54 protein-coding genes (2 of these 54 only partly in view) are annotated in these 57,671 nt (G+C 54.4%); 30 read left to right on the plus strand and 24 right to left on the minus strand.

Translation table 11 applies throughout. The features are described 5' to 3' along the window. On the minus strand, positions 1-689 hold the 5' portion of the coding sequence (locus tag AC1UKS_RS09495; protein ID WP_482436608.1) for a glycerol dehydrogenase. 409 nt of this gene lie to the left of the window's left edge; only the first 689 of its 1,098 coding nucleotides appear in the window; the start codon lies at positions 687-689; its stop codon lies beyond the left edge, outside the window. Positions 690-893: 204 nt separating this feature from the next. Here AC1UKS_RS09495 and AC1UKS_RS09500 point away from each other — a divergent pair, with 204 nt between their 5' ends. After that, on the plus strand, positions 894-1,517 hold the full coding sequence (locus tag AC1UKS_RS09500; protein WP_482436609.1) for a LysE family translocator: 624 nt from the start codon (positions 894-896) through the stop codon (positions 1,515-1,517). A 75-nt stretch (positions 1,518-1,592) separates the two neighbouring features. Here AC1UKS_RS09500 and cmoB read toward each other — a convergent pair whose 3' ends face one another. The 5 genes from cmoB to AC1UKS_RS09525 form a co-directional block, all read right to left on the minus strand. Beyond that, positions 1,593-2,561: a tRNA 5-methoxyuridine(34)/uridine 5-oxyacetic acid(34) synthase CmoB gene (gene cmoB / locus AC1UKS_RS09505; RefSeq protein WP_482436610.1), complete on the minus strand. Its 969-nt coding sequence runs from the start codon at positions 2,559-2,561 to the stop codon at positions 1,593-1,595. Continuing rightward, a complete protein-coding gene (gene cmoA / locus AC1UKS_RS09510; protein WP_482436612.1) occupies positions 2,561-3,301 on the minus strand; it encodes a carboxy-S-adenosyl-L-methionine synthase CmoA in 741 nt (246 codons plus the stop codon). Before cmoA ends, cmoB begins: the two co-directional genes overlap by 1 nt. Before the next feature lie 115 nt (positions 3,302-3,416). Then, the gene (locus AC1UKS_RS09515) at positions 3,417-3,812 is read right to left on the minus strand and encodes an MAPEG family protein (RefSeq protein ID WP_013202533.1); all 396 of its coding nucleotides are present in this window, start codon (positions 3,810-3,812) and stop codon (positions 3,417-3,419) included. Between the two features lie 105 nt (positions 3,813-3,917). Beyond that, on the minus strand, positions 3,918-4,742 hold the full coding sequence (locus tag AC1UKS_RS09520) for a DUF72 domain-containing protein (protein ID WP_482436614.1): 825 nt from the start codon (positions 4,740-4,742) through the stop codon (positions 3,918-3,920). A 117-nt stretch (positions 4,743-4,859) separates the two neighbouring features. Further along, on the minus strand, positions 4,860-5,423 hold the full coding sequence (locus tag AC1UKS_RS09525; protein WP_482436616.1) for a hydrolase: 564 nt from the start codon (positions 5,421-5,423) through the stop codon (positions 4,860-4,862). Positions 5,424-5,685: 262 nt separating this feature from the next. Here AC1UKS_RS09525 and aspS point away from each other — a divergent pair, with 262 nt between their 5' ends. From aspS to ruvB, 6 genes are all read left to right on the plus strand, one after another. Continuing rightward, complete coding sequence (aspS, locus tag AC1UKS_RS09530) at positions 5,686-7,476, plus strand: aspartate--tRNA ligase (protein WP_482436618.1); 1,791 nt, start codon at positions 5,686-5,688, stop codon at positions 7,474-7,476. Beyond that, positions 7,476-7,910: a dihydroneopterin triphosphate diphosphatase gene (nudB, locus tag AC1UKS_RS09535; RefSeq protein WP_482436619.1), complete on the plus strand. Its 435-nt coding sequence runs from the start codon at positions 7,476-7,478 to the stop codon at positions 7,908-7,910. Before aspS ends, nudB begins: the two co-directional genes overlap by 1 nt. 22 nt (positions 7,911-7,932) lie before the next feature. Continuing rightward, positions 7,933-8,676, plus strand: coding sequence for a YebC/PmpR family DNA-binding transcriptional regulator (locus AC1UKS_RS09540; protein ID WP_482436620.1), 744 nt, complete (start codon positions 7,933-7,935; stop codon positions 8,674-8,676). A gap of 40 nt (positions 8,677-8,716) precedes the next feature. Continuing rightward, a complete protein-coding gene (ruvC, locus tag AC1UKS_RS09545) occupies positions 8,717-9,241 on the plus strand; it encodes a crossover junction endodeoxyribonuclease RuvC (protein ID WP_482436621.1) in 525 nt (174 codons plus the stop codon). 69 nt (positions 9,242-9,310) lie between these two features. Next, positions 9,311-9,928: a Holliday junction branch migration protein RuvA gene (ruvA, locus tag AC1UKS_RS09550; RefSeq protein WP_013202526.1), complete on the plus strand. Its 618-nt coding sequence runs from the start codon at positions 9,311-9,313 to the stop codon at positions 9,926-9,928. Positions 9,929-9,935: 7 nt separating this feature from the next. Continuing rightward, positions 9,936-10,940 (plus strand): Holliday junction branch migration DNA helicase RuvB, encoded by a 1,005-nt coding sequence (gene ruvB, locus AC1UKS_RS09555; protein WP_013202525.1) that lies wholly within the window; start codon positions 9,936-9,938, stop codon positions 10,938-10,940. A gap of 94 nt (positions 10,941-11,034) precedes the next feature. Here ruvB and znuB read toward each other — a convergent pair whose 3' ends face one another. Beyond that, complete coding sequence (gene znuB / locus AC1UKS_RS09560) at positions 11,035-11,820, minus strand: zinc ABC transporter permease subunit ZnuB (protein WP_482436623.1); 786 nt, start codon at positions 11,818-11,820, stop codon at positions 11,035-11,037. Continuing rightward, on the minus strand, positions 11,817-12,569 hold the full coding sequence (gene znuC, locus AC1UKS_RS09565) for a zinc ABC transporter ATP-binding protein ZnuC (RefSeq protein WP_482436625.1): 753 nt from the start codon (positions 12,567-12,569) through the stop codon (positions 11,817-11,819). Before znuC ends, znuB begins: the two co-directional genes overlap by 4 nt. A gap of 77 nt (positions 12,570-12,646) precedes the next feature. Between znuC and znuA the strand changes: the two genes are divergently transcribed. The 3 genes from znuA (at position 12,647) to lpxM (ending at position 16,041) form a co-directional block, all read left to right on the plus strand. After that, positions 12,647-13,594: a zinc ABC transporter substrate-binding protein ZnuA gene (gene znuA / locus AC1UKS_RS09570; protein ID WP_482436914.1), complete on the plus strand. Its 948-nt coding sequence runs from the start codon at positions 12,647-12,649 to the stop codon at positions 13,592-13,594. A 13-nt stretch (positions 13,595-13,607) separates the two neighbouring features. Then, entirely contained in the window at positions 13,608-14,936 is a 1,329-nt protein-coding gene (mepM, locus tag AC1UKS_RS09575) for a murein DD-endopeptidase MepM (RefSeq protein ID WP_053142699.1), read from the plus strand. A 133-nt stretch (positions 14,937-15,069) separates the two neighbouring features. Continuing rightward, complete coding sequence (lpxM, locus tag AC1UKS_RS09580; RefSeq protein WP_482436627.1) at positions 15,070-16,041, plus strand: lauroyl-Kdo(2)-lipid IV(A) myristoyltransferase; 972 nt, start codon at positions 15,070-15,072, stop codon at positions 16,039-16,041. Positions 16,042-16,114: 73 nt separating this feature from the next. Here lpxM and AC1UKS_RS09585 read toward each other — a convergent pair whose 3' ends face one another. The 6 genes from AC1UKS_RS09585 to AC1UKS_RS09610 form a co-directional block, all read right to left on the minus strand. After that, the gene (locus tag AC1UKS_RS09585; RefSeq protein WP_265910702.1) at positions 16,115-17,350 is read right to left on the minus strand and encodes an MFS transporter; all 1,236 of its coding nucleotides are present in this window, start codon (positions 17,348-17,350) and stop codon (positions 16,115-16,117) included. Positions 17,351-17,513: 163 nt separating this feature from the next. After that, positions 17,514-19,865: a GNAT family N-acetyltransferase gene (locus AC1UKS_RS09590; RefSeq protein ID WP_482436628.1), complete on the minus strand. Its 2,352-nt coding sequence runs from the start codon at positions 19,863-19,865 to the stop codon at positions 17,514-17,516. A 1-nt stretch (position 19,866) separates the two neighbouring features. Next, on the minus strand, positions 19,867-21,156 hold the full coding sequence (locus tag AC1UKS_RS09595; RefSeq protein ID WP_265910700.1) for a lysine N(6)-hydroxylase/L-ornithine N(5)-oxygenase family protein: 1,290 nt from the start codon (positions 21,154-21,156) through the stop codon (positions 19,867-19,869). Between the two features lie 10 nt (positions 21,157-21,166). Beyond that, entirely contained in the window at positions 21,167-22,720 is a 1,554-nt protein-coding gene (locus AC1UKS_RS09600; protein ID WP_482436629.1) for a pyridoxal phosphate-dependent decarboxylase family protein, read from the minus strand. Between the two features lie 420 nt (positions 22,721-23,140). Continuing rightward, positions 23,141-24,583, minus strand: coding sequence for a pyruvate kinase (gene pyk / locus AC1UKS_RS09605; protein WP_013202515.1), 1,443 nt, complete (start codon positions 24,581-24,583; stop codon positions 23,141-23,143). A gap of 105 nt (positions 24,584-24,688) precedes the next feature. After that, positions 24,689-25,561, minus strand: a complete 873-nt coding sequence (locus AC1UKS_RS09610) for a MurR/RpiR family transcriptional regulator (RefSeq protein WP_265910698.1) — start codon at positions 25,559-25,561, stop codon at positions 24,689-24,691. Positions 25,562-25,937: 376 nt separating this feature from the next. Here AC1UKS_RS09610 and zwf point away from each other — a divergent pair, with 376 nt between their 5' ends. Further along, a complete protein-coding gene (zwf, locus tag AC1UKS_RS09615; protein ID WP_482436631.1) occupies positions 25,938-27,413 on the plus strand; it encodes a glucose-6-phosphate dehydrogenase in 1,476 nt (491 codons plus the stop codon). A gap of 205 nt (positions 27,414-27,618) precedes the next feature. After that, positions 27,619-28,257 carry a bifunctional 4-hydroxy-2-oxoglutarate aldolase/2-dehydro-3-deoxy-phosphogluconate aldolase gene (locus AC1UKS_RS09620; RefSeq protein ID WP_482436633.1) on the plus strand — a complete coding sequence of 213 codons (639 nt, stop codon included), beginning with the start codon at positions 27,619-27,621 and terminating at the stop codon, positions 28,255-28,257. Between the two features lie 70 nt (positions 28,258-28,327). On the opposite strand, the gene purT is transcribed toward AC1UKS_RS09620, so the two are convergent. Next, a complete protein-coding gene (gene purT, locus AC1UKS_RS09625) occupies positions 28,328-29,506 on the minus strand; it encodes a formate-dependent phosphoribosylglycinamide formyltransferase (RefSeq protein ID WP_482436634.1) in 1,179 nt (392 codons plus the stop codon). A 137-nt stretch (positions 29,507-29,643) separates the two neighbouring features. On the opposite strand from purT, the gene AC1UKS_RS09630 reads away from it, so the two are divergent. Beyond that, positions 29,644-30,051: a YebG family protein gene (locus AC1UKS_RS09630; protein WP_482436635.1), complete on the plus strand. Its 408-nt coding sequence runs from the start codon at positions 29,644-29,646 to the stop codon at positions 30,049-30,051. A gap of 109 nt (positions 30,052-30,160) precedes the next feature. Here the strand turns inward: AC1UKS_RS09630 and AC1UKS_RS09635 are convergent, their stop codons facing one another. After that, positions 30,161-30,988 (minus strand): sugar phosphate isomerase/epimerase family protein, encoded by an 828-nt coding sequence (locus tag AC1UKS_RS09635; protein ID WP_482436637.1) that lies wholly within the window; start codon positions 30,986-30,988, stop codon positions 30,161-30,163. Positions 30,989-31,212: 224 nt separating this feature from the next. Here AC1UKS_RS09635 and AC1UKS_RS09640 point away from each other — a divergent pair, with 224 nt between their 5' ends. After that, positions 31,213-31,866 (plus strand): tellurite resistance TerB family protein, encoded by a 654-nt coding sequence (locus AC1UKS_RS09640; protein WP_265910693.1) that lies wholly within the window; start codon positions 31,213-31,215, stop codon positions 31,864-31,866. Between the two features lie 128 nt (positions 31,867-31,994). Further along, positions 31,995-34,061, plus strand: a complete 2,067-nt coding sequence (locus AC1UKS_RS09645; RefSeq protein ID WP_482436638.1) for a prolyl oligopeptidase family serine peptidase — start codon at positions 31,995-31,997, stop codon at positions 34,059-34,061. Here AC1UKS_RS09645 and exoX read toward each other — a convergent pair. The 3 genes from exoX to AC1UKS_RS09660 form a co-directional block, all read right to left on the minus strand. Then, positions 34,058-34,723 (minus strand): exodeoxyribonuclease X, encoded by a 666-nt coding sequence (gene exoX / locus AC1UKS_RS09650; protein ID WP_013202506.1) that lies wholly within the window; start codon positions 34,721-34,723, stop codon positions 34,058-34,060. The genes AC1UKS_RS09645 and exoX overlap by 4 nt on opposite strands. A gap of 12 nt (positions 34,724-34,735) precedes the next feature. Beyond that, positions 34,736-35,494 carry a carbon-nitrogen hydrolase family protein gene (locus AC1UKS_RS09655; protein ID WP_482436640.1) on the minus strand — a complete coding sequence of 253 codons (759 nt, stop codon included), beginning with the start codon at positions 35,492-35,494 and terminating at the stop codon, positions 34,736-34,738. An 84-nt stretch (positions 35,495-35,578) separates the two neighbouring features. Next, on the minus strand, positions 35,579-35,809 hold the full coding sequence (locus AC1UKS_RS09660; protein ID WP_013202504.1) for a DNA polymerase III subunit theta: 231 nt from the start codon (positions 35,807-35,809) through the stop codon (positions 35,579-35,581). 163 nt (positions 35,810-35,972) lie between these two features. On the opposite strand from AC1UKS_RS09660, the gene yobA reads away from it, so the two are divergent. From yobA to AC1UKS_RS09725, 13 genes are all read left to right on the plus strand, one after another. Continuing rightward, the gene (yobA, locus tag AC1UKS_RS09665) at positions 35,973-36,338 is read left to right on the plus strand and encodes a CopC domain-containing protein YobA (protein ID WP_482436641.1); all 366 of its coding nucleotides are present in this window, start codon (positions 35,973-35,975) and stop codon (positions 36,336-36,338) included. 1 nt (position 36,339) lies between these two features. Further along, positions 36,340-37,218: a copper homeostasis membrane protein CopD gene (gene copD / locus AC1UKS_RS09670; RefSeq protein WP_482436642.1), complete on the plus strand. Its 879-nt coding sequence runs from the start codon at positions 36,340-36,342 to the stop codon at positions 37,216-37,218. A 60-nt stretch (positions 37,219-37,278) separates the two neighbouring features. Further along, a complete protein-coding gene (locus AC1UKS_RS09675; protein WP_053142726.1) occupies positions 37,279-37,617 on the plus strand; it encodes a YebY family protein in 339 nt (112 codons plus the stop codon). Between the two features lie 1,065 nt (positions 37,618-38,682). Further along, positions 38,683-39,207: a fimbrial protein gene (locus tag AC1UKS_RS09680; RefSeq protein ID WP_482436644.1), complete on the plus strand. Its 525-nt coding sequence runs from the start codon at positions 38,683-38,685 to the stop codon at positions 39,205-39,207. A gap of 207 nt (positions 39,208-39,414) precedes the next feature. Beyond that, entirely contained in the window at positions 39,415-39,849 is a 435-nt protein-coding gene (locus AC1UKS_RS09685; RefSeq protein ID WP_482436645.1) for a fimbrial protein, read from the plus strand. Positions 39,850-39,864: 15 nt separating this feature from the next. Continuing rightward, complete coding sequence (locus tag AC1UKS_RS09690; RefSeq protein WP_482436647.1) at positions 39,865-42,348, plus strand: outer membrane usher protein; 2,484 nt, start codon at positions 39,865-39,867, stop codon at positions 42,346-42,348. A gap of 237 nt (positions 42,349-42,585) precedes the next feature. Then, the gene (locus AC1UKS_RS09695; protein ID WP_482436650.1) at positions 42,586-43,335 is read left to right on the plus strand and encodes a fimbria/pilus periplasmic chaperone; all 750 of its coding nucleotides are present in this window, start codon (positions 42,586-42,588) and stop codon (positions 43,333-43,335) included. A 34-nt stretch (positions 43,336-43,369) separates the two neighbouring features. Beyond that, positions 43,370-43,951 (plus strand): fimbrial protein, encoded by a 582-nt coding sequence (locus AC1UKS_RS09700; protein WP_482436651.1) that lies wholly within the window; start codon positions 43,370-43,372, stop codon positions 43,949-43,951. Next, positions 43,944-44,501: a fimbrial protein gene (locus AC1UKS_RS09705; protein WP_482436652.1), complete on the plus strand. Its 558-nt coding sequence runs from the start codon at positions 43,944-43,946 to the stop codon at positions 44,499-44,501. The genes AC1UKS_RS09700 and AC1UKS_RS09705 overlap by 8 nt, the downstream gene beginning before the upstream one ends. Before the next feature lie 18 nt (positions 44,502-44,519). After that, the gene (locus AC1UKS_RS09710; protein ID WP_482436653.1) at positions 44,520-45,086 is read left to right on the plus strand and encodes a fimbrial protein; all 567 of its coding nucleotides are present in this window, start codon (positions 44,520-44,522) and stop codon (positions 45,084-45,086) included. A gap of 16 nt (positions 45,087-45,102) precedes the next feature. Continuing rightward, positions 45,103-45,609 (plus strand): fimbrial protein, encoded by a 507-nt coding sequence (locus AC1UKS_RS09715; RefSeq protein ID WP_482436655.1) that lies wholly within the window; start codon positions 45,103-45,105, stop codon positions 45,607-45,609. 246 nt (positions 45,610-45,855) lie between these two features. Then, positions 45,856-46,869 carry a fimbrial protein gene (locus tag AC1UKS_RS09720; protein WP_482436657.1) on the plus strand — a complete coding sequence of 338 codons (1,014 nt, stop codon included), beginning with the start codon at positions 45,856-45,858 and terminating at the stop codon, positions 46,867-46,869. A 22-nt stretch (positions 46,870-46,891) separates the two neighbouring features. Then, positions 46,892-48,841: an O-antigen ligase family protein gene (locus tag AC1UKS_RS09725; RefSeq protein WP_482436659.1), complete on the plus strand. Its 1,950-nt coding sequence runs from the start codon at positions 46,892-46,894 to the stop codon at positions 48,839-48,841. A gap of 111 nt (positions 48,842-48,952) precedes the next feature. Here AC1UKS_RS09725 and AC1UKS_RS09730 read toward each other — a convergent pair whose 3' ends face one another. Then, positions 48,953-49,792 carry a pyridoxal-phosphate dependent enzyme gene (locus tag AC1UKS_RS09730; RefSeq protein WP_482436660.1) on the minus strand — a complete coding sequence of 280 codons (840 nt, stop codon included), beginning with the start codon at positions 49,790-49,792 and terminating at the stop codon, positions 48,953-48,955. A 253-nt stretch (positions 49,793-50,045) separates the two neighbouring features. Then, the gene (locus AC1UKS_RS09735) at positions 50,046-50,885 is read right to left on the minus strand and encodes an MBL fold metallo-hydrolase (RefSeq protein WP_482436661.1); all 840 of its coding nucleotides are present in this window, start codon (positions 50,883-50,885) and stop codon (positions 50,046-50,048) included. A 309-nt stretch (positions 50,886-51,194) separates the two neighbouring features. Between AC1UKS_RS09735 and AC1UKS_RS09740 the strand changes: the two genes are divergently transcribed. Both AC1UKS_RS09740 and AC1UKS_RS09745 read left to right on the plus strand, forming a co-directional pair. Continuing rightward, the gene (locus AC1UKS_RS09740; protein WP_265910680.1) at positions 51,195-51,494 is read left to right on the plus strand and encodes a hypothetical protein; all 300 of its coding nucleotides are present in this window, start codon (positions 51,195-51,197) and stop codon (positions 51,492-51,494) included. 262 nt (positions 51,495-51,756) lie between these two features. Continuing rightward, positions 51,757-52,404: a metallophosphoesterase gene (locus tag AC1UKS_RS09745; RefSeq protein ID WP_482436662.1), complete on the plus strand. Its 648-nt coding sequence runs from the start codon at positions 51,757-51,759 to the stop codon at positions 52,402-52,404. On the opposite strand, the gene rsmF is transcribed toward AC1UKS_RS09745, so the two are convergent. The 3 genes from rsmF to yebS form a co-directional block, all read right to left on the minus strand. Then, positions 52,405-53,793, minus strand: a complete 1,389-nt coding sequence (gene rsmF / locus AC1UKS_RS09750) for a 16S rRNA (cytosine(1407)-C(5))-methyltransferase RsmF (RefSeq protein WP_482436915.1) — start codon at positions 53,791-53,793, stop codon at positions 52,405-52,407. A 136-nt stretch (positions 53,794-53,929) separates the two neighbouring features. After that, on the minus strand, positions 53,930-56,566 hold the full coding sequence (locus tag AC1UKS_RS09755; RefSeq protein ID WP_482436663.1) for a PqiB family protein: 2,637 nt from the start codon (positions 56,564-56,566) through the stop codon (positions 53,930-53,932). After that, positions 56,535-57,671, minus strand: the 3' portion of a protein-coding gene (gene yebS, locus AC1UKS_RS09760; RefSeq protein ID WP_482436664.1) for a membrane integrity lipid transport subunit YebS. 108 nt of this gene lie beyond the right edge of the window; the window shows 1,137 of its 1,245 coding nt (coding positions 109-1,245); the start codon falls outside the window, past its right edge — the gene reads right to left on this strand; its stop codon occupies positions 56,535-56,537. Before yebS ends, AC1UKS_RS09755 begins: the two co-directional genes overlap by 32 nt.

The raw sequence follows: 57,671 nt of genomic DNA on the forward strand, positions 1-57,671 counted from the left end.
GCCGGCGTTACCACTTTTTTCTCCACCGCCTGACAGGCGCTGTAACCGTAGGTCAGCAGCGTTTTTTCACAGGCTTCCGCAATCGCCATGCCGGCAATGGTCGGATCGCCGCCCACCATCGATTTACTGTGAGAGCGTTTCACCGCCTGCGCCTCCACAAAGGTGGCCAGGCCGTCGGCGATGCCGGAAGCAAACAGGCGCACCGGCGCGCGGGCGCATACCTGCGTATCGACCAGCACCAGGTCTGGGTTTTTGCTGTAGAAGCGATAGCTTTCGAATACGCCAGTATCGGAATAGATCACCGAAAGGGCGCTACAAGGCGCATCGGTTGAGGCTATGGTCGGGACAATCACCACCGGCTGTTTAAGTTCATCGGCAACGGCTTTGACGGTATCCAGCGTTTTGCCGCCGCCCAGACCAATCACCAGGCTGGCACCGCCTTGTTTAGCCAGTGCCGCCAGTCGGCTGATTTCGTTGCTGGACGCTTCGCCGTTAAACTGCTGATAGTGAAACTCAATATTGTGTTCGTTAAGAGAAGCCTGTGCTTCTTTACCAATCAGCCCCCAGACAATCTCATCGGCAACCACAAAGGCGTTATTGCCAAGCTCTGCGACGTACTCGCCTAGCTGGGCTAACACACCCGCACCCTGGACATATTTCCGCGGTGAAGAGAAAACGAATTTACTCATGTGGGACTCCTTTCAGTGAAATGAAACAGATGTCTGACTGCGCCAGTGTGAACCCTAAGGGGTGACAGGGTTTGTTAAAAAACGGCATAACGTAAAAAATTCACATTCGCATTTGTTGCGCCAGGTGATTGATTTCCGCCCACGAAGGGATTGATTGTGGTGATGATGTCGCTAGAATATGTATTTCCTGTTAAGGACCCTGCCATGACCGCTTCACTACTGACCTTTCTGTTCGCCATCATTATTCTGACGCTGACACCCGGATTCGATACCGCGCTGATCCTGCGCACGTCTGCCGCCAACGGTTGGAAAAAAGCCGTCACCACCAGTATGGGGATCAATACTGGCTGTATGGCGTGGGGCGCTGCGGTGGGCCTGGGATTAGGGGCGCTGCTGCTGGCCTCTGAGATGGCTTACAACATTCTTAAGCTGGTGGGTGCCGCCTATTTGCTGTGGTTAGGCGTAGGGTTACTGCTGAAGCCGCGTTCCCATTTTCATGCTGATGTGGCCGTAAGCAAAAGGCAGAGCGGCTATGGTGCCGTCTATATGCGTGGTTTTCTCGGGAATATACTGAACCCGAAGGTGGGGGTGTTTTACGTCTCATTCCTGCCGCAGTTTATTCCCGCGGGGGGTTCCGTCGCGCTATGGAGTATCGGCCTGGCGTTTATCCATGTGATGGTTGGCACGGTGTGGAACGCCGTGCTGATTGCCTCGACGCACTATTTTGCCGAAAAGCTGCGTCGCCCGGCGGTGATGAAGATGATGGATCGTCTGACCGGCTGCGTGTTTCTTGGCTTTGCCGCGAAGCTGGCAATGTCGCGGCGGTAACGGCGTTGCGAGGTGAGCCGCAGAGGTCAACACCGCTGCGGTGTTAACCTCTGCTGAGACCTTTGAGCCTGGCGGTTAAGGCTTGCGCGCCACCAGAACCGCGCGCAGCGGCGCCGGATAACCCTCAATGGTTTTCGTCGGATCGTTGGGGTCAAGAAACTCGGCCAGCGATTCGCTGGTCATCCAGTCGGTGCGGCGCTGTTCGTCGGTGCTGGTGACCGAATAGTCCGCAATCCGCACATCTTCAAAGCCACACTTCTCCAGCCAGTTCTTTAAGGCACCGGTGGTAGGCAGGAAATAGATGTTACGCATCTGCGCATAGCGCTCGCCCGGCACCAGCACTTCCTGGTCGCCACCTTCAATCACCAGCGTTTCCAGCACCAGTTCGCCCCCGCTGACCAGCTGATTTTTTAACTGGTAGAGATGATCGAACGGCGAACGGCGGTGATAAAGCACCCCCATCGAAAACACGCTATCAAAGGCTTTCAGCTCCGGAAGCTGCTCAATCCCCAGCGGCAACAAATGGGCGCGCTGATCGTCGCCCAACAGCTTACGCACCGCTTCAAACTGGCACAGGAACAGCTGCATCGGATCGATGCCGACCACCAGTCTTGCACCCGCACCCAGCATCCGCCACATGTGATAGCCGCTGCCGCAACCAACATCCAGCACCGTTCTGCCCGCCATCGGCGAAATATGTGGTAACACGCGGTCCCACTTCCAGTCTGAGCGCCATTCGGTGTCAATGTGCACGCCGTATAACGAATACGGCCCTTTGCGCCACGGCATCAGATTTCTTAACAGCTTCTCAATACCGCCGCGCTGACGATCGGTCAGATGGCTGGCATCGGCGGTGACGCTGTGCAGTAAATCCAGCGTCTCCGGTTGCAGTGCCGGAAGGTATTCAACGGCACGATCCCAGTTCTTGAAATGGCCATGCAACTGCTCGCGCTGCCAGGTGGCAATCTGCGCGGGCAGGGTTTCTAACCAGGGGGAGAGAAGCGGGTGTTTTGCTATTAACTGGTAAAAATTACCGAAATCCATCAGACCGAACCTGCTTTAAGCGCTATCAACGAGCCAAAATTAAAACACTGGAACCATAACTCAGCGTGTTCAAACCCTGCGGTGCGCAGGCGCGCTTTGTGCGTTTCCACGCTATCCGTCAGCATCACGTTTTCCAGCATGCTGCGCTTCTGGCTGATTTCCAGCTCGCTGTAGCCATTGGCCCGCTTGAAATCGTGGTGCATGTTGAACAACAGCTCACCGACATCCGCATCCGCAAAGCTGAACTTCTCGGACAACACCAATGCACCGCCGGGACGAAGCCCCTCCCAGACGGTATTCAGCAGCTGCTGGCGCTCGTCGGGTTCCAGAAATTGCAGCGTGAAATTCAATACCACCATCGAGGCATTCTCAATGTTGATATCACGAATATCGGCTTCAATCACTTCCACCGGGGTGTCCGCGCGGAAGGCATCAATATGACGTCGGCAACGCTCAACCATCGCCGGTGAATTATCCACGGAGATAATTTTGCAGCCTTCGGCTTTGATGTTGCGGCGCACGGAAAGCGTGGCCGCACCCAGCGAACAGCCCAGATCGTAAACCTGGGTATGGGGCTGCACAAAACGCTCGGCCAGCATGCCGATCATCGAAATAATGTTTGAATAACCCGGCACCGAGCGCTGGATCATATCTGGGAAAACTTCTGCAACGCGCTCGTCAAACGTCCAGTCACCCAGTTTGGCAATTGGCGCGGAGAACAACGTATCGCGGTTAGGCATAGTGGTCAGTCCGGGAGAAAAACGGAAAGGCGCTATTTTGGCAGAAAGCGGCGCGGGCTGCACCCTTTCTGCCACGGTTGCCGGGCAGGAAGGTGAAAATTTTGCGGCAAAGAGATTAATGCAGGGTCAGAACCAGGTCCCACGGCAGGTAGATCAGATTCAGGATAATCATTCCCAGCAGTGACAACAGGGTGATGATCATGCCGTTTTTACGCCACAAAATCGTGCTGGTGCGCATACCGTAGGCATGCAGCAGACGGCCAAGGAAGAAAAATAACCCCACCAGATGCAGCATCCAGATATCGGCGCCGTTCATCTCCATCAACACCAGCAGCAGTGCCGCCAGCGGAATATATTCTACCGCGTTGCCGTGAATACGAATGGCGGTCTGAAGTTCATAAAAACCGCCGTCACCGTGAGAAACGCGGTACAGGCGTCGAAGACGAACCACATCAAGCGAAAACTTGATAATGAAAAGTGCTCCTAGCACGACATACAGGGCGCTGACCATCCCGACTCCCAAAGGCACAAATATTTTAAGGCGTCATCATAGCCGTGAAAACCCAGACTGTCAGTGCGTTACCCCTACAGTTAAAGAATTATCTTACGAATTAGCTCAGAATAACTGGTCCTGCTGCGGCCAGTTGGGCGGATCGCCAACGGCGGGTATTGCTTGCTGTAGCGCGTTCCACAGATGCAAAACCAGTTCCGGTGCAAAGGCGATATCGGGGGTGTGGATAAACAGCCAGGGTTGGCCCTGTTCCTGCCACTGCGGTAACTTGCTTAGCCAGGACTGGAACCATTTGAGATTGGCGTCCGCCTCGTCACCGCCGATAAACCGCACCATCGGCCGATCTGCGGTCATCACCGCATGCACCGGCAGCTGAGGCTTTTTGCGCTGCGCGTCAATAATCGCGGCACTGCTGGGTTTAGCGGAGTGAACGCCACGGGTATCGAGGATCACCCGGTTAACGCCTCGCTGGTGTAAACCCCGATTAAGCTCGCGCTCAGCCTCACCTTTGGCAAAAAAGTCCGCGTGACGCACTTCGACGCCATAACTGAAGCTGTCCGGCAAGTCATCGAGAAAGGCCCACAGCGTGGGCAAATCGGCGGGACTGAAAGCGGCCGGAAGCTGAAGCCAGTATTGGCCGAGGCGCGCAGCCAGCGGATCCATCAGAGCAAAAAACGCCGCCGTTAAATCACCGCAGTTCTTCAGTGCTGCCTGGTGGCTAATGGTCGCGGGGAATTTAAAGCAAAAGCGAAAGTCATCGTGGGTCATATCATGCCAACGCTGCACGATTTCAGGTCGGGGCAGGGCGTAAAGCGTGGTATTGCCCTCAACGCAGTTAAAGTGCTCGGCGTAATCGGCAAGGGTAGTCATACCCAGTTTTTTCCACTGAGGATGCTGCCATTGTGGCAATCCAAGGTAAAAAGGCTTCATCGGCTGTCCCTGATTGACGGTCTGGCCTGAAATGTAGCGAGCGGAAGGAGGGAGTGCAAGGCGAAGTGCCGGAGAACCAGCCCGGCAATCGCATCTGCGAGCGCCGGGCTGACGGGGTTACAGTGCGGAGATGATCTCGGCGGACTGACGAACGCGACCCAGGCGCGGGAAGATATTTTTGAAGCTACCTTCATGCTCTTCGGTGCTGCCGGCGCTGCAGATGTCTTCTGCAACAATCAGGTTGAAGCCCAGCTCCCACGCGTTACGCGCGGTGGATTCCACACCGATATTGGTAGAGATGCCGCCCAGTACGATGGTGTCGATACCACGACGACGCAGCTGCAGCTCCAGATCGGTACCGTAGAACGCGCCCCACTGATGCTTGGTCACTTCGATATCGCTGTCTTTCTTACCCAGCGCTGCCGGATACACCCACCAGTTCTCCGGCAGTCCGCCGCTGTGGCTGGCATCGACCGGCTGCTTTGGCGCGTCGCCAAAGTCTTTTGCCCAGCCGACACGCACCAGAATCACAGGTGAGTTGGCGGCACGGAACTTTTCGGCCAGCACCGCTGAACGGGCAACCACATCAGACGCTGCGTGTGGGCCGGCAGCGAAAGGCAGAATACCTTCCTGCAAATCGATCAGTACCAGTGCCGTTTTTGCAGCATTTAATTCCAACATAGTCTCTCCAGTGAAAGGGGGGAAATCATTGAGAATACAGGCAATCTGATTTTATACGCGACAACAACAATGTTCGGAAAGGGTGAAATTTGTTAGCTTTTGTGAGTAGCCGGCAGATTGTGAACAAATTTGCCGCGAAACGACGCGCCTGATGCGCTCACGGCTCTTATCGTGCCGGGCTTTTTCCATTATAATGGCCGCCTTTTTTCGCGGCAGCAGACTTTATGTTGCGGCGATGCGGCGAAGTTTAAAGGATATCGTTATGCGTACTGATTATTGCGGACAGATCAACCTGTCTCACGTAGGCCAACAAGTGACACTCTGCGGTTGGGTCAATCGCCGCCGCGACCTGGGTAGCCTGATCTTCATTGATATGCGTGACCGTGAAGGCATCGTGCAGGTCTTTTTCGATCCGGACCGTCAGGAAGCCTTCAAGCTGGCCTCTGAACTGCGTAACGAATTTTGCATTCAGCTTACGGGCACCGTCCGTGCCCGTGACGACAAAAACAAAAACAGCGATATGGCCACCGGTGAAGTCGAAATTTTCGCCACCGATCTGACCATCATCAACCGCTCAGAGCCGTTGCCGCTGGATTCAAACCACGCCAATACCGAAGAAGCGCGCCTGAAATACCGCTACCTGGACCTGCGTCGTCCGGATATGGCGCAGCGTCTGAAGACCCGTGCCAAAATTAGCAGCTTTGTCCGTCGCTTTATGGATGACAACGGCTTCCTCGACATCGAAACGCCAATGCTGACCAAAGCCACGCCGGAAGGCGCGCGTGACTATCTGGTGCCGAGCCGCGTGCATAAAGGCAAATTCTATGCGCTGCCACAGTCTCCTCAGCTGTTCAAACAGCTGCTGATGATGTCCGGCTTCGATCGCTACTATCAGATCGTTAAGTGCTTCCGTGACGAAGACTTGCGTGCGGACCGTCAGCCAGAATTTACCCAGATCGACGTCGAAACCTCCTTTATGACCGCGCCTCAGGTGCGTGAAATCATGGAGCAACTGGTGCGCGAGCTTTGGCAGGACGTGAAGGGTGTGGATCTGGGCAACTTCCCGATGATGACCTTCGAAGAAGCGATGCGTCGTTACGGTTCCGATAAGCCAGACCTGCGTAACCCAATGGAGCTGGTGGACGTTGCTGACCTGCTGAAAGACGTTGAGTTTAAAGTCTTCTCCGGCCCGGCGAACGATGCCAAAAGCCGTGTTGCCGCCTTGCGCGTGCCGGGCGGCGAAAAGCTGACCCGTAAGCAGATCGATGAGTACACTGACTTCGTGAAAATCTACGGGGCGAAAGGCCTGGCGTGGATGAAAGTCAACGAGCGTGCGAAAGGTCTGGAAGGCGTCACCAGCCCGGTGGCAAAATTCCTCACCGCTGATATCGTTGAAGCGATTCTGGCCCGTACTCATGCGGCCGATGGCGACAGTATCTTCTTCGGCGCCGATTCCGCCAAGGTGGTGGCCGATGCGTTAGGTGCGCTGCGCCTGAAGCTGGGTCGTGACCTGGATATTACCACCGGCAATGCCTGGGCACCGCTGTGGGTTGTCGACTTCCCTATGTTTGAAGAGGACGGCGAAGGCGGCCTCAGCGCGATGCATCATCCGTTCACCGCGCCGAAAGATATGACGCCGGAAGAACTGAAGTCCATCCCGGAAACCGCCATCGCCAACGCTTACGATATGGTGATCAACGGTTACGAAGTGGGTGGCGGTTCGGTCCGTATCCACAACACGCAGATGCAGCAGACCGTGTTTGGCATCCTCGGCATTACCGAGCAGGAACAGCGCGAGAAGTTTGGCTTCCTGCTGGACGCGCTGAAGTACGGTACGCCGCCACACGCTGGCCTGGCGTTCGGTCTGGACCGTCTGGTGATGCTGTTGACCGGCACCGATAACATCCGTGATGTGATCGCGTTCCCGAAAACCACAGCCGCCGCCTGTCTGATGACGGAAGCGCCAAACTTCGCCAATCCGGCTTCACTGTCCGAGCTGGGTATTGAAGTGATGAAGAAGTACCAGACTCAGCAGCCGTCAGAGAACGAGTAATGGCGTTTAAGCATCCCGTGTCGGTACTGGTGGTGATTTATGCCCGCGATACCGGCCGGGTGCTGATGCTCCAGCGTCGGGACGATCCCGGCTTCTGGCAGTCGGTAACCGGCAGCCAGGAGCCAGGCGAAACGCTGGCAGAAACCGCGATACGGGAAGTGAAAGAAGAACTGGGAATTGACGTCAACGCCAGGCAGCTCACAGTCGTCGACTGCCAGCGTCAGATACAATTTGAGATCTTCGCCCATTTCCGCCATCGCTATGCGCCGGACGTGACGCATAACAGTGAGCACTGGTTCAGCCTGGCGTTGCCGGAAGAGTGGGAGGTGTCGCTCAGCGAACATCTCTCCCTGCAGTGGCTTCCGCCTGCAGAGGCCGCCGTGCTCACCAAGTCCTGGAGTAATCGCCAGGCAATTGAAGAATTTGTTATTTAGTCTTTTCTGGAGAATTGAATTTATGGCAGGCCACAGTAAATGGGCTAACACCAAGCACCGTAAAGCGGCGCAGGATTCCAAACGCGGTAAGATCTTTACCAAGATTATCCGTGAGCTGGTGACCGCAGCAAAACTGGGTGGCGGCGATGCCGGCTCCAACCCACGTTTGCGTGCCGCAATGGACAAAGCGCTGTCGAACAACATGACGCGTGACACCATGAACCGTGCTATTGCACGTGGCGTGGGTGGCGATGATGACAGCAACATGGAAACCATCATCTATGAAGGTTACGGCCCGGGCGGCACCGCCGTGATGGTTGAATGCCTGAGTGATAACCGTAACCGTACCGTGTCTGAAGTGCGTCATGCCTTCAGCAAAACCGGTGGCAACCTCGGAACCGACGGTTCTGTTGCTTACCTGTTCACCCGCAAAGGCGTAATCACCTTCGCACCGGGTCTGGCAGAAGATGACGTGATGGATGCGGCACTGGAAGCGGGCGCGGATGACATCGTGACCTATGACGATGGCACCATTGATGTGTTCACCGCCTGGGAAACCGTGGGTCAGGTGAAGGATACGCTGGAAGCGGCTGGCCTGACGGCTGAATCGGCTGAAGTGACCATGATCCCGTCTACCAAAGCGGATATGGATGAAGACACGGCACCAAAACTGCTGCGTCTGATCGATATGCTGGAAGACTGCGATGATGTGCAGGAAGTCTACCATAACGGTGAGATCTCCGACGAGGTGGCGGCAACCCTTTGATCGGGTTGTGTCTGCACAGCCCGCTGACCGGAGGTGCGTGATGACCATTATTCTTGGTATTGACCCAGGTTCACGCATCACCGGTTACGGCGTTATTCGTCAGGTTGGCCGCCAGCTGACCTACCTTGGCAGCGGCTGTATCCGCACCAGCGTGGTCGATCTACCTTCACGTCTGAAGCTGATTTACGCGGGCGTCAGCGAGATCATCACCCAGTTTCAGCCGGAATTTTTTGCCATAGAGCAGGTTTTTATGGCTAAAAATGCCGACTCGGCGTTAAAGCTGGGGCAGGCGCGCGGCGCGGCGATTGTGGCCGCGGTGAACCACGATTTGCCGGTTTTTGAATACGCGGCACGTCAGGTGAAGCAAACCGTGGTCGGCACCGGTAGCGCAGAGAAAAGCCAGGTGCAGCATATGGTGCGTACCTTGCTGAAGCTCTCGGCGAATCCCCAGGCGGATGCCGCCGATGCGCTGGCGATTGCGATCACTCACTGCCACGTGAGCCAGAACGTCAATCGACTGGGTGAAGGGCCGTTAAGCCTGGCACGGGGTCGTCTCCGTTCCTGATAAGCTGGATATCCATCCAGCTTTTTTTATGGTATAAAATCCCACTACTCTTTTGTGAAGGATGCGAATGTGATTGGTCGTCTTAGAGGCATTATTTTAGAAAAACAGCCGCCGTTAGTGCTGCTGGAAGCCAATGGCGTAGGCTACGAAGTGCATATGCCGATGACCTGTTTTTATGAGCTACCTGAACTGAATCAAGAAGCCATCCTGTTCACCCATTTTGTCGTGCGCGAAGATGCGCAGCTGCTGTTTGGTTTTAACAGCAAGCAGGAGCGTGCGCTGTTCCGCGAGTTGATCAAAGTGAACGGTGTCGGACCGAAGCTGGCGCTGGCCATTCTGTCCGGCATGTCGGCGCAACAGTTTGTCACCGCCGTTGAGCGCGAAGAGATTGCGGCGCTGGTCAAGCTACCTGGCGTGGGCAAGAAAACCGCCGAGCGTCTGGTGGTCGAAATGAAGGACCGCTTTAAAGGCATGCATGGTGATTTGTTCGCCGCCGATGCGCCATTTGCGCTGACCAGCGAAGTGCAGCCTGCGGATGCCGCCAACGATGCCGAGGGTGAAGCCGTTGCTGCGCTGGTCTCGCTGGGGTATAAACCTCAGGAAGCCAGCCGGATGATCAGCAAACTGGGTCGTCCGGACGCTGATTGTGAAACGCTGATCCGCGAAGCACTCCGCGCCGCAATTTGAGGTAAGCATGATAGAAGCCGATCGCCTGGTCTCGCCGGGAACCATCACCGAAGAAGAGGTCATTGACCGCGCCATTCGTCCCAAGCTGCTGCAGGAGTATGTCGGGCAGCCGGTGGTGCGTGAACAAATGGAGATCTTTATCCAGGCGGCCAAAATGCGCGGTGATGCACTCGATCATCTGCTGATCTTCGGCCCGCCAGGCTTAGGGAAAACCACGCTGGCCAATATCGTGGCTAACGAGATGGGCGTGAACCTGCGTACCACCTCCGGCCCGGTGCTGGAGAAGGCAGGCGATCTGGCGGCGATGCTCACCAACCTCGAACCGCACGACGTGCTGTTTATCGATGAGATCCACCGTTTGTCGCCGGTGGTTGAAGAAGTGCTCTATCCGGCGATGGAAGACTATCAGCTGGATATCATGATTGGCGAAGGGCCAGCCGCGCGATCGATTAAACTCGATTTGCCGCCGTTTACCCTGATTGGTGCCACCACGCGCGCGGGCTCGTTAACCTCGCCGCTGCGCGACCGTTTTGGCATCGTTCAGCGCCTTGAGTTTTATAAGGTGGAGGATCTGCGCCACATCGTCTCACGCAGCGCGGCCTGTCTTGGGCTGCCGTTAAGCGACGAAGGTGCACTGGAAATCGCCCGTCGTGCGCGCGGTACGCCGCGCATCGCCAACCGATTGCTGCGACGCGTGCGTGACTTCTCCGAAGTGCGTGCTGCCGGCAGTCTGAGCGGGGATGTGGCGTCGCGCGCGCTGGATATGCTTAGCGTCGACACCGAAGGCTTTGACTATATGGACCGCAAGCTGCTGCTGGCAATCATCGATAAGTTTATGGGCGGGCCGGTCGGTCTGGATAACCTCGCCGCCGCCATTGGCGAAGAGCGGGAAACCATCGAAGACGTGCTGGAACCCTACCTGATCCAGCAGGGCTTTATTCAGCGCACTCCGCGCGGCCGCATGGCAACAAATCACGCGTATAAGCACTTTGGCATCAAGCGGGAAGAGTAATCCGCGTGCTCCAGACGAAAAAAAACCGGGAAATTCCCGGTTTTTTTATGGCTGCGGTAGGTGGGCGGGATATAAACGGCCCGCCGCGGCAACGTTATACCGCCGGACGTTTCATCATGCTCAGCATAAACATCAGTGACGCGCCCAGCACCACTGACGGGCCAGCTGGCGTATCGTACCAGGCAGAGAAGGTCAGGCCGGCGGTCACCGCTAAAATCCCCACCAGGATGGCAATCCCCGCCATCTGCTCCGGCGAACGGGCAAAGCGTCTGGCGGTGGCGGCAGGAATGATCAGCAGCGAAGTGATAATTAACGCACCGACAAACTTCATCGCCACACCAATAGTTAGCGCGGTCACCAGCATCAGCACCATTTTGGTCCGCTGGATGTTAACGCCGTCAACCTGCGCCAGCTCCGGGCTGATGGTCATCGACAGCAGCGAGCGCCAATAAAACGCCAGCACGACCAGCACAATCGCCACGCCCGCGCCGATGGTATACAGATCGGTAGGCGTCACCGACAGCAGGTCACCGAACAGATAGGCCATCAGATCGACCCGCACGTTGGACATCAGGCTGACCACCACCAGACCCAACGACAGCGCACTGTGCGCGAGGATGCCAAGCAGAGTATCAATGGCCAGATGCGGCCGGCGTTCCAGCCAGACCAGCAGCAGCGACAGCAGCAGCGTGATGGCAATAACGGCATAAAACGGGCTGATATTCAGCAGCAGACCAAAGGCCACGCCCAGCAGTGAAGCATGCGCCAGCGTATCGCCAAAATAAGACATCCTGCGCCACACCACGAACGAACCCAGCGGGCCTGCGGCCAACGCCAGTAAAAAACCGGCAAACCAGCCGGGTAACAGCAGTTCAATCACTGATTCTGTCCTCTGCGTAAAACAATACGTCCCTGTAAATCGTGACGGTGATTATGGTGGTGACGATAGATGGCTAACTGTTCAGCGCCACGGGAGCCAAACATCGAGATAAATTCGGGGTGTTTCGACACCACTTCTGGCGTGCCGGAGCAGCAAATATGCTGATTAAGGCACAGCACCTCGTCGGTTTTCGCCATTACCAGATGCAGATCATGGGAAACCATCAGCACCGCGCAGTTCAGCTCGTTTCGTAACTGGTCGATCAAATCATACAAAGCAACCTGACCATTGACGTCCACGCCTTGCGTCGGCTCATCCAGCACCAGCACCTGTGGCTGATTCAGCAGCGCACGTGCCAGCAGCACGCGCTGCATCTCGCCACCGGACAGTTTCTGCAGCGGGTAATTCAGTAGCTGTGCCGCCTGCACGCGCTTTAACGCCGGCAGAATATCGCTGCGCTTGACGCCGCCGCGCAACAGCATAAAGCGCTCGACGGTGAGGGGCAGGGTGGCATCCAGATGAATTTTTTGCGGCACGTAGCCAATACGTAACTGAGACGAGCGCAGTAATTTGCCCTGGTCCGGTTGGATCAGGCCCAGCACCACGCGCACAAGCGTCGACTTGCCTGCGCCATTCGGGCCAAGCAGGGTCAAAATCTTACCGGGTTGCAGGGTTAACGAGACGTCGGAAAGCACTTGACGCGTGCCAAAGCTGACAGACACTTTTTCCAGACTAATCAGTGGGGACATAATCATTACAGGTTGCCAAAGTTTTAGAATGTTATAATATCACACTCCATCGACTTCTCACGATGGATGGAAATATGATGTTACATAATAAAGCCCCGCTTTTTACCCTCATTTCTGCGCTGGGTTTAGCCGCCTCCCTTGCGGCGCCTGCCCATGCTGCCGTTGTGGCTTCTGTTAAGCCTCTGGGCTTTATTGCGGCGGCGATCGCAGATGGCGTTACGCCAGTCGAGGTGCTGTTGCCAGACGGTGCCTCCGAGCATGATTATGCTCTGCGTCCATCCGATATTAAACGCTTGCAGGGCGCGGATCTGGTGGTCTGGGTAGGGCCAGAAATGGAAGCGTTTATGCCGAAAGCGGTCGCGCAATTACCGGCCCAAAAATCAATAGAATTAGCCGAATTACCGGGCGTAAAACCCCTGCTGATCAAGGGTGGAGAAGAGGATGAAGATGCCCATGGGGGAAGCGCTCAGGGCCATGATGCGGCTGAGGATCACCATCATCACGGCGAGTATAATATGCACCTGTGGATGTCCCCAGAGATCGCAAGGCAATCGGCGGTTGCAATCCATGCAAAATTATTGGAACTTATGCCCCAAAGCAGAGACAAACTAGACGCGAACCTCAAACATTTTGAGAATGAATTGGCATCAGCCGATACGCAAATAGGAACTCAGCTTGCGCCGGTTAAAGGTAAAGGGTATTTCGTTTTTCACGATGCTTATAGCTACTTTGAAAAACACTTCGGTTTGACCCCAACAGGTCATTTTACCGTCAATCCTGAGATCCAACCGGGCGCCCAGCGATTACATCAAATTCGAACAGAGCTGGTTGAGCAGAAGGCCGTCTGCGTCTTTGCTGAACCACAGTTCAGGCCGGCCGTGATAAATGCGGTTGCCAGGGGCACCAACGTCCGTTCAGGTACGCTGGATCCGCTGGGAACGGACATTACTGTAGCCAGAGACAGCTATGTGAAATTCCTCTCACAGTTGTCCAGCCAGTACACGAGCTGCCTGAAAGGAGCCTAGAGGAAATTCATAAGTGCAGCAGATTGCCCGCGCTGTCAGCATGGCGTTTAACACCTTACCGCGAACCCACCGCATCATGCTGGGTTCGCTCACCGTAGTGACACTGGCCGTCTCCGTCTGGCGGCCATTTGTTTATCATCAAACCGGTGAAACTAACCCTATCGTTAAGAGCATTATCCTCGACAAGAGCCAGTTGCGCACCGTGACGCCCGATGCCAGCGAACCGCTCGATCAGGACACGCCCGCGCCAGAGGATGATGTGCCAAAAGATGAGATAGACGAGGATGTGCCGAATGAAACCGGCACCCATGACTATGTCGTTTCTTCCGGCGATACCTTAAGCAGCGTCTTAAATCAGTATGGTATTGATATGAGTGATATCAACCAACTGGCTAAGGTCGATAAGGATCTGCGCAACCTCGGTGTGGGCCAACAGCTGAGCTGGACGCTGACCGATGATGGTCAGCTGCAACGTCTGACCTGGGAAGCCTCCCGCCGCGAAACCCGCACCTATGACCGTTCTGGCGATACCTTTAAATCCTCCTCTGAAGTGCAGAAGGGCGAGTGGAAAGATGCCGTTCTGTCGGGCACGGTGAACGGCAGTTTTGTTAACAGTGCAAAACAGGCTGGCCTTACCAGCGGGGAAATCAGCGCGGTAATTAAAGCGCTGCAGTGGCAGATGGATTTCCGAAAATTGCGCAATGGCGACAAATTCTCGGTATTGATGTCGCGCGAAATGCTGGAAGGCAAGAGCGAGCAAAGCCAACTTTCCGGCGTTCGTTTGCAGTCTGGCGGCAAAGACTATTACGCTATCCGCGCCAATGATGGTAAGTTCTATGACCGCACCGGTTCCGGGCTGGCGCAAGGCTTTATGCGCTTCCCGACCGTTAAGCAGTATCGCGTGTCGTCCAACTTTAATCCGCGTCGCGTTAACCCGGTGACCGGCCGTATTGCTCCGCATAAAGGCGTCGATTTTGCCCTGCCGATTGGCACGCCGGTGCTGGCGGTCGGCGACGGTGAAGTGATCGTCTCCAAGCGTAGCGGCGGTGCAGGTAACTATGTGGCGATCCGCCACGGTCGTCAGTATATGACCCGCTATATGCATATGCAGAAGCTGCTGGTGAAACCTGGCGAGAAAGTGAAGCGTGGCGAGCGTATTGGTCTGTCCGGCAGCACCGGGCGTTCCACCGGGCCGCACCTGCACTTTGAAATCTGGATCAACAACCAGGCGGTTAACCCACTGACGGCGAAATTGCCGCGGATGGAAGGTCTGAGTGGCAAAGATCGCAGCGATTACCTGAAACAGGTGCGTGAGGTTATGCCGCAATTACGCTTTAAATAAGTCAGTTCAATCGTTCATCTTTAAGCCGACGGGATCTCCCGCCGGCTTTTTCATTTTATCGACGGAATGATGCGGGGATTGCAAAATTGCCCGTCAGCACTATCATTAGCCCGTTATTGTTTGAGGCGAGTGCATGGAAAACAGCAAAAAAAGTAATATAGAGTTCATTCCTACCTTTCAGAAATCCTTTCTGTTGCCGAAATATTGGGGCAACTGGCTGACCATTGGCGCCTTTGCCGGACTGGCATGGTTACCTGCAGGGATGCGCGATCCGTTGCTTGGCGCACTGGGGCGTCTGGCAGGGAAGATGGCCAAAAGCGCCAGAAGGCGCGCGCAGATTAATCTGTTGTATTGCATGCCCGAAGTGCCTGAAGCAGAGCGGGAAGCGATCATTGATGAGATGTTTGCCACGGCGCCTCAGTCAATGGCGATGATGGCCGAGCTGGCGTTACGCCCGGACAAAGCGATCGGCCGCATCCACTGGCACAATCAGGAAATTATCGACGATATCCGTGAGCAGGGTGGCAACGTGATCTTCCTGGTGCCGCACGGCTGGGCTGTTGATATCCCGGCCATGGTGCTGGCTTATCAGGGCCAGAAAATGGCGGCGATGTTCCATAACCAGCGCAATCCGCTGATGGACTACGTGTGGAATGCCATCCGTCGCCGCTTTGGTGGCCGTATGCACGCGCGTAATGACGGCATCAAGCCGTTCATCAGTTCGATCCGTCAGGGTTACTGGGGCTATTATCTGCCGGACCAAGACCACGGCCCGGAGCAGAGCGAGTTTGTCGACTTCTTTGCCACCTATAAAGCCACGCTGCCCGCCGTGGGTCGCCTGATGAAGGTCTGCCGCGCGCGTGTGATCCCGTTGTTCCCGGTGTATAACAGCAAAACCCATCAGATGGATATTTATCTGCGTGAACCGATGGATGATTTGGCCAATGTCGATGATCATACGCTGGCGCGCCGGATGAACGAAGAAGTGGAAATGCTGGTGCGGCCGAATCCGGAGCAGTACACCTGGATCCTGAAACTGTTGAAGACGCGTAAAGAGGGCGATATCGAGCCGTATAAACGCAAAGATCTCTACGGTAAAAAGTAAGCTTGAGCAGCATAAAAAAAGAGCGGGGTGATGAACACTCCGCTCTTTTTGTTTATTACGCTCAGACGATGTATCAGTTCACCGCAGTGATGCTCGTCCGGCGCTTGCGCTCACGCAGGAAAGCACGCACCAGCAGCAACCATGCCAGCCCACACGCCAGGTTCACCACGCTGAACATAAAGCTTCCGCCACCGAAGTAAGCGCTTTTCGCCAGCTCAATTCCCAGCGCAAACACCACAATGCTGACCATACCCAACATTGCCGCCACGCTGCCTTTACCGGCGGTGCTGGAGAATAGCGTCAGGCGATACAATCCGGCATTCACCAGCCCGGTACCAAAGCCATACAGGCTCAGACCAGCCGTCAGCCACAGATAGCTGTGCGGGTTAATGGAGGTGCACAGCGCAGCCAGCGCCAGACCAATCACAATCGGCCAGGCGCCCAGCTTCAGCGGCTGCTCAATCGCCATGCGGCCAGAAAGCCGACCGAGCGTCAGATTTCCGGCAATCATCGCCACAAAGACCGGCAGCTGCAACAGCGCATAATCCATGCGGGTTAACCCTTCGTCATGGATCAGGATCACCGGTGAAAGCGCAACCCAGGCCAGGCAGGGAATGGTGACCAGGCCGATGGCCAGCGATCCACTCATGACCTGACGGTCAGTCAGCAGAGCGTAATAGCCTTTGGCGAGAGATTTCAGCGACAGTGAGGTGTTCCGATCCCCCGAGGTTTCCGGCATGGTGCGCCACAGCCCAATCAGCGCCACCGCCGTGACGCCACCAAACAGCCAGAACATGGTGCGCCATTCGCCGACGGAGAGGAACGCAGCGCCGGCCAGCGGCCCGGCCAGCGGGGCTAACAGTGCAACGTTGGCCATCAGCGCCATGATTTTCACGCTCAGCGACTCATCAAAGGCTTCCTGGATGGCGGCATAACCCACCGCGCCAATAAAGCACAGGCTTATCCCCTGTAAAAATCGCAGCAGGATAAACTGCTCGATGCTCTGCACCCAGTGCGTGGCGAAGCAAGTCAACATAAAGAAGGCCACGCCCGACAGCATCACCGGACGGCGGCCGAGCTTGTCGGAAAGCGGGCCCAGTAACCACTGCAGCACGATGCCACCGATCAGATACGCGGTTAGCGAAGCGGAGACCCATTCAGGGCCAACATTGAATTCGCTGGTAACCAGCAACATGCCGGGCTGGATCATGTCGTGGGCGATGTAGGTGGCAAACTCAAACAGGACCAGGGAGAGAGGGAAAATCAGATGTCGGCGGGTCAGGCTCGACACCGGAATAAATGAGGCCATTCTGGCTCCTTCCAGCAAGGATAAGAAAAACAAAAGACGCGGTCACCGAAGCGACCGCGCCAACATACACCAGTTTACTGCCGGATTGATGAATTATCTCGGGCAAGGCGCAGCGTCAGGTTGCTCACCGCCTGACGGTGCCCTTACCCGGCGCACTCAACCCTTAACGAAACGCCGCAATCGGGTTAACCAGCGTGCCGGCAAACTTGAGGTTTTCCGCCGGATCGGCCAGGTTAATCATCTGCTGATTGTTCGCTAACTGCAGGCGGTTCAGGCAGGAGCGGGTGAACTCCGGCGTGAACATATCGTAACGCTCAAACTTGCTGGCCAGCTGCGGATGCGCCTGCTGATACTCTTTCACGCAGTTAGCCACCGCCTGCCAGAATTTCTCTTCTGGCAGGGTGCCGGATTCGTCGAGAATGGCGCTGATAAAGCGGAAAATGCAGTCGAACACGTCGGTAAAGACCGACAGCAGCTTCAGCTCTTCCGGCACGTCCACCGCCAGACGCTGTACCTTCTCAGGCAATACCGCGTCCGGGTTCATCACCGCAATCTCTTCGCCAATGTCTTTCATATAGGCGCTGACCGGCACGTTATTTTCCAGCAGCAGGATCAGGTTTTCGCCGTGCGGCATAAACACCAGATCGTGCTGGTAGAAGCAGTGCAGCAGCGGGCTGAGGTAGCAGGTCAGATAGCGCGCGATCCACTGATCCGCTGGCAAGCCTGAATCGGCAATCAGGGCCGGCAGCAGGGCTTTCTGATGTTGATCGACGTGCAGGAAGGACGCCATGGTCATCAAACGTTGATTGACCTGAAGCTGGGCAACCGGGTTGTCACGCCACAGCGCGGCAAACATTTTTTTATACGCCGAGTCGCCGGTGATGGCCTTCTCGTAATAACGGTTGTGATAACCGACCGCAGCCACCTCGCGCAGAATGCGGAAGTCACAGCGTTGCAGCCACTCATCCTTCGCCACCAGACCGTCCAGCCATTCGTTAATCGCCGGCGTCGTAGCCATGTAATACGGCGAAAGGCCGCGCATAAAGCCCATATTCAGCACCGACAGCGCGGTTTTCACATAGCGCTTGTTCGGCTGGCTGCGGTTGAAGAAGGTGCGGATAGACTGCTGGGCCTGATAGTGATCGTCGCCGGTACCGAGGTAAACGATGTCGTTATTGGCAATATCCGGCGCGAAGACGGTCAGCAGTTTGTTCTGCCACTGCCATGGGTGCACCGGCATAAACAGATAGTCATCGGTCGCCAGGCCTTTTTCGGTCAGCTGGCGATTAAAGCCGTTAATCATCGAATCACCCAGCTCATCACGCATCAGCTGCTCATACTCCAGATCGCTCAGGCTGGAAAAATGCGCATTGCGCAGATGAACCGCCACCCACACCAGATTGATTGGTGTCGCCGCTTCGGGGGCAAAGGCCAGATAATCGCGCGCATCAAAGCCGATACGGCCGTTATTCGCCACGAAGCACGGATGTCCTTCGGTCATTGAGGCTTCCACCGTCTGGAAATCCGCACTGACCAGCGCGGTGCTGTCAGGATTGTTCTTCTGCAGCTTGAACACGCTGCTGCAAAGCGTGCTGGTGATCTCTTCCATATAGGTGGCCAGCATCGCCGGAGGAATGCCAATCTGCTGATTAAACTCGACGATAAATTGCAGCGCATCCAGCGTCAGCGGACGTCCGTTCTCCTGCTTGACCAGGGAATCGGCGGCGATTTCCCAATGATCTAACGCCAGCCGACGTGCCTTAAACTGATAGTCAGCTTCGCCGCCCGGAACGGCCAGGCTGAAGCGACCGTTGCCCAGATCGCTTGGCGCGATGATTTTCTCATGGGCGAATTCGGCAATGGCTTTGCGGATCAGCATACGGTTTGCCAGCGACCAGTTGTCACCGGACAGATGCGATCCTGAGAGAAGCGGGTTGTCATTAGTCATAGTCAGGGTTTCCTGCAGTAAAGCGTGTTGGTAATCATCGCGCTGGCAGAAAGCCAGCCAGGCGGTTTTGTGGCCCATATCAATGGTGTGTTGGTAGCGGAAGCCGGCACGCTTGTTCAGCGGGTGGATTTTGTCATTGCGCACATCAGGCTCGACCACCACGCGCTGCACCTCCGGCTGGCTGAACATGTAGTCCATCACCACGCTGAACACCTGCCAGCTGAACTGACGCACCGGACGATTAGCCGGCGCGATCAGGATATGCATCCCGTAGTCGCCCGGTTGCGCCGGATAGAACTTGCCGACTTCATCTTCACCCGCCTGATAGAACTCCATCAGGAACACCGGCTTGTCATCACAACAGCCGATCAACGCCGCACGCGGATTGTTGGCGGTCAGGTTGCGATAGAAGGTGGCGACCTGTTCCTGGCTGTCGCTCTGCATTCCCCAGAAGCGGGCATAATCACGCGTGACCCAGCTGTGGATTAAGGACGCATCGTCAGCCTGCATCGGACGAAGGGTGAACTGGCCCGCCGGACGGGCTTTGCTAAACAGTATTTGAGACATATCAACGTTCCGATTTGGCCGGGAAGGTCTGGAAAGCGATCTGGCGTTCTACCGGATAGACTTCCCGGCCGGCCAGTTCGCGCAGTAAGACGGAGTTGCGGTAGCACGCCATGCCGAGGTCTGGCGTGACAAATCCGTGGGTATGCAGCTCGGCGTTCTGCACAAAGACCTGATTGTTGTGGTCGATGCTGTAGTTGCGCTGCACGTCGTAGCGGCCTTTTTCATCCCAGCGTAAGCGGCTGGAAATGCCTTCAATAAACATCGGCGGACGGTAGTGATACCCGGTCGCCATCACCAGACCTTCCGTCCGGCGGGTAAACGGCCGGTCCTGCTCCTGCTGATGCAAGGAAAGCTCAAACTCACCGCCCGGCAGCCAGCGCATATCCTTCAGTTCGGAATGGGTGAACAGGTTGACGTTCAGCTCACCATCCAGCTGCTTCACATACATCAGGTCATAGATGTCATTGATCAAACTGCTGTTGATGCCTTTATAGAGGTTTTTATGGCGTGCATTTAGCGCGTCACGTTTCTCAGGCGGTAGATCGTGGAAGTAGTCGATCCACTCTGGCGAGGTCATCTCCAGCGTCAGCTTGGTGTACTCCAGCGGGTAAAAGCGCGGGGCGCGCGTCACCCAGTTCAGCTGGTAGCCGTGGCTGTCGATATCCGTCAGCAGGTCGTAATAGATCTCTGCCGCACTCTGGCCGCTGCCCAATACGGTAATTGAGCTTTTCTTCTGCAACGCCGCTTTATTCACCAGGTATTCACTGGAGTGCGTAAAGCGTTCGCGATACGGACGGCTGCAGTCTGGCATCCACGCCGCAGGACCGGTGCCCAGTACCAGATGGCGCGCCAACCACTCCTTCGGCTCTCCGCTTTGCGAATCCACCGAACGGATGCGATAGCACTGCTGGCTGTCGTCATAGCTGACGTATTCCACGCGGGTGTTCCAGCGCAAGTTGCTCAGCTGCGAACAGGCCCACTGGCAATACTGGTTGTACTCTTTACGCATCAGGAAAAAGTCTTCCCGGATATAAAAAGAGTACAGCTTGCCTTTCTGCTTCATGTAATTCAGCAGGCTGTAACGGCTGGTCGGATCGGCCAGCGTCACCAGATCGGCCATAAACGGCGTTTGCAGATGGGCGCTTTCCAGCATCATGCCGGTATGCCAGTCAAAGCCAGGGTTCTGGTCGAGGAACACACCGTTCAGGCCTTCAACCGGTTCGCTCAGGCAGGCCAGACCGAGGTTGAAAGGGCCGATGCCGATACCAACAAAATCATAAATCGTAGTCATAGTAGGGATCTCACTGATTAGCCGCGTTCAGCGCAGAATGGCGAACCTGTTCGCGACCGTAATGAACGATCAGCGCGATAACATCTTCCAGGTCTGCGGCTGTGGTGGTCGGGTTCAACAGGGTAAATTTCAGGTACTGGCGGCCATCAACTTTGGTGCCAGCAATCACGGCATTACCGGAGCGGAACAGCGCTTTACGGATATTGGCGTTGATCTCATCGACGGTGGCCTCGCTCATGCCGGGACGCGGCACATAGCGGAAGATTTGGGTGGTCAGTTCCGGCGCATGCAGCACGTCAATGGCCGGATGAGCGCTCAACAAGGTGTGCGCGGTTTGCGTCAGGTCGATGATCGAATCGAACGCTTCACCCAGGGCGGCAGGGCCCATAATGCGCAGCGTCATCCACATCTTCAGCGCATCGAAACGACGGGTGGTCTGGATACTTTTGTTCACCAGGTTAGGCGTGCCTTCCTGCTGTGCGCTGAGCGGATTCAGGTAGTCAGCGTGGTGTGTCACATGGCTCAGATGCTGTTTGTCGCGAACGAAGAAGGCACCACAGCTGACGGTCTGGAAGAACGATTTGTGGTAATCCACCGTCACTGAATCGGCTTTCTCAATGCCGTTCAGGCGCTGGCGATGCTGCTCAGAAACCAGTAAGCCACAGCCGTAGGCCGCATCCACATGCATCCACAGGCCGTAATGTTTGCAAAGATGCGAAATGGTTTGCAGCGGATCGATGCTGCCAAAGTCGGTGGTGCCGCTGGTGGCGACCACGGCAATCGGGATCAGGCCTTCCTGATGGCAGCGCTGAATTTCCTGCTCCAGCTTCATCGCATCCATGCGGTAGTGATTGTCGTAATCCACCGGGATCACCGCGTCGTAGCCGAGACCCAGGATCGCCATCGATTTCTGAATGCTGAAGTGGCTCAGCTTCGAGGTAAATACGCGCCATTTGCTGGCATCGTGCGGCAGCCCCTGATGTTTGATCAAATGACCCGGATGATGTTCAGCACACCAGCTGTCACGCGCCAGCAGCATCGCCATCAGGTTGGACTGCGTGCCGCCACTGGTGAAAATGCCGTCAGAATGATGCGGTAAGCCGATGCGGCTCAGGGTCCAGTCAATGACTTTCTGTTCGATCAACGTGCCGCCGGCGCTCTGATCCCAGGTATCTACCGAGCTGTTAACCGCCGCCATAATCTGTTCGGCCAGCAGGGAAGGGAGCACCACCGGGCAGTTCAGATGGGCAACATATTTCGGATGGTGGAACCAGACGGCATCACGCAGATAGAGCTCCTTCAGCTCTTCCAGCGCCGCTTCGTTGCTGCCCAGCGGGGAGTTCAGATCGACAGCGTTAAATTTGGGCGCCAGTTCATGAGGAAGAATACCGCTGAACGGTTTTTCCACGTTGGCGATGGTATTCGTCAGCAACGTCAGCACGTCCTGTGTTTGCTGATCCCACGAGTCCAGTTGCCGATCGTTGAAAATGTACTCCTGGACTCCAGCAGTTTCTGACGACAGGTGCAGGCGAGGCACCGGCTGAGTTTGTGAACGTAAGACCATAGCAATTCCTTAAAAAAAGACGTAGTGAGCCCTGCCATCCCAAAAAAAGGACGACGTTATGCGCCTGACGGCATGGCGTCAGTTCAGATTTGTTAACGGTTTTCCAGGGTGGTAAAAACCCTATTGGCACAGCAATCCAGTGGTTTTAGCTTAACTTAACTAAAATAACTCCTGTTTGTGTGGTTTTGTGGCGTTAAAGCACCGTTTGTTATTGAGGATGAGATTATAAATAGTAATCATTATCATTCAATAGGATTATTGTGACAGGAGTGTTATAAGCATTGTTAATGTTAAAAGTGTGATGCAGATCACAAAATGGCCGTTAAGGGCTGCAAAAGGCCGGTCAAAGGACTAAGGGGCGTGCGGCGGGGGGATAAGAAAAAGTTATTGAGCCTTGCAGCTCAATAACTTGGGGGAAGGTTATTCTACGCGAAGCACGCGGCTGGTGTTGGTCGTACCCGTGGTACTCATTACGTCTCCCTGGGTCACGATCACCAGATCGCCGGACATCAGGAAGCCTTTATCACGCAGCAGGTTAGTGGCGTCGTGCGCTGCCGCCACACCGTCGTTGTTGCTGTCAAAGAAGACCGGCGTCACGCCACGATATAGCGCGGTGAGGTTCAGCGTACGCTCATGACGGGACATGGCGAAGATAGGCAGGCCAGACGTGATACGCGAGGTCATCAGCGCGGTGCGACCGGATTCGGTCATGGTGATAATCGCGGTCACGCCCTGCAGGTGGTTAGCGGCATACATCGCTGACATCGCAATGGCTTCTTCGATGTTATCGAACTGCACGTCAAGACGGTGCTTGGAGACGTTGATGCTTGGGATTTTCTCTGCGCCCAGGCACACTTTTGCCATCGCGGTGACGGTTTCCGCTGGATACTGTCCGGCGGCGGTTTCAGCGGAAAGCATCACCGCATCGGTGCCGTCCAGCACGGCGTTAGCCACGTCCATCACTTCGGCGCGGGTTGGCATTGGATTGGTGATCATCGACTCCATCATCTGGGTCGCGGTGATCACTGAACGGTTCAACTGACGGGCACGGCGTATCAACGCTTTCTGGATGCCGACCAGCTCCGGATCACCGATTTCAACGCCCAGGTCGCCCCTTGCAACCATCACCACGTCGGAGGCCAGGATAATGTCATCCATCGCTTCCTGTGAGGCGACGGCTTCTGCACGCTCTACTTTCGAAACGATTTTTGCATCGCAGCCAGCGTCACGTGCCAGGCGGCGGGCGTAATTCAGGTCTTCACCACAGCGCGGGAAGGAAACGGCGAGGTAATCACAATTGATTTTCGCGGCGATCAGAATGTCCGCTTTGTCTTTCTCGGTCAGCGCTTCAGCCGACAGGCCACCGCCAAGTTTGTTAATGCCTTTATTGTTGGACAGCGGGCCGCCGACGGTGACTTCGGTAAACACTTTCATGCCCTGAACTTCCAGCACCTTCAACTGCACGCGGCCATCATCCAGCAGCAGCAGGTCGCCTGGCACCACATCGGCCGGCAAACCTTTATAATCGATGCCGACTTTTTCTTTATCACCTTCGCCTTTACCCAGGCTGGCATCGAGCAGGAAACGATCGCCTACGCTTAAGAAGACCTTGCCTTCTTTAAAGGTGGACACACGGATTTTCGGGCCCTGCAAATCGCCGAGGATCGCCACGTGGCGTCCCAGCTTCGCGGCAATTTCGCGGACTTTGTTTGCACGCAGAATATGATCTTCTGCGGTGCCATGTGAGAAGTTCAGGCGAACGACGTTGGCACCCGCAGCGATGATTTTTTCGAGGTTATTATCACGGTCGGTAGCGGGGCCTAAGGTCGTTACGATTTTGGTTCTTCTTAGACGTCTGGACATGTATGACTCCGTTGACTTTGAAAGGGAGGTTGCCTGAGCAATCCCTGAAAAGGTTCACTCTATTTTATAGGATCGGGCCGGGTACAGCGACCCATTGCGGACCGGCTAACGGCGAGAGAGGGCCACTAACGGGTCTTCTTTATCAAATCTCGATTCTTTCAGTGCCGCCTTGACCCGCTTCAAATTGTCGCGGAACTTTGCGCCACGTCGCAGGGTAAAACCGGTGGCGAGCACATCTATTAATGTCAGTTGTGCCAGCCGGGAGACCATCGGCATATAAATATCCGTGTCTTCCGGGACATCCAGCGCCAACGCCAACGTGGCCTCACGGGCCAGTGGTGAATCCGCCGAAGTGATAGCCAGCACGGTAGCATCATTTTCCCGCGCAAGCTGAGCCAGTTCGACTACGTTTTTAGTGCGGCCGGTGTGGGAGATTAACACCACCACATCGCCTTCCGTGCTGTTGATGCAACACATTCGCTGCATCACAATATCATCGGAATAGATGACAGGCACATTGAAGCGAAAAAATTTATTCATCGCGTCATGCGCCACGGCAGCAGACGCGCCGAGGCCAAAGAAAGCAATTTTTTTCGACTGGGTTAGCAGGTCCACCGCGCGGTTAATGGCGGTGGCGTCCAGGCCGTTGCGAACGCGATCCAGCCCGGCCATCGCGGACTCGAAAATTTTGGCGGAGTAGGCTTCCACGCTGTCATGCTCTTCCACATTGCGGCTGACATACGGCGTGCCGTTAGCCAGGCTTTGCGCCAGCTGGAGTTTGAAGTCGGGGAAACCTTTGGTTTGCAGGCGATGACAAAAGCGGTTCACCGTCGGTTCACTGACTTCTGCTTCTCTGGCCAGAAGCGCGATGCTGGCATGGATGGCCGAGCCCGGGGCGGCAAGAATTACCTCCGCCACTTTGCGCTCGGATTTGCTAAGGTGTTCCAGGTGAGCCTGGATTTTTTCCAGCATATTCATAACGGCGTCCACTCATACATTCTGACGATTTCAATCACAGGAGAAATCGATGTCAATTTGTAGAGAATATACAGCGCGCCGATCGGCTTCGGGCAGCGGCATTGTCCGTCTGGCCTGCCTTTTTTATCAGACTTTGAACTGTGTCTAACTTTCACAGTTGTAAATGCAGTAACAAAAAAGTTTAAAAATTACGCACAAACTGCCCGTTCACTGCGCGGGAAAGTTCAGACAATTGCATACTCTGTGCTGGAGGCGTGCTGCCAGGTTTACGTGGACCTGGCAAAAGCAGTACATTGTATTGAAAGAAAATTACAATAAGAGCCTGACTGCTTACGGATTATACGGGTCAGGCTTATCCTGCAACGAGGAGAATATAATGGCGGTTACACAAACGGCCCAGGCATGCGATCTGGTCATTTTCGGTGCCAAAGGCGACCTTGCGCGCCGGAAACTGTTGCCTTCCCTGTATCAACTGGAGAAAGCCGGTCAGATCCACGAAGAATCCCGCATTATCGGGGTGGGTCGTGCAGACTGGGATAAAGCAGCCTACACCAAGGTAGTGCGTGAAGCGCTGGAAACCTTTATGAAGGAGAAGATCGACGAAGCGCTGTGGGATAAGCTCAGCAATCGACTCGATTTCTGTAATCTTGATGTGAATGACGCTGCGCACTTTGCCAAACTGGGCAAAATGCTCGACCAGAAGAAACGCGTCACCATCAACTACTTCGCAATGCCGCCGGGAACTTTTGGTGCGATCTGTAAAGGTCTGGGCACCGCCAAGCTCAATGCACAGCCTGCGCGTGTGGTGATGGAGAAGCCGTTAGGCACCTCTCTGGCAACCTCTCAGGAGATCAACGATCAGGTCGGTGAATACTTCGAAGAGAACCAGGTGTTCCGTATTGACCACTATCTGGGCAAAGAAACGGTCCTCAACCTGCTGGCACTGCGCTTTGCCAACTCCCTGTTTGCTTCAAACTGGGATAACCGCACTATCGATCACGTGCAGATTACCGTGTCGGAAGAAGTGGGTATCGAAGGCCGCTGGGGTTACTTCGACAAAGCCGGCCAGATGCGTGACATGATCCAGAACCACCTGCTGCAGGTTCTGACCATGATTGCCATGTCACCGCCTGCGGATCTTTCTGCAGACCGTATCCGCGATGAGAAAGTGAAGGTCCTGCGTTCACTGCGCCGCATCGACCATACCAACGTGCGCGAAAAAACCGTGCGCGGTCAGTACACCTCTGGTTTTGTGCAGGGCAAAAAAGTGCCTGGCTATCTGGAAGAAGAAGATGCCAACAAATCCAGCAGCACCGAAACCTTCGTTTCGATCCGCGTGGATATCGATGACTGGCGCTGGGCGGGCGTTCCGTTCTACCTGCGTACCGGTAAGCGCCTGCCGGTGAAATGTTCTGAAGTGGTGGTGTACTTTAAGAACCCGGCACTGAACCTGTTCAAAGATTCCTGGCAGGAACTGCCGCAGAATAAACTGACCATTCGTCTGCAGCCGGATGAAGGGGTGGATATTCAGATTCTGAACAAAGTCCCGGGTCTGGATCACAAACACAACCTGCAAACCACCAAGCTTGATTTAAGCTTCTCTGAAACCTTCAACCAGTCTCACCTGGCAGATGCTTACGAGCGCCTGTTGCTGGAGACCATGCGCGGTATTCAGGCTCTGTTTGTTCGCCGTGATGAAGTGGAAGAAGCCTGGAAGTGGGTCGACTCCATCATGGAAGCCTGGGCTGGCGATAACGAAGCGCCTAAGCCTTATCAGGCAGGAACCTGGGGACCGGTTGCCTCTGTGGCGATGATCACCCGCGATGGCCGTTCCTGGAACGATATCGGCTAATCGCCCATCGCTGCCTGCTCTCAAGCCCCGTCTCTGCTACGGGGCTTTTTTTTTGCGCAGGCGTGGGCAAAAGCGTCGTAAAGAAAAATGAACCGTAGTTTTAAAAATCCGCGTTAGCGCATGGACGCAGGGAAGGGCAATCCTGTATGGTAGGGGCTGTATTCCTGTCCTGACGCCGCGCGCGTCGCTTTGGAGAAGCAGAAAGATGACTAACTGGAAGACCAGCGCCGAGCAAATCCTGACCACTGGCCCTGTGGTGCCGGTAATTGTGGTAAACAAACTTGAGCACGCAGTGCCAATGGCGAAAGCGCTGGTGGCGGGCGGAGTGAAAGTTTTAGAAGTCACGCTGAGAACACCCTGCGCGATGGATGCCCTGAAAGCGATGATCCGCGAAGTGCCGGAAGCCATTGTGGGTGCGGGCACGGTCCTTAACGTCCAGCAGCTGAAAGAAGTGACCGATGCCGGTGCGCAGTTTGTAATCAGCCCTGGCGTGACCGAATCGCTGTTACGCGCAGCGGTTGATGGCCCGGTGCCGTTAATTCCCGGCATCAGCACGGTGTCGGAGTTGATGACCGGCCTGGATTATGGCCTGCGTGAATTTAAATTCTTCCCGGCTGAAGCCAACGGTGGCGTGAAGGCGCTGCAGGCGATTGGCGGCCCATTCCCTCAGGTGCGTTTCTGCCCGACGGGCGGCATTTCGCCGGCGAACTACCGTGACTATCTGGCGCTGAAAAGCGTGCTCTGTATTGGTGGTTCCTGGCTGGTTCCGGCTGATGCGCTGGAAGCAAGGGATTACGATCGTATCACCCAGCTGGCCAGAGAAGCGGTAGCGGGCGCGCGATAAGACGTCAGATCAGGCATAAAACAAAAGGGATGGCACAGGCCATCCCTTTTTTGTTGGTACGAAAGCGCGGTTATCCGCTGACTTTCACACCGGCTGCACAGGCAATCGCGCGCTGTACCGCGTCATCGATGTTCTCGCCCGTGGCCAGCGCCACGCCCAGACGGCGCTTACCCCGGACTTCCGGTTTGCCGAACAGACGAACCTGCAGACCGGCGCCCAGCACGCCACCCAGATTGGCAAACTGCACGTTATCGCTGTCCAGTTCCGGCAGGATCACCGCAGATGCGGCGGCGCCGTACTGACGAATGCCCCCGATCGGCAGACCGAGGAAGGCACGCACGTGCAGGGCAAATTCGGACAGGTCCTGAGAAATCAGCGTCACCATGCCGGTGTCGTGTGGGCGAGGGGAAACTTCGCTGAACACCACCTCATCACCACAGACAAACAGCTCAACACCAAACAGGCCGTGGCCGCCCAGTGCCTTAACCACTTCTTCGGCAATCTGCTCAGCACGTTGTAGCGCGAGGGCGCTCATCTGCTGCGGCTGCCAGGATTCACGGTAGTCGCCATCTTCCTGACGGTGGCCAATCGGCGCGCAGAAGTGAATGCCATCAACCGCGCTGATGGTCAGCAGGGTGATTTCGAAATCAAACTTCACCACACCTTCAACGATCACCCGGCCTGCACCGGCACGTCCGCCTTGCTGCGCGTATTCCCAGGCGGCATCCAACTGTGACGCTTCGCGGATAAAGCTCTGGCCTTTACCTGACGAGCTCATCACCGGCTTCACAATGCACGGGAAGCCAATTTCATCAGCCGCCTGATTAAACGCCTGCTGGCTGTCGGCAAAGCGGTAGGTCGAGGTAGGTAACGCCAGCTCTTCTGCCGCCAGGCGACGGATGCCTTCACGGTTCATGGTCAGGCGGGCAGCGCGGGCGGTTGGCACCACGTGTTGACCCTGTTTTTCCAGCTCAATCAGCATATCGGTGGCGATGGCTTCAATTTCCGGCACGATATAATCCGGGCGTTCCAGCGCAACCAGCGCTTTTAACGCCTCGCCATCCAGCATATTAATCACATGACTGCGGTGTGCCACATGCATGGCAGGCGCATCGGCATAGCGATCGACGGCAATCACTTCAACACCAAGACGCTGGCATTCCAGCGCCACTTCTTTGCCCAGTTCACCTGAACCTAACAGCATTACGCGGGTTGCGGCAGGGCGCAGCGCGGTACCAAGAGTGGTCATAATCTCTACCTGATTGGATGGAAAAAACGCGCGAAGTATAAACGAAAACGATTGCGCGTACATCCGCTTTCCAGGGTTGAGCGAAAAAGAGACGTCTGATATACTGTATAAAAATACAGTTAACTGAGGTGTGGATTATGCCTGTTGAAATCAAATATGTTGTCGTCAGAAAAGGTGAGGAAAAGATGACATTCGCCAGTAAGAAAGAAGCCGACGCGTACGATAAAATGCTCGATATGGCAGAGGCCTTTTCTGATTGGTTGAGCGTGGCACCTCTGGGCATGGAAGAAGAGCAGCGTGAAGCGCTGGGCATGTTCCTCGCAGAAAATAAAGATGCCGTGCAGCATATTCTGCGTACCAGCAAGATGCCTGAAGCGAGCGAGTCCTCCGCCGCTGGCAATGATGCTGAACCGAACGTTGAACAAGACACTGCTGAAGCTGCAGCAGAAGAACCGGCTGAAGAGTCTGATGCGCAAGAGCCGGAAGCCGTAACGGGTAAAGCGGCCAAAGCAAAATCGGCTACACGAACCGTTAAAGCTGCCTGATCCTTTTTTCTTCATCACAGCCTGTGGCGCGAAGGGTATTTTTCCCCCTTTGCGCCATATAACCTTGCTTTAACTCTTCCCTGTTAGTGACTTGCTTCACCGGCTACCGTTAACGATCGCCGCCGGATAATACCTTTTTCAATGACTGCAGCGCTTTGTTGGCCACCTCTGCCGGCGGCAGTTGATGATAACAATCGCTGAACACTTCCAGTCCTATCGGGCCTGAATAGCCTTGCTGATGCAGATAGTCAGCCAGGGATGAAAGCGGGAAATTTCCTTCGGCTGGCAATAAACGCTGATGGCGTGCCACATCCACCAGACGATCGTGGTTGGGAAGGGTAACCAGGTCTGACAGCTGGACCAGGAAGATCTTATCCATCGGAATCCCCGCCAGATCGTCCACCGTCCGGTTCAGCACGAAAATGTGAAACGCATCCACCACTAGTCCAAGATTGGGTTCATTGACCTTTTGCACCAGTTGCCAGGCCGCGGCCGTGTTGTTGATATGCGTGCTCCATGCCATGGCTTCAAAGGCCACGCGCAGGCCACGTTTGCCTGCCTGACGGGCCAGCCAGCGTATATCTTCCTCTTCCCGATCTGCAATGCAGCCCTGATGGGTAGATGCAGGCGTCAGTAAGGTTGTTGCGCCCAGTTCAACGGCGGTATCCAGCATCTGCAGGGCTTCCTGGCGTTTACTCTCTCGCTGATCGTCTGGGGCGCCGTCAAAATCCAGCAGCACCTGGTAATCCGTCATGGCCAGGCCGTGGTTATCCAGTAATCTGGCCACATCACTGGCATCGCCGCTGGCTGCCTCCACGTCCTGACGCCAGAGCTCAACCTGATCAAACCCGGCCTGGCTGGCGGCCTTCAACTTCTCTTCCGTGCTGCCGCCAAGCAAAACCGTATTGATAAACAGCGGATTATTATTGAATCTCATGATGATTTTTCCCTTACGCTGGTGCTTTAAAAAAAATAAATCCTGTCGATTCAGCCGCCACTTTTGGCGAAGCATTATGAACCAGAAGGTTCGACTGGTGGGGCAAGTATAGCTGACGGCTTAGCATCAGCTGACCGTGAAGGTTTTCCAGGCTTTTCCTGCTTTGACGCTTCTTGACGCAAGTCGCTCTATGCTGGTTGTTTTCCGCTGAAGAAGGAAAGGCAATGAGTAACTGGCTGCAACAGATTCAAACGGTATTGGGAGGCAGTAAAGACGGCAAAGGCGGTGGTGAAGGCCTGAGTAAAATGCTGGCACCGGGCGCGCTTGGTGGACTGGCCGGTTTGCTGATTGCCAGCAAATCCTCCCGTAATCTGCTGACCAAGTATGGCAAAAATGCGCTGATCATCGGCGGTAGCGCCGCAGCAGGTGCCGTACTGTGGAAAAAGTATAAGGATCGGGTGAGCGAAACCCATCAGGATCAGCCGCAATTCGGTCAGCAGCAGTCACCTGTCGATCGCCGGGCCGAGCGTCTGGTGCAGGCGCTGGTCTTCGCCGCGAAAAGCGACGGGCATATTGATACCCAGGAACGACAGGCCATTAACGAGCATATCCATCAGTCCGGGCTAGGCGCAGATGGCGAGCGGCTGATTCAGCAGGCGATTGATATGCCGCTGGACCCACAAAAACTGGCCGTGGACGTGAAAAACGAAGAAGAGGCGCTGGAGGTCTATTTCCTCAGCAACCTGGCGATCGACGTCGACCACTTTATGGAGCGCAGCTACCTTCAGGCGCTGGGTGATGAACTGAAAATCCCTCAGGACGTGCGCGACAGCATGGCTGAAGATATTAAAGCCGAAAAGCTGAAGCTTACCGCCTGATCCTGCTTTCGGGGTGACCCTTGTGTCACCCCGTCACACTATTTTTTCAATCTCCTGCCATTGCGCTTGGCAATCTTGATAACAACTGCCACCCTTAGCCTATGTGATTGATCCAACGGGGCTGAACCATGCATAAACCACCAATTGCCAAAAAAATTCCTTTTGATATGACGCTCCACGGAGAAACCCGCACCGATAATTATTACTGGCTGCGCGATGACAAGCGGGAAGATCCTGCGGTCCTCGACTACCTGAAGGCCGAAAATGCCTATGGCAAAGAGATCATGCAGTCGCAGCAGGCGCTGCAGGAGACGGTGCTGAAGGAGATTATTGACCGCATTCCCCAGCGCGATCACTCGGTCCCTTACGTCAGAAAGGGTTACCGCTACCAAAGCCGTTATGAAGAGGGCAATGAATACGCCATCTATACGCGCCAGCCTGAAGAGACCGCTACGCCTGATCGCTGGGACGTGTTGCTGGACGGCAACCTGCGTGCGAAGGACAGCGATTTTTATACACTCGGTGGCGTCGGCATCACCGGTGATAATAAAACCATGGCGGTGGCCGAAGATTTCCTCTCACGTCGTCAGTACGGCATCCGCTTCTGTAATCTGGAAACCGGAGACTGGTACGAAGATGTGCTGGAAAATGTCTCCTCCAGCCTGACCTGGGCCAGCGACAACCGTACGCTGTATTACGTGAAGAAGGATGAGCAGACGCTGCTGCCTTACCAGGTCTGGCGTCATACGCTGGGAACGCCAGTGCAGGATGACCAGCTGGTGTATGAAGAGCTGGACGATACCTTCTACGTCGGCGTGCACAAAACCACCTCGGAAGACTATATCCTCATCTCCCTGAGCAGCAGCACTACCAGCGAAGTTCTGCTGCTGGATGCCGCTGACCCGAATGCCGAACCGCAACTGTTCTGCCAGCGCCGCAAGGATCACGAATATGGCGTTGATCATTACCAGCAGCAGTTCTATGTGCGTTCGAATCGTGAAGGCAAAAATTTCGGTCTGTACCGGACCGCTGCTTTTGCAGAAGACAAGTGGCAGACGCTGATCCCGCCACGGCCTGACGTGGTGCTGGAAGATTTCAGCCTGTTCCGTGACTGGCTGGTGGTCGAAGAACGTGAGGGTGGGCTGACCAGCCTGCGCCAGATCCACTGGCTGACCGGCAAAGAGTCAGGCATCGCCTTTGACGATCCGGCCTATGTCACCTGGCTTTCCTACAATCCCAGCCCGGAGACCAGCAAAATCCGCTATGGCTACTCGTCAATGACCACGCCGGACACACTTTTTGAGCTGGATCTGGACAGTGGCGAGCGCAAGGTGCTGAAACAGGCTGAGGTTAAGGGCTTCGATGGCAGCAACTATCGTAGTGAACGTCACTGGATCACCGCCCGTGATGGCGTTGAAGTGCCGGTTTCTCTGGTCTATCACCGCGACCACTATCAGCCGGGCAAAAATCCGCTGCTGGTGTACGGCTATGGCTCTTATGGCAGCAGCATGGATGCCGATTTCAGCGCCAGCCGCCTGAGCCTGCTGGATCGCGGATTCGTCTTTGCCCTGACGCATATTCGCGGGGGCGGAGAATTGGGGCAGCAGTGGTATGACGACGGCCGCCTGTTAAACAAAATGAATACCTTCAACGATTTCATCGATCTGACCGATGCGTTGGTGGCTCAGGGATACGGTCATCCTGATAAGCTTTATGCAATGGGCGGCAGCGCCGGTGGCCTGCTGATGGGTGCGGTGATCAATATGGCACCTGACCGATTCCATGGCGTTGTGGCGCAGGTGCCGTTTGTCGACGTTGTTACCACCATGCTCGATGAATCCATTCCACTTACCACCGGGGAATATGACGAGTGGGGCAATCCGGCGGAAGAGCAGTATTACCGCTACATTCGTCAATACAGCCCGTATGATTGCGTTACTGCTCAGGCCTATCCGCATTTGTTGATCACCACCGGTCTGCACGATTCCCAGGTACAGTACTGGGAACCGGCAAAATGGGTGGCGAAGCTGAGAGAGGTGAAAACGGATGATAACCTGCTGATGATCTGTACCGATATGGACTCAGGACACGGCGGTAAATCAGGACGCTTTAAGGCTTACGAAGGGGTGGCGCTGGAATACACCTTCCTGATCGCGCTGGCGCAGGACACGCTCAGCGCGGTCAACGCAAACTAATCCTCAGCTGACAATGCGCGTTCCATCGCGCTGCGCAGATCGGGCTTAAGATCCGGGATATTTTTCAGCATCCACTTGAGGTATCCCGGATCGCGTTTCGCCACATCATCAATTTTACTGCCACGGTATTTGCCAAACGGGAAGGTGGTGCTTGAGCCTTTCACCAGCATTCTGCGGATCATCTCGGCGGCATCCCAGCCGGAGTAATCCATAATGCGGATCAGCAGGGCGGCAGTGACATAGCAGTCATACAGCGCCCGGTGCGCGTGAAGATCGGCCGGAGGGGTGACCTCCAGCTTCAGCGTTTCGCGCAGTGCCTGGTTGCTGTATTTGATGCCTGGCCATAATCCCCGTGCCAGGGTCATGGTACAAATCCACTCTCCGTGCATTTCTGGCAGCATCCGCCGGTCAAAGCTGGCGTTGTGGGCGACGTAATAGGGACTGCCGTGATAACGACCGATGGCGTGCTCGATAGGCGGCTTATCTGCGACCATCGCTTCGGTGATGCGATGAATCGCCATCGCATGTGGGCTGATGGGCCGGTCAGGGCAGATTAAATCACTCATCGGATTGACAATCTTGCCATCAATCACATCGACCGACGCCACTTCCACAATTCCACCCTGCAGACCGCAGGTTTCGGTATCTATCACGCGTAACATTATGCGTCCCTTTTAAAAAACTGGCGGGTAGCGTAACGAATGCACCTCTCCTTGCCAATCATTACCCGTTCTTCTGGCAATGACTAACTGCTCACCTTCGCCGCCGGCGACCACCTGTCTGCCGCTTTCGTCCCACAGCGCACTCTTGCCCGCGCTTTGATAACCGCCGGTGGGCAGGGCATGGTTGGCCATCAGCACCGCCATTTTGTAGTCGCGTGACCAGCGCGCCAGGTATTCACAATCATTGTGATAACCCTTTTCCGAAACCAGTACGCCAGTGGCATACAGATTGGCGCCACGTCTTGCCGCGTCGCGGGCAAACTCTTCCACGCTGATATCCGCGCAGATCGCCATGGCGACATGATGACGCTGATAACCAAACAGCGGTACGCCTTCGCCCGCGGTAAAGAACAGCTTCTCATCACCAAAGAGATTGCGCTTGCCGTAGGCCACCCTGGTGCCGTCCGGCAGGAAAGCCACGGCGCTGAGTAGAATATCCTCGCCGTTAACCAGCGGCAGGCCGATGACAATCGACATCTGATGGGCAGTTGCGGCATCGGCAAACACCTGCAGGCATGGATCGTCCAGGGTCATCGCCAAAGTGGGCACCAGGGAGAGTTCGTAGCCGGTGAGGGAAAGTTCAGGGAAGATCAGTAAATCGATGTGATGGGATGCAGCCTGAAGAATGAATTCAAGGTGGCGGGAAATGTTCCAGGTGATGTCACCCGGTCGCGAACCTGATTGAGCAGCAGCAATACTCCAGACAGACATAAGCTCTCCAGCAAGGTCTCATTGAGGCCATCATCACAACCGAAGCGGTGAATAAAGACAAGAGATATTAAGTCAAATTGACGGCTATTTTAGTTTTGGTTCGTAAGGTAAGCGCGAAAGGCTCAGTGAAGCCTGGCGATATTGCGTCAGACGCTGACGGAACCAGTCACGTAATGCTTCCGGCTGCTCGCGCTCAACCATTTCGGCAATTACCGGCATGTTATAGCGTTCTTTAAACGCCACACCTGCAGCGGCCAGGTCGACGTTAACCTTATCTTTTTCTTCCTGCGGCCAGTTGGCCAGATTTTGAGTCATCAGCTTTCTCCTGTTACGGCGGCAAAAATATAGCAGTTAGTGCACTTTCGCAAGCCTGGGTCTGCTTAGCGCCGTTATCGGCTCGACACATTATTTTAAGCGGGGTATCCTTTCGGCCTCATCGCAGCTATCGGGCTGCCAAGGACAGGATGATACGACTATTATGCGTAAGTTCTCTATGGTTTTTGCTCTGGCGCTGACCGCTGCCGCCTTCTCTCAGCAAGCTTCTGCACACGCTCATTTAAAGAGCCAGTATCCCGCCGCGAATGCGAATGTTGAAGCCTCTCCTCAGGCGTTAACGATGACGTTTTCTGAAGATATCGAACCGGCTTTCAGCGGCGTGGAGATCCTCGACGGCAATCAGAAAGCGATCCCCACCGCCAAAGCTGAGCGCGCGCCACAACAGCATAACCAGCTGATTGCGCCCTTACAGCAGCCGTTGCCCTCAGGTCATTACCTGGTGAACTGGCATGTGCTTTCGGTAGACGGACATAAAACCAACGGGAATTACAGCTTTAGCGTGAAGTAAGATGTCCCTCAGCACCTTCTATATACTCTGCCGCTGGCTGCACTTTGCCGCGCTGATGTCGCTGGCAAGCGGCAGCCTGTATAGCGCATTGATGGCGCCGGCCCGTTTTCGATACTATCTGGCGGGACGTTTTCGCCTGTTACTGAACTGCAGTGCGATAACGGCGTTGATTACCGCCGTTATGCTGCTTGCCGCCCAAACCGGGCTGATGGGTGATGGCTGGCAGGATCTCGCCAATACGGACGTCTGGCTGGCGGTATTGCAGACCCGTTTTGGACAGGCCTGGCAATGGCAGCTGATCGCCGCCTTGCTGGGCGTGGCGGCATTGGTGCTTCATTGCCGTATTCGTCAGCAGCTTCTATTGCTGAGTGGCGTAGGGCAGCTGGTGGGCCTGGCCTTTGTCGGACATGCCGCGATGCTGGATGGCGCGATGGGCGTGCTGCAACGCACCAATCAGGCCGTGCATCTGCTCTCGGCGGCCTTCTGGGCCGGTGGATTGCTGCCGGTAGTCCTGCTGATGAAAGACGCGCGGCAGATGGCGACACGCTATGACGCGATCCGCACCCTGATGCGCTTTTCACGCTACGGGCATCTGGCGGTGGCGCTGGTGGTGATCAGTGGCGTGATCAACGCGCTCTTGCTGCTGGGCTGGCCACCGGCCAGCTTTCAGCTCTACAGCCAGCTGCTGCTGATTAAGACGCTGCTGGTGGCGTTAATGTGTGCGGTCGCCCTGTTTAACCGTTACTGGCTGGTGCCACGATTTCAGCGTAGCGGTGAGAATGCCCAACATAAATTTCTGCTGACCACGCTGGCTGAGCTGTTGCTCTCGGCGTTGGTTTTGCTGCTGGTTAGCGTGTTTGCCACGCTTGAACCGGCCTGATACTGATTATTTCTACCGCCTGCACACGGCAGGCGTTATCCAGAGAGGGTTTGCACCACCATGAAAAAATTGGCCAGTCTGATGATTGCACTGAGTTTTTGTTCCAGCGCCATGGCGGCGGAGATTATCACCGTAAGTCGTTTTGAAATGGGCAAGGATACCTGGCCTTTCGACCGCGAAGAAGTGATGTTGACCTGTGCAAAAGGCAATGCGCTGTTTGTTATCAATCCAAGCACGCTGGCGCAATACCCAATCAACGATGTCGCCAGCGATCTGGTAAAGAGCGGGCAGGCGAAAGGGCAGAACATCAGCATTATCCAGAGCGACGACCCACAGCATCCGGGCCAGAAAAAGAGCCTGACGCCGATTATCGAGCGCACTCAGAAGCTGTGTAACTAAGCGGAAAAGTCACGCCAGAGATTCACTTCAATACGCTGTCTTGCCGCCTGGCAAGGCAGTTTGCCTGTTTCTGCCGCCATGATCACAGAGCCAACAAGTTTATATCAAGCCGTTTACAACTGGCTGGAAAATCCCCGCGCCTGTACTACCTTTTAAAGGGCAAGGCGACATAGCCTGCATAAATGCCAACTTTTAGCGCACGGCTCCCACAAGGAGCCATTTCCCTGGACCGAAGATAGGAATCGTCTTCGGTCTTTTTTTATGGATTTTTTTAACCAGTAACCCGACGTTCAATCGTTTTGCGCAGCTCATGTCTTTCCCCATTCCCACTCTGTAGGCATTCCGTTTTATTAGCGAAACGCACTATTACCCTGGCAGGGGCAGTGCGAATGTTCTTTCAATGCCTGTATCTCCTGGATCTCCTGTATCCCATGAACTGGCAATACCCGTTCAGCTGTTTGCCCTGCTTTGCTATAGGCGTAATTTGTGTATCCAGGTTCGGCATTCATTCAACATTTCTGGCCTTTAAAAAGGCTCTGATCAGCTCGTCTTCATCCATAAAAGGATGGAGAGACCACCGCAATGACATTCTGCATTGGCTATTTCTGAGTAAAAATATCAAACCTCCGGGTTACACATTCCTCATATCACTTCTCATTTGAATGTCATACGCCATTTCTGCACTTCACATTTTTATAAATATTCTTATAAATCATGGGTATGTTTGTTGTGGGGTATAGGTGGGGGAATGAGGTTTTTATGATAAATACATGAGTTGTGTCATGGGGGGATTCATTGAAAAATGCACCCATCAAATTCAAGGTGTTTATCGCTTGAGTATGTTCCCTGAAGGGGCAGTATTTATTTTCAGGGTGTGGTTTTGGCAGTGTTAACTTATTTATGCCATGGGCGAGATAACTTAATTTAACCGAAGGGGTGTTTCACTCTGTAAATTCCCCTTCGGATAGAGGTGGCTTATTCGTGATTGGACAATAAGGTATCCGATATCTATATCCGCCTGATGATTAACATCTGGTATTTAAAATAGCAAGGAATAATGAAGTCATGAAACTGAACAAATTCGTTTTAGCACTGGGTATGGGCGCTGTAATTATTGCTGGTTCAGCGAATGCTGCAGATCAAGGGCAGGGGAAAATTAACTTCGTAGGTTCAATTGTTGATGCACCGTGCTCAATTAGCGATGCTTCCGATGGACAGAGCGTGAAGTTGGGTCAAATCTCCAGCGCTGCTCTGGCTAACAATGGGACCTCCACGCCTAAAAACTTCGAAATTGATCTTGAGAACTGCGCGGTGAGCACAGTTAAAGGTGTGACCGTAACTTTTAGCGGTGCAGCTAGCTCAACTAACAAAGATCACCTGGGTATTACCGGTACCGCTACCGGTGCGTCAATCGCGCTGACCGATGGTGCGGGCAAAGCCATTGCACTGGGCAAAGCCACCGATGCACAAGCCCTGCAGGATGGCTCCAACCACCTGCTGTTCTCCGCGTATGTTCAGGGTGACGGCGCTTCAGCACCTACCGCGGGTGAATTCTCTTCCGTTGCCGATTTTACCTTAGCTTACCAGTAAGACGACGCTACCGGATACCGATGAACAGGTATCCGGTAAGTCCCCTGTTCTGCCGTCTGTCGTAGTCCAGACAAGACGGCTGATACAGCTCAACACCATTGTGACGGAGTAACAGTGATGTGCATCTTTCGGGTACTGCTTTTCATACTGATAAGCCTGCTTTCAGTCAGCGCCCCGGCGCGCCTGCAGGGACAAGGCATTGTCCGTATGAATGGCAGCATCCTCGATACTCCTTGCGCCATTGATGTGGCCGACCGGGAGCAAACGGTAGAAATCGGTACTGACACGGTAAGTGAAGTCCTTCATGGCGGGGTGGGAATGGCGCGTCCGTTTGCCATCCATTTGGTGAACTGTCGCCTTCTACCTCAGAACCAGGGAACAACCGCCGCGTCGCGATTTCAGGTCACGTTTGAGGGCAAACCGGATGACGGTTTATTTGGGATCGACGGTGCAACGGGCATTGGCCTGGAGATTGCGGACAGCTCGGGTCACCTGGCCGTGCCAGGACAGCCAATGTCTTATGAGCCCCTGGCCTCCGGTCGTATGGAACTGGACTTCTTTTTACGGGTGGTTAGCGATCATTCGCTGTATCAGGCGGGAGATTTTCGCACGGCTGTCCGTTTCAAAATTGATTATTTTTGATGGGAAGGTGAGGCAATGTTCAAACTGCGAAGGTCGCTGGTGGCTATTTATCTGGCGTTACTTGCCGGACAAATAGCGCACGCCGCTGACGGTGACGTGCAGTTTAACACCGACGTGCTGGACGTGAAGGATCGTAGTCGTATCGATCTGAACCAGTTTGCACGCGCAGGCTATTTGATGCCAGGAGATTATCAGCTTGCGGTAAGAGTCAATAAAGCGGAGCTGCCTGAGCGGAACATTGCCTTTATGGTTCCAGACGATGACCCTAAAGGCTCACAGGCTTGCCTGACCAAAGAGTTGGTTTCGACGTTTGGCCTGAAAGAAGGGACAATGAGTCACCTTTCCTGGTGGCATGATGGCCAGTGCCTGGATATGCATTCCTTACCGGGCATCATTGCCCGGGCTGATTTGGGCACCGGCACGCTTTACCTGAACGTCCCGCAGGCTTTTCTGGAATACACCGCTGAAAACTGGGATCCGCCTTCACGTTGGGATAACGGTGTGCCGGGGATCCTGTTTGACTACGGTATCAATGCCATGAACACCCGCCAGTCTTCGGGTGGGCAGTCACAGTCCATTAGCGGTAATGGAACGACCGGTGTCAACGCGGGGCCATGGCGTCTGCGGGCCGACTGGCAGGGGCAATATAACCGGAGTTCAGTTCAGGGCAGCGGTTCGCAACAAAGCCTGAACTGGGACCGTTACTATGCCTATCGGGCGATTACCTCGCTAAAGGCGAAACTGGTGCTTGGGGAGAACTATCTGCCTTCCTCAATGTTCGACAGCTTTCGTTTTACTGGCGTCAGTATGACCACGGATGACAGTCAGCTACCGCCAAATCTGCGTGGCTATGCGCCGGAGGTGACCGGGGTGGCGAAAACCAACGCCAAGGTGACCGTCAGGCAGCAAGGCCGGGTGCTTGATGAGACCACGGTCGCCGCCGGTCCGTTTCGTATTCAGGATCTGAATGATGCGGTCGCCGGCAAATTAGACGTGACGGTTCAGGAACAGGACGGCACGGTACAAACCTTCCAGGTTGATACCGCCAGCATTCCCTATCTGACTCGTCCGGGTTTGGTTCGCTATAAAGTCTCCGCGGGTAAGCCCTCGGATTACAGCCATCACACCCAGAGCCCGACATTTGCCACAGGCGAGTTTTCCTGGGGTGTTAACAATGGCTGGTCATTGTACGGGGGCGGAATGTCTGCCGGCGACTATAACGCGCTGGCGACAGGGGTCGGTCGCGATCTGATGGCATTTGGGGCGTTATCGTTTGATGTTACGCAGTCCCGGGCCACTTTCCCAGGAGAAGTGACTAAACATGGTGGTTCGTATCGTCTGAGCTATTCCAAACGTTTTGACAAGTATGACAGTCAGGTGACGTTTGCTGGTTACCGGTTCTCAGAACGTAACTTTATGAGCATGTCGCAATACCTGACTGCCCGTGAGCAGCACAACACGGGCGAGGGCGGCGGTAAGGAAGCTTATACCGTCACGCTCAATAAGCAGTTCCGTGATCTCAATTTGAGCGCCTATCTGAACTACAGCCACCAGACCTATTGGAATGGAACACCGACCGATACCTGGAATGCTTCAGTGGCGAACAGTTTTGACCTTGGGCGTTTTAAAAACATCAGTTTAAGCCTGTCGGCCTATCGCTCAAAAATGGAGGGTAAAAACGATGATGGCATGTTTCTTGGCCTGAGTCTGCCATGGGGGGCGGGCGGTTCGATGAGTTACAGCGGGCAGTTTGGCGGCAGCAGTAGCCACAGTGCCAGTTATCACAACAATATCGACAGCAACAATAGCTATAGCCTGTCGACAGGGGCGACGACCGATGGCCGCCTTACCGGCAGCGGATACTATACGCATGACGGTGACATTGCTGAAGTCAGCGCAAATGCCAGTTTCCGTGGCAGCGATTACAGCGCGGTTGGCCTGTCGATGCAGGGAGGCATGACCGCTACTGCCCAGGGCGCGGCATTGCACCGAACCGGTGTGATGGGCGGCACCCGGATGCTGGTGGATACGGATGGCGTTGGCAATGTACCCATCCGCGGTTACGGCGCGGTGACAAATACCAATATGTTTGGTAAGGCGGTGGTGGCGAATATCAGTAGTTATTACCGCAGCAGCGTTAATGTGGATCTGGATAAACTGCCGGATGATGTGGATGCAACGCGTTCAGTGGTTCAGGACACGCTGACGGAAGGGGCTATCGGTTACCGCAAATTTGGCATATTAGCCGGCCAAAAGGCGATGGCAATTATTAAGCTCGCAGACGGCAGTTCGCCTCCCTTTGGTGCGACGGTAATGAATAAAGCGAAGATCCAAACGGGGATTGTTGGGGATGACGGCAAAATATGGCTTTCTGGCATTAAGCCGGGTGCAGATATGGATGTGAGCTGGGACGGTAAAAAGCAATGTCAAATCCAACTGCCTGCGCCGTTACCGACAAATCTGGAAAACATCCTGTTATTACCGTGCATCACCCGGTAGCCGGTCCAGATCCTGTTACAACCCGTTCTTATACACGAATGCAGAAGTCTGCCCGTAAGGCACGTCAGTTGCGGGTGGAAAATAGAGATATGTCAGGAAGTAATATCTGCATGGAGGTTTGCCTGACAAAGGATGGATACGAAACCTTGAACAGACACGCTGTAGGTGAAAAGTGAATAGCTTACAGACCCTGAAGAATAGTACCGGCCAAAGGCCGGAATCCGAGGAAACCTGACAATGAAACTTACAACGTTTTATCGCACCGCCGCTATTACCGTAGCCGCAATACTGGCCGCTCAATCCGCGCAGGCTGCTATTGCCCTGGACAGAACCCGGGTGATCCTGAATGCCGGTCAGCACTCACAAACGCTGAGCATCTCTAATGAGAATAAGACTTTACCTTACTTGGCGCAGAGTTGGTTGGAGAATGAACAGGGGCAAAAAATTGAAAGCCCGTTGACCGCACTGCCGCCACTGCAGCGGGTTGAACCCGGCGCTAAAAGCCAGATAAAAGTCCAACTGACCGGCGCGATGTCGCAATTGCCACAGGACAGGGAATCGCTGTTTTACTTTAACGTGCGAGAAATTCCGCCGAAGAGTAACAAGCCAAATACCTTACAGATAGCGCTTCAGACCCGGGTTAAGCTGTTTTATCGTCCGGAAGCATTAGCTATCAATAGTGGGGATACTAATTTGCCACAGAAACAGCTGACATTAACAAAAGAAGGCGATCGTTACCGTTTAACCAACCCGACCGGTTACTACGTCACCATCATAAGTGCAGCCTCTTCAGAAAAAGCGGCACAGTTGGCGGGTTTCAAAGCCGCGATGGTGGCCCCTAAAAGCAGCACCATGCTGCAGGGGAGTGCATCGGCATTGGGCGCACATCCCGTGCTGACCTACATCAATGACTTCGGTGGCCGCCCGCAACTGATCTTCAGTTGCAGTGGCGCAAGCTGTTCCGTCAGCAGTACGAAAGCGGGCTGATTGAAAGCTTAACCCTCATCTCAGGAGGCAGAGGATGGTACAGGTAAAAGAGTTCAACAGTTTGCAGGCAGCGCTGATCGTTGCTGCCTGGGCATGGATGACGCCCGGTGCCAGCGCAAGCGATAACTGGCAGGTCGACGGTGAGCATGCTGAACTGGAAGTCCATGGGTCGTTGCAGGAAGGTGCCTGTCTTCTGGGGATGGAATCGGCGTTTCAGCTGATTGAAATGGGGGATATTTCCAGCCGAAAACTGGTGAAGCCGGGGGATGAGGGGCAACCCGTCCCCGTCCACCTGAAACTCCGTGACTGCAGCCGCTACATTGATGAAAAGCACAAAAATCAACGGGCAATTCAGCCCGAGGTGACTTTGGCATTTAGTGGGGTTAAGGATGCGGATATGCCGTCGTTATTGAAGGCATCGGGCATATCCGGAATCGCATTAAAACTGCGCGATTCGCAGGGTATTGCCGTTCAACCGGGCGTGCGAAGCAAACCCATGCTGCTCACCCCAGGCGACAATGACCTGGTATACAGCTTAATACCGGTGCGTACACCGGCCCCACTGACCGCCGGAGAATTCCGGCTGGTAAGTAATGTCGAAGTGAGTTATGACTAACAAAATAAACCCAGGTTTATCATTGCGATCCCTGGTCATTGGGATGATGTGCTTACTGGCTGGTTTAAGTATCAGGCAGGTCAGCGCAATGGATAATAATGTGCAGATAAGCGGTGCGCTGGTGAGTGAACCCTGCACGCTGGAGGTGAACGATAATACCCTGTCTGTGGATTTTGGGACCATTATCGAGAAACAGTTGTATCAGGAAACCCGTACGAAAGGGGTCCCCTTTTCGATATCGCTGAAGGACTGTGATACCTCCCTGGGCAAGGCTGTGAATTTGACATTCAGTGGCAAAGAAAGCACGGCGTTGCCTGGGCTGCTGGTTGCTGATGGCGATGGCGCAGCCGGCATTGCGATTGGCATGGAAACTCAGGACGACAAGCCAATTGCACTTAACCAACTTACGCCTGCATTTGCCCTGCAAGACGGGACCACCATCATCAGCCTCAAGGCCTACGTGCAAGCGGAACCGGATGCCCTCGCACATCAGGGGCTGGTCGCGGGAAATTTTAGCGCTGTCGCCACCATTGATGCGTCCTATCCGTAGTGGCCAGGAAAAAAGAATATGAAACTAATGACTGTCTCGGGTGTGCTGATGGTAATGAGTACGCTGGCACTGTTGCCAGGAACTGTCGCACAGGCCAGTCGTCTCCGTGACGGCCAGAGCGAATCGATCATGAATATTAGGGTTTCTGGCTCGGTCATCGCCAGCACGTCCTGCACCTTTAACCAGGGCGGTACGATTGATGTCGATTTTGGCGATATCAATTATGAGTCATCCGCGGGAGTGAATACGCTGAAAGGGGAATATAGCCAGAAGTTGGTCAGCGACATTACCTGTACGGGGGAAACACAAGGGACGGCGACAATGAGTTTATCAACGAATTCTGACCCGGTTAATTACAATGGTCATAAATTATTGGGAACGTTGTTAAATGGGCAAAATACTCAGGACCTTGCTATCGAACTTTTGGTGAACGGGGCTGTTCAGGATGTTAACACCGCTTTTCAGGTGGACATGAACAGCCCACCGACTCTGACAGCTATGCTGCTAGTGGTCGATAGCGGCACGGCGCTGGTCAATGATTCCCGTCTGACGGCCAGCGCCACGCTGACCCTGGCATTTAACTGATAAAGAGGGGAGTAGCATGTCCAAACTCCGTGTCATTGATGGGATGATAATGCTTTGCGCGTTGCCGTTTTTTTTCACAATCCCTGCACAGGCGGTTTCTCATGGCGACAGCGTGGCCTTTGCTTTTAAAGGTCATCTGGTGCAGATCAATATTCCGTGCACCATCAATCAAAATCAAGTGATCAACGTGCCCTTCGGCAACGTCAGTGTCAGCAAGGTCTCCAGTGGAGACTATGTGCAGAATCTCAGCTACTCGCTGGACTGCGGCAGCTCGGCCAATTCGGTCAGTATGATGCTGAAAGCCACCCCCACCGACTGGGATCAGCAGGCTATGGTCTCCAGCGTCACGGGGTTAGGGGTAAGGATATTGAACGGGGGGGTGCCGATGGAGTTGAATAACAAAATCGATATTCAGCTAAGTAATCCACCCGTGTTGCAAGCGCAACTGGTCACCGCCCCCGGCGCGCAGCTGACGGAGCAGGCATTTACCTCCGGTGGAACACTCGTTGCAGAGTATCAGTAATTCACACCCTCAATCCCGCCTTGCTTAGGCAACGACGGGGACATTCTGCCGCAGGGGTTGACGTGAAGAAGATGCGTAAATCACTTTCCGTCTACCGAGGCTTAATTTTAAACGGACAGGGCGGCATTAAACTGTTGCAGTGTCCTGAGCAGCAATCCGATCAGTGTTAACTCAGGTTTGCCTCTGCGCATCAGCGGTGCCGGGCTACGTCGAGCTTTCTATGGTCAGGGTTGGTGGGAGAAAGAAATGAAACGATTACGATTCCCGAACATGGCCGGCAGAAAGACTTTCCTGAGCTTCCCTCTTAAGGACACTTTTCGGTTTTGCTTGGGGGTGGGTGTTTTACTGCTAATCACCACATCGCATTGCTATGCGCTCCCCTGGCCAGAAGCATCAAAACAAGGGTGCGATACAAGCACCGGCGTCATGCAGGTTGAGGAAAACGCTTACTGCACAAGGATGAATACTGTGTCACCCGCATCTTTATTTGTGGCCGGGCAGACGTTTCAGACTGGGCGTAACACCAACACCTTCGATGCAGACTGGTATTTACCAGAAGGCGATTACGTTATGTCCATGGTCCTTTGCAACGTCGCTTTAAGTGCACCATCCGGAGTTTGTACCTTGAATGAGGCATACGCCACATTCAAGGGGACGAATGCAGTACATATATCCTCAGGGGTGTCGGTCCAGGACGTCAGCGGACAGTTTAGTCAGATTCCAAGCTTTACGGTTCCGGTACGAAGCAGTGCCTGTGCTATTTTTACCAATATCACGACTGGCATATCCTACGGGGAAGACAGATACAACTTTATGTGTGCGGATGCCCATCCGATTCCCGTTAGGCCAGATATCTGCACTATTAACGGAGATCAGGATCTTTCTGTGGTGTTTCCCCAGACAGACAGGGCGAATATTGCGACGTCACCTATGAGCAACGCCAGTGGTAATATCAGCAAAACGGTCCCTGTTTCCTGTACCGGGAATGCCGCCATCAGCGTTAAAACCAGTTTTTCTTATACGCCGATAAACGTAAGTAACTACCAGGTATTGTCCACATCCAGCGCAAATTTAGGGGTGGCAATTATTTATGATGGCAAAGTTGTCAGCCCAACCGACTCTATTGATGAAACATTCCAGGCGGGCACCTCGAATATTACCCTGGAATTTGAAATGGTACGTGATGCAAATGTCGCAAGTGAGCTTATTGCTACCGGTGATTTTAGCGCCAGCGCGGTTATGATAATGACACAGCAATAACAGTCAAGAAAATCATCATCCTATGATGTTAAGGGTTGATGCAGCGCTCTTAACGTTGGAAGGGCTTTTAGATTTCGTTCTGTTTCTAAAGGTTATTGAGTGGCGGGTTGATTATATTGACCTGGTATTTTCATCTGAGGTTTTTACTTTGCGTAATATAATTAATAACGCCACGAATAAAACGATGCAGGGATATCAGCGCGCGCTGTTGGGTCTGAACGTATTATTTATCGCCTGGTTCTGTTTGGGATTGCTGTTTTATTTGCCTAATAACAGTGGCAGCGGTTTGGCTCTGCCGTTTAATATTTTATGCTGGGGAGTAATGGCGTTGGCCGCAATGTGGCTGGCGCTGGTGTTGCCTGAGGGCGCTTTTCATCTCGGGGAAGGAAAAAACAGCAACCGCCGCGACCTGCGGGCATTTGTCCCATTATTGCTGCCTTTGGGCGCGATTTTATGGTCTCTGCCGATCCTCTGGTCGCCCTCGCGGATTGCCCAGGCAGAGAGTTTGTCTCATGTAGCCGCATTGTGGGGACTGCTCGGTTTTCTGTGGTTGCTGCGTCGGTTACCGGCCAGGGCGCTGCGGCTGCGTAATTGGTTAACCCTGTTATGGTGCGCGGCACTACTGCAAGCCCTGTTTGGCCTGCTGCAGATCACCTTATTCACGTATCTTGGGGAATATCATGGTGTCAGCCCGTCGGGAATTTTTCAGCAGGCGAATGTGCAGGCCTCATTTTTGGCAACGGGTTTAGCCTGCCTTCTGTTTCATCAACTGTTTTTAGGCAACAGAAATAAATTACTGGCAACGCTAGCCAACTTTTCGATGATTTTTCTGCCTTTTATGTTGGTGTTGTTACAAAGCAGAGGAGGGCGGATTGGCGCCGGTGTTTCTGTTGCCATGTTGATATTCATGTTTCTGCTAAACAGAGGAAACAGGGGGAAATTAACCCGCCAGTGTTTACTGATGGTGACAGGGATCGCCCTGGCATTTTTATTACAACACCTGATATTGGATGTATGGAGTCAGTTAAGCTTTGGCAATGCCGGCGCTTCATCGATGCAGGAGCGTTTCTTATCCAGGGATACCACCTACTCAACCCGGGAACGGTGGTACATTCTAAAAACCACCTGGGAAATGATTCAACATCATCCATGGTTGGGCGTCGGCTATGGGCGTTTTGAAGCAGAGTTTTCCCGGCAAACGTTGGCCAGCAGTGGCATCTTCAACTCGGCGACGTTAATCCATCCCCATAATGAGTTGTTGTATGCCTGGTCTGAAGGAGGGCTAATTGCGCTGCTTGGCATGCTGATGATGATCGCGGGAATAGGGTTTTCACTTTGGCAAAAAGGAGGACTCCGGTGGTGTGGGGTCGCCTTGCTGGTACCGATCGCTATCCACATGAATCTCGAATTGCCCCTGTACCAATCGGTTACGCATGGCATGGTGTTGGTCATTTTGTTAAGCCTGATTTTACCGCCGCGCGTCGCTTTTTTGGCCCATGACGACGCAATGAAAATCAATGTGCAAACAAATAAACGTGAATGGCTTATTTTCAAAGAGAAGAGCCTGCGCGTAATGCTTTTTCTCACGGGTCTGGTGGTGTTCACGTATATGGCCGGCGCTTTACAAACCCAGCAGGCGCTTGTCGCGGTGGAAAGACAGCACATGACCCCGTTAGTCCTCGACGAGGCGGGGACAATTTCAAGATTATGGAACCCGCTTAGCCTGCCTGTAAAACTGGACTATGACCGCCATATCGCGCTATTGATGCGCTATAATCTCACCCGTGATGGGGAGTTGCTCACTCAGTTCGATGATTGGGCTAAAGGCTATTTGATCCAGCACAACGATCCGAATGTTGTGAACAGCAGATTAATGATTGCCCGGTATTCTGACTCTGCGAAATATACCCGCCTTTGTCATCAGGCACACTCGCAGTGGCCAGAAGACCCACGTTTTCAATGCGCGTATTGAAAATATTCGATTTTCTGACCACCGGAAAGTCAGACATTAAGGCGTAATCTGCTGATAAAGGATGATTTCAGCGTTACGCCGAATGATTTTTTGTCCACATTTATCGATGAATCAACGGGCAGGCTGATATTGCATCAGCGTTTCATAGGTAACCGACGCTCCGCCACAGACAATCACCAACACGTTATCTTCAGGCTTGAAGCCGATCCGGTTTTTATACATCAACGATAAAGACGCGCCACACGCAGGTTCAACCAATACCCGATGATCGTTAAGGAACAGTTTGCAGGCTTCCACCGTCTCATCGTCGGACACCAGTAAACTCCGCACATCAAACTGCTGGCTAACGTTAAACGCATTCTCGCAAACCTGGCTGGCGGCCAACGTTGTGGCAATGCCGCTGACCTGTTCAAGACGGACCAATTTCTTTGCCTGCATCGACGCATTCAGCGAGGCCGTACCGAAGGTTTCCGCAGCGTATATCGGAATGTTTTTAAGCTGATGTTTTTCCAGCCCCAGCGCAATACCCGATAGCAAACTGCCGCCACCCACCGAAAGCACCACAGCATCCGGGGTCACGCCAGCTTCAATCACTTCATCGATCAGGGTGCTGATGCCTTGCCACAGCAGCGGGTTATCAAATGGATGCACATAGACGTTGGTATCGGACGTTAATGACACGGCATGATCGTTGGCCTCACTCCAGTTTCGGCCCTGCACAACCAGCTGGGCGCCTTCCTGCAGGATCAGCTGCCGTGCGCGGGAAGAAGTCGTCTCAGGTACCACCACCGTCACCGGAATATTCAGCTGTCGGCCACTGTGCGCTACCGCAATGCCGGCATTACCGCCTGACGAACTGACAAACCCTTTGGCACCTTTCGCCGCATAAAACTGGCAGGCGTGGCTGGCGCTGCGCAGTTTGAATGAGCCGCTCGGTTGGGCCGACTCCATTTTAAGCCAGACCTTACACTGGTTTAACTGACTCAGCGGGAGGGAAGAAATCAGGGGCGTGTGCAGCGAAATAGTCATCGTGGGAGGTGTGCCTTATATGCGACTTTCCAACAGGATAGCCTCAAACAATAGCTTTTCACCGTTGGAAAGTCATCAGGCGAATACTTGTGAGGTTATCGCCTGCCAAATCCTGCTGAACGGCTGGCGCTATCGATTGCTGACAGCGTAGATGGCAAGCTAAACGACGAATGCGCTACACAAAGGTCCAGATAAAGCGGCCGTTATCTTTGGTTATGCGTCCGGCAGAAGTGCGATCGAAATGGCTGGTAAAGACCGTCGCGTTTTCAGTTGCGGCAAATTCCAGCAGCCAGCGGCGAGACTCGGCGGCCAGTGGACCGTTGCCGCAGAACATTGAGTTCCACTGCGGATGGGCAACCTGAAGGGCTGAGTGCATCACGTCGCCCAAAAAGATCGCCGTTTCACCTTCGGTGACAAAGGCGATGCTCATATGTCCCGGGCTGTGTCCCGGCGTTGGATAGAAGACAATACCGGGCAGATATTCGGTGATTTCATCGGGCAGGGTAACCAGACGGCGTGCATCAATGATCGGCTGCACGCTGTCATCAAACACCACTCTGCGGGCCGCTGCGGCTGGAGAGGTCATAAAGGTGACTTCTGCCTGCGGACAAACCCAGGTTGCGTTGGGGAAGGTGGGTATCCAGCTATCACCGTTTGGCACCGTATTCCAGCCCACATGATCGGTATGCAGATGGGTATGCAGCACATAATCTACATCCGCCGGATCGATGCCTGCGGCAGTCAGATTCTCCATCCACGGGGAATTGAGCTGGTGGAACAATGGACTGAAAGGCCGATCTTTGCCATTACCGGTGGCGGTATCGATCAGCATGATGCGGTTGGGGGTTTCAACCAGCCAGCTGTGCACGCTCATATGCACCGGTGTATCGGCTTGCTCAGCAGGCGACTCTTCACCCGACGTGGGGAACAGTTTCCCCTGCGGTACGCTGAACATCTGTTCAGTCAGGCGGGTGATTTTCAGTTTGCCGATAGTGTAAGACGCCTGCTCAGTCATTAATTTACTCCGTTATGGTAAAGCCCCCGGATGGCCCGGGTGATGACGCTGAAATATCCTGCAGGGTCAGACAGCGTAAATGCGCCTGGATTCCCCGTAAGCGTAAATAATGATATTTAACGTTTGATGACGGCGAACAGGTCGAAAGTCTCGTCTGCAGGGGACCTAAACACCCTGTTGAGCTCACAATCCAGCCAAAGCCACAGGTTTTTACCCTTTATCTTGTTTATCCCGCGCCAACACTCTACCCTCAGTGGGCAACAACGATACGCGAGTGACGCGTCCACCGTTCGGCCTGGAGCCAACTTGATGAAAAGCGACAAAGAGATTTCGATAGACCAGTTTACTGATGCAGAGAAGGAGCTGGTGGCGGCAAAGGTTAAGGCCCTGACGTTAAAAATGAGCCATGTGCCAAGTAAGAAAGAAGAAAAGGAAATTCAGAAAGAGGCCAAGCGCCTGGTGATGAAGGATCGTGTGGTAAAAGAGACCACCAAAGCCGTGATAGCGAAGAAACCGCGCAAGGCGTCTTCGGCTAAAGAGAGTGAAGTTAAAGAGTTCAACTGGTCAGCTTCACTAAGCAAAAACCCGCGCGCATTAAAAGCCAAATAGTGCCGCCCGCTACAGCGTCAGCCGGGTGCCAGCCCCGAGCGTCTGACGCTGTCAGCATTACCCCACAATAATCAAATGCACCAGCCGGGCTAACACCTCAATAATCAACAGGCTCCCAGCCGTAATTAACGACAGCGTGATATAAAACTGTTTGCGATTGCTCATGAGTGTGCGAAATCCCAATCCCCGAATAGCCTATACTCTAGACGTTATTTCCTAAACGGACTGTCAATGTTTCCAGTAAATGTGCTCAGGGTGGATCATGCTGTACCAATATCTTAACGGTGAAAACTGGCGTCATATTTATCTGGTAGGCGATTTGCATGGCTGCAGAACCTTGCTGGATGAACAACTGCTAGCCCGTCAATTTGATACAGAGAAAGATTTACTGATTTCCGTCGGTGACTTAATCGATCGCGGCCCGGACAGTCCGGCCTGTCTGGCGCTGCTGCAGGAACCCTGGTTTCGCAGCGTGCGCGGCAACCATGAAGAGATGGCACTCAGCGCGCTGACCAGTGGATTGCATAAGCAGTGGATGTTTAACGGCGGTGACTGGTTCTATAAGTTGAAAGGCGTCGAGATGATCGCGGCTAAGCATGCGATCAATCACTGCCGGACGCTGCCGCTGATTATGCATGTGCAGCTGGACCAACGCATCGTGGTGGTTGCGCATGCCGATTATCCGGCAAATCATTATGCGTTTGGCGGCGAAGTTGACGGCAATGAGGTTGTCTGGAGCCGCCAGCGCATTGAGCAATTACAGAAGGGAAAAGGGCAGGCCATTTCAGGAGCCGATGCGTTCTATTTTGGTCACACGCCGGTCCAGAGACAGCTCGATGCCTACAATCAACACTACATTGATACCGGTGCCGTTTATGGCAACCGGTTAACGTTGGTGCAGATCCAGTAATCAGGCAAACAGCTTGCCAGCACGCACCAGTTCGCGCGGATAGTTGTTCTTAATCCGGCTGCCGACTTTCTTCGCCAGACCAATCTGCTGCTGCTGACAGGTGAGGATCAACTCATCCGCAGGCAGATCCCGTTCCGGATAAATATCCCGCCCGCGATACCACTCTTCTGCTTCCGCTAACGTCAGCTCAAAACGGTTTTTAGCGTCAGGCTCAGCCAGCGCAATCACCGCTTCGTGCTGCCAGCGATAGCCTTTAGTGAACGTCTCAGCCAGCTTCAGACCAATGCGTGAGAAGCGCACTCTGACCAGCAGCGGCTCGATGGCTAACGGGAACAGCCAGATCTCTTTGTCACGCTCCCATAAGGTATGCGCTTTGCTGTCCCAGCTGAGGCCGGATTTGGCGGCGGCGGCGATAATTTCCTGCTGCTCTTTGCGTTTTACCGGGAAGAACGGGAATTTACCCAGTTTGTAATTGGGCGTCGGTAATGCCGGCACGCTTTCCAGCTTACGCAGGCGGGCAACGAAGAAACCTTCGCTGTCAAAGATCTGAGGGAAGACGTGCAGGAATCCTTCTGGCGTCACGGCCTGCTCTGCGCCGGGGAACAGATCGTTCAGCGGTTCAATCTCTACCGCACCCGGATATTGCTGCTGCAGCCAGGCGATCACCTGCTGATTTTCAGCGCGATTAAGCGTACAGGTGGAATAAATCAGCGTGCCGCCGGGCTTCAGGGCATGAAAGGCACTGTCGATCAGGTCATGCTGCGTGGCCGCAATCTCTGCGGTGCTTTCAACGGACCAGTTGCGCAGCGCATCGGCATCCTTGCGGATCACCCCTTCGCCCGAGCACGGCGCGTCCAGTAGAATGGCGTCAAAAATTTCCGGCAATGCGGCACCAAACACCCGACCATCGAAATGGGTCATCGCCGTGTTGCTGACGCCACAGCGGCTGAGATTGGCATGCAGCACCTTCACCCGACTGGCAGAGTATTCGTTGGCAAGAATGCCGCCCTGGTTGCCCATCTTAGCTGCGATCTGCGTGGTTTTGGAGCCTGGCGCGGCGGCGACATCCATCACCGTTTCAGGCGTCGGACAGCCGGCAAATAAGGCGCTGACCGGCAGCATTGAGCTGGCTTCCTGAATATAGAACAGGCCAGAGAGATGCTCAGCGGTACTGCCCAGCGGTAGCGTGTCAGCATCGTCACGGGAAATCCAGAACCCTTCTTCACACCATGGGATCGGCGTCAGTTGCCACTGATATGGGGCAACCAATGCCAGAAAATCAGCGACGCTGATTTTGAGCGTGTTCACCCGCAGGCTGCGGCGTAACGGCTGCTGACTGATAGCGATAAAACGCTCGAATTCTGCGACATCTGGCAGCAATTCGCGCATCTGGTTTAAGAAGGAGTCGGGGAAGTACACGCGTGAGGAAGAGGACACTGAAAAATTCCGCTGGAAATAAGTGGGGCGAGTTTATCACATCCTGACAGCTGAAAAAAAACGGGCAGCTCCAGGCTGCCCGTTCAGGTTATTTCGCAGGGAGCGCGGTCCCCCATTTACGCCAGTCTTTGGGCTCTTCGTCTTCCAGCAGATAGTGCTTGCCGGAAGTGGCCTGCGGCGCTAACGGAATGGTTGGCGGCGTGGCGAAGGCAATCCCGCCCTGAATAAACTGCTGGAAGGTGCCGGTTTTCACTACGCCACCAATCAGACCGAATTTCAGGTTATAGCCGGAAGCCAGCCAGAACACCGAGTTGTTACGTACCAGATGCTGGTACTTCTTGCTGATGCGCAGGGTGATCTGGACGCGATCAGCCATGGCGCCCAACGACGTGCCGGTGACCGTACCGACCTCAATGCCACGGAACAGCACCGGCGTACCGACGGAAACGGAACCGCCTTCAGGCGCATCCATCACCACGTTCAGGCCATCCAGATAGCGCGCGTCAGTAATGGTCGATTCCTGCAGTTCGAAACTGCGTTGAGCGCGGCCTTTGCCCGGATCGACGTTGATGTACGGCTGCAACAGGGTTTCCAGATGATTGACACCTGCCGCCGATATTTCCGGCGAAACGACCGAGAAGCGGCTGCCAATGCGGGCGAAGTCATCCACATACTGCGGATACAGCACGCCTTTGGCGACAACCTCATTTTTTTCCTGATTCAACGCCAGGTCTTCGATCTGGCCGATGGTAATGCCCAGATAGCGGATCGGCATGCCGGCAGAAAGTTTGGTGGCATCGTAAGTATGCAGGGTGATCTGGCTACCTACCGCACGTGCAGCGGTCTCAGAATTATACAGCACCCGCTTATCTTTACTGGTCAGCCCGGCGCCGGCGCCGGTCAGGTTATCAAAGCTGATCGCACCTTTTAACACGCGGTTAAGCGGGGAAGCCTGAACCGTTAAGCCGCTGCCGTTCAGCTGCACGCGAGCACCGCCTTCTGACCAGAACACGCTGTTCTCGGTCAGCAGCTTGCGGTATTCCTGTTTGATATGCACCCGAACGTCAAACTCATTGGCTTTCGGGATCACCTCAACAATTTCGCCGACCTGGAACTTGCGATACAACACAATCGAACCGGCCTGTACATCCGGCAGGCTTTTCGCGGTCAGCGTCAGAGTCGTAGGCAACTGGTTTGAGGTGATGCCTTCTGCCGCTTTCTCCGCATTGGCGTAGAGCGGGTAATTCTGCTTCACCGCACCCTTGCTGCCGGGATCGAGACGAATGCCGCCATCAACCCACTCACTGGCGCTGGCACCCAGCACTTCCATGCCATCAATACCCAGCTTCACATCCAGCCGGCTGTTGATAATGAATTTACTGTCACCGTGGACCAGCTCGCGGTAGTTGCCCGCGATGGCGATAACGAAGTTAACGCCTTGCTCGTTCAGCGAGCGGTTAACCACCTGACCAATTTGCATGCCATGCAGCATGATTGGCTGGCCCGCGTCGATGCCGTAGCTCTCCGGAGCAGTCAACTTCAATTCCAGCGAGTTAGGCTGTTGCAGCAGTGCTTCATTGCTTTCCAGTACCTGATAATGATCCTGCGGCGCGCCTTCTCCGGGGATCAGCTCCAGGGTGTTGCCGGTCAGTAAGCTGCTTAAGCTGGTGTCATTCAGGCTGATTTTCGGGCTGCGCATCTCAATGCGGGTGCCGCTACGCATCAGGCCGGTAACTGAAGGATCGATGGTCAATTCACCGGTCACCTTGCCGCCTGGCTGTAAGGTCATCGCAGTCAGGGTGCCCACTTCAAGACCCTGATACATCAGCGGGGTGCTGTTGGCCTTGAGATTCTTGCCGCTCGGCAGATCAAGGCTGATGATCACCCCACGGTGACTGTGCGCTAAATCAGGATAAAGATCGTAGTTGTCTTCGGACTTCGCCGGTTCCGACTGGGCCGGCGAATCGAAGGCGATAGCGCCGTTCACCAACGCCGCCACGCTTTCCAGCTGCACCTTCACGCCATTCAGACCGACATCGGCCTTAACGCCTGATACGTTCCAAAAGCGGCTGTCTTTTTTCAGCAAATTGGTGAAGCGACGGTCAATCAGGACATCCACCGTCACGCCTTTATTACCGGGATTGATGCTGTAGTCGTAAACACGGCCAACGGGAATTTTACGGTAATACACCAGCGAGCCGGTATTTAACGAGCCAAGATCGGGCGTATGCAGATGGATCAGCATCTCGCCGGTATTGACGCGGTATTTCGGCTGAGTATCCAGCGCGACAAAGTTTTCTTTCGGCTGACCTTTACCCGGCATCATGCCGATGTAGTTACCGCCGACCAGCGCATCAAGGCCTGAAACCCCCGCCAGCGAGGCTTTCGGCGTCACCAGCCAAAACTGGGTCTGGTCGCGTAACGCATCTTTCATGTCGCTTTTGATGCTGGCCTTGATTTTGATGGTGCGCAGATCGTCCGTCATGCTGATGCCCTGCACCAGACCGACTTCAACACCCTGATAACGGACCGGCGTTCTGCCCGGCACAATGCCGTCCGCCGTGGCGAAATCAATAGTGACGGTGGTCCCGCGCTCCTGATAATTTGACCAGATAAGCCAGCCCGCAATCAGCAGCGCAATAAACGGCAATAACCAGAACGGCGAAATTTTCCGCCGGCTGGTAATGCGCGCGTTAGTCGGTGTAGTCGGCGTTTCCTGTTGCATGTGCATCCCATAATAAACGGCTATCCAGCCACTCAACGGCAAGAATAGTGAGTATGACTGACGAGCCAAAAAAGAAAGCTGCCGGTCCCATGTTGAAAGAGAGAAGCTGGTCGCGATTGACCAACGACATGGTTAACGAAATAACAAACAGATCCAGCATAGACCAGCGTCCTACCCAGGTAACCACCCGAAGCAGGCGGACGCGGGTTTTCAGCCCCTGTTCACACTTAAAGTGAATGCTGAGTAGCAGCGTCAGTAGCACGATAATTTTGGTAAACGGCACCAGAATACTGGCCACAAACACCACGATGGCCACCGGAATGTTGCCGGAACCCAGCGACATAATGCCGGAAAGGATGGTGTCTTCCTGGCGGGAACCGGTGAGATAAATGATGGAAATTGGCAGCAGATTGGCCGGGATCAGCAGCACAATAGAGGCAATCAATGCGGCCCATGATTTTTGCAAGCTGAAGTGACGACGGAAATAGAGCGGCGTGTGGCAGCGTGGGCAACGGCCCCGGGCATCGGCAACACCGGTGTGGTGGCAGCTCAGACAAACCTGTAACTTTTCCCGGGCAACATTAGGGTGAGGCTGCGGATAAAAGCGGTGCCAGAGCTGCTCAACGTTCAAATGAATCAAGGTCACCAGGCTTAGCAGCGTCAGCGAAATAAACGCAATCAGCCCGGTGCCAGGCGTAATCGCCGCATAGTCCTGCACTTTAATTGACGCAACGGCAATCCCCACCAGATAGATATCCAGCATCACCCACTCTTTAAGCCGATCGAGCATCAATAATACCGGACGCAGGTTCATGCCCAATTTTTGGCCAAAATAGAGATAAGCAATAGATCCAACCAGCGTCGCGGGGGCACCAATGGTGCAAAACGCCACCATCGAGGCGGTAATGACATTGCCTTGCTGCGCCATCTGAGTAATGCCTTCCAGCAGACTGGCATAAATGTTGGTGCCCAGCAGGCGGATGCTCATCAGCGATTCAGTGTAGGCGAATGGCATTAATAGCAGCATGGTGACGGCCATCGCGCACAGCCGGGTCATCGACCAGTCACGGCCATTCATAATGCGAGCATTGCAACGAGGGCAGTG

The organism is Erwinia sp. AK-PDG3-5, from assembly GCF_056821705.1.

Bases quoted from the DNA above. Each gene is read 5' to 3' on its own strand.
- AC1UKS_RS09500 (WP_482436609.1), top strand. From the start codon at position 894: ATGACCGCTTCACTACTGACCTTTCTGTTCGCCATCATTATTCTGACG.
- cmoB (WP_482436610.1), bottom strand. From the start codon at position 2,561: ATGGATTTCGGTAATTTTTACCAGTTAATAGCAAAACACCCGCTTCTC.
- cmoA (WP_482436612.1), bottom strand. From the start codon at position 3,301: ATGCCTAACCGCGATACGTTGTTCTCCGCGCCAATTGCCAAACTGGGT.
- AC1UKS_RS09515 (WP_013202533.1), bottom strand. From the start codon at position 3,812: ATGGTCAGCGCCCTGTATGTCGTGCTAGGAGCACTTTTCATTATCAAG.
- AC1UKS_RS09520 (WP_482436614.1), bottom strand. From the start codon at position 4,742: ATGAAGCCTTTTTACCTTGGATTGCCACAATGGCAGCATCCTCAGTGG.
- AC1UKS_RS09525 (WP_482436616.1), bottom strand. From the start codon at position 5,423: ATGTTGGAATTAAATGCTGCAAAAACGGCACTGGTACTGATCGATTTG.
- aspS (WP_482436618.1), top strand. From the start codon at position 5,686: ATGCGTACTGATTATTGCGGACAGATCAACCTGTCTCACGTAGGCCAA.
- nudB (WP_482436619.1), top strand. From the start codon at position 7,476: ATGGCGTTTAAGCATCCCGTGTCGGTACTGGTGGTGATTTATGCCCGC.
- AC1UKS_RS09540 (WP_482436620.1), top strand. From the start codon at position 7,933: ATGGCAGGCCACAGTAAATGGGCTAACACCAAGCACCGTAAAGCGGCG.
- ruvC (WP_482436621.1), top strand. From the start codon at position 8,717: ATGACCATTATTCTTGGTATTGACCCAGGTTCACGCATCACCGGTTAC.
- ruvB (WP_013202525.1), top strand. From the start codon at position 9,936: ATGATAGAAGCCGATCGCCTGGTCTCGCCGGGAACCATCACCGAAGAA.
- znuC (WP_482436625.1), bottom strand. From the start codon at position 12,569: ATGTCCCCACTGATTAGTCTGGAAAAAGTGTCTGTCAGCTTTGGCACG.
- znuA (WP_482436914.1), top strand. From the start codon at position 12,647: ATGTTACATAATAAAGCCCCGCTTTTTACCCTCATTTCTGCGCTGGGT.
- lpxM (WP_482436627.1), top strand. From the start codon at position 15,070: ATGGAAAACAGCAAAAAAAGTAATATAGAGTTCATTCCTACCTTTCAG.
- AC1UKS_RS09585 (WP_265910702.1), bottom strand. From the start codon at position 17,350: ATGGCCTCATTTATTCCGGTGTCGAGCCTGACCCGCCGACATCTGATT.
- AC1UKS_RS09590 (WP_482436628.1), bottom strand. From the start codon at position 19,865: ATGTCTCAAATACTGTTTAGCAAAGCCCGTCCGGCGGGCCAGTTCACC.
- AC1UKS_RS09595 (WP_265910700.1), bottom strand. From the start codon at position 21,156: ATGACTACGATTTATGATTTTGTTGGTATCGGCATCGGCCCTTTCAAC.
- AC1UKS_RS09600 (WP_482436629.1), bottom strand. From the start codon at position 22,720: ATGGTCTTACGTTCACAAACTCAGCCGGTGCCTCGCCTGCACCTGTCG.
- pyk (WP_013202515.1), bottom strand. From the start codon at position 24,583: ATGTCCAGACGTCTAAGAAGAACCAAAATCGTAACGACCTTAGGCCCC.
- AC1UKS_RS09610 (WP_265910698.1), bottom strand. From the start codon at position 25,561: ATGAATATGCTGGAAAAAATCCAGGCTCACCTGGAACACCTTAGCAAA.
- zwf (WP_482436631.1), top strand. From the start codon at position 25,938: ATGGCGGTTACACAAACGGCCCAGGCATGCGATCTGGTCATTTTCGGT.
- AC1UKS_RS09620 (WP_482436633.1), top strand. From the start codon at position 27,619: ATGACTAACTGGAAGACCAGCGCCGAGCAAATCCTGACCACTGGCCCT.
- purT (WP_482436634.1), bottom strand. From the start codon at position 29,506: ATGACCACTCTTGGTACCGCGCTGCGCCCTGCCGCAACCCGCGTAATG.
- AC1UKS_RS09630 (WP_482436635.1), top strand. From the start codon at position 29,644: ATGCCTGTTGAAATCAAATATGTTGTCGTCAGAAAAGGTGAGGAAAAG.
- AC1UKS_RS09635 (WP_482436637.1), bottom strand. From the start codon at position 30,988: ATGAGATTCAATAATAATCCGCTGTTTATCAATACGGTTTTGCTTGGC.
- AC1UKS_RS09640 (WP_265910693.1), top strand. From the start codon at position 31,213: ATGAGTAACTGGCTGCAACAGATTCAAACGGTATTGGGAGGCAGTAAA.
- AC1UKS_RS09645 (WP_482436638.1), top strand. From the start codon at position 31,995: ATGCATAAACCACCAATTGCCAAAAAAATTCCTTTTGATATGACGCTC.
- exoX (WP_013202506.1), bottom strand. From the start codon at position 34,723: ATGTTACGCGTGATAGATACCGAAACCTGCGGTCTGCAGGGTGGAATT.
- AC1UKS_RS09655 (WP_482436640.1), bottom strand. From the start codon at position 35,494: ATGTCTGTCTGGAGTATTGCTGCTGCTCAATCAGGTTCGCGACCGGGT.
- AC1UKS_RS09660 (WP_013202504.1), bottom strand. From the start codon at position 35,809: ATGACTCAAAATCTGGCCAACTGGCCGCAGGAAGAAAAAGATAAGGTT.
- yobA (WP_482436641.1), top strand. From the start codon at position 35,973: ATGCGTAAGTTCTCTATGGTTTTTGCTCTGGCGCTGACCGCTGCCGCC.
- copD (WP_482436642.1), top strand. From the start codon at position 36,340: ATGTCCCTCAGCACCTTCTATATACTCTGCCGCTGGCTGCACTTTGCC.
- AC1UKS_RS09675 (WP_053142726.1), top strand. From the start codon at position 37,279: ATGAAAAAATTGGCCAGTCTGATGATTGCACTGAGTTTTTGTTCCAGC.
- AC1UKS_RS09680 (WP_482436644.1), top strand. From the start codon at position 38,683: ATGAAACTGAACAAATTCGTTTTAGCACTGGGTATGGGCGCTGTAATT.
- AC1UKS_RS09685 (WP_482436645.1), top strand. From the start codon at position 39,415: ATGAATGGCAGCATCCTCGATACTCCTTGCGCCATTGATGTGGCCGAC.
- AC1UKS_RS09690 (WP_482436647.1), top strand. From the start codon at position 39,865: ATGTTCAAACTGCGAAGGTCGCTGGTGGCTATTTATCTGGCGTTACTT.
- AC1UKS_RS09695 (WP_482436650.1), top strand. From the start codon at position 42,586: ATGAAACTTACAACGTTTTATCGCACCGCCGCTATTACCGTAGCCGCA.
- AC1UKS_RS09700 (WP_482436651.1), top strand. From the start codon at position 43,370: ATGGTACAGGTAAAAGAGTTCAACAGTTTGCAGGCAGCGCTGATCGTT.
- AC1UKS_RS09705 (WP_482436652.1), top strand. From the start codon at position 43,944: ATGACTAACAAAATAAACCCAGGTTTATCATTGCGATCCCTGGTCATT.
- AC1UKS_RS09710 (WP_482436653.1), top strand. From the start codon at position 44,520: ATGAAACTAATGACTGTCTCGGGTGTGCTGATGGTAATGAGTACGCTG.
- AC1UKS_RS09715 (WP_482436655.1), top strand. From the start codon at position 45,103: ATGTCCAAACTCCGTGTCATTGATGGGATGATAATGCTTTGCGCGTTG.
- AC1UKS_RS09720 (WP_482436657.1), top strand. From the start codon at position 45,856: ATGAAACGATTACGATTCCCGAACATGGCCGGCAGAAAGACTTTCCTG.
- AC1UKS_RS09725 (WP_482436659.1), top strand. From the start codon at position 46,892: ATGATGTTAAGGGTTGATGCAGCGCTCTTAACGTTGGAAGGGCTTTTA.
- AC1UKS_RS09730 (WP_482436660.1), bottom strand. From the start codon at position 49,792: ATGGAGTCGGCCCAACCGAGCGGCTCATTCAAACTGCGCAGCGCCAGC.
- AC1UKS_RS09735 (WP_482436661.1), bottom strand. From the start codon at position 50,885: ATGACTGAGCAGGCGTCTTACACTATCGGCAAACTGAAAATCACCCGC.
- AC1UKS_RS09740 (WP_265910680.1), top strand. From the start codon at position 51,195: ATGAAAAGCGACAAAGAGATTTCGATAGACCAGTTTACTGATGCAGAG.
- AC1UKS_RS09745 (WP_482436662.1), top strand. From the start codon at position 51,757: ATGCTGTACCAATATCTTAACGGTGAAAACTGGCGTCATATTTATCTG.
- rsmF (WP_482436915.1), bottom strand. From the start codon at position 53,793: ATGCGCGAATTGCTGCCAGATGTCGCAGAATTCGAGCGTTTTATCGCT.
- AC1UKS_RS09755 (WP_482436663.1), bottom strand. From the start codon at position 56,566: ATGCAACAGGAAACGCCGACTACACCGACTAACGCGCGCATTACCAGC.